Origin of the sequence: Microcoleus sp. Pol8_D6, assembly GCF_036700965.1 — a bacterium.
Classification (GTDB): Bacteria; Cyanobacteriota; Cyanobacteriia; order Cyanobacteriales; family Microcoleaceae; genus Microcoleus.
In genome coordinates this window covers 1-57,671 of record NZ_JAUBPW010000039.1, presented here as the reverse complement: position 1 = coordinate 57,671, position 57,671 = coordinate 1, and the positions used below count along the sequence as shown (strand labels likewise).

Annotated in this window: 54 protein-coding genes; 25 read left to right on the top strand and 29 right to left on the bottom strand. The window is 45.4% G+C overall.

The window, feature by feature from the left end; translation table 11 throughout:
- Positions 1-77: 77 nt before the first annotated feature.
- The 6 genes from QUA10_RS16830 to QUA10_RS16805 all read left to right on the top strand — a co-directional run bounded on the left by QUA10_RS16830 (position 78) and on the right by QUA10_RS16805 (position 7,270).
- The gene (locus QUA10_RS16830; RefSeq protein WP_333083585.1) at positions 78-1,727 is read left to right on the top strand and encodes a family 10 glycosylhydrolase; all 1,650 of its coding nucleotides are present in this window, start codon (positions 78-80) and stop codon (positions 1,725-1,727) included.
- Positions 1,728-1,882: 155 nt separating this feature from the next.
- On the top strand, positions 1,883-3,049 hold the full coding sequence (locus QUA10_RS16825; protein ID WP_333083584.1) for a DUF262 domain-containing protein: 1,167 nt from the start codon (positions 1,883-1,885) through the stop codon (positions 3,047-3,049).
- Entirely contained in the window at positions 3,046-4,200 is a 1,155-nt protein-coding gene (locus QUA10_RS16820) for a DUF3696 domain-containing protein (RefSeq protein ID WP_333083583.1), read from the top strand. Before QUA10_RS16825 ends, QUA10_RS16820 begins: the two co-directional genes overlap by 4 nt.
- 3 nt (positions 4,201-4,203) lie before the next feature.
- Positions 4,204-5,145: a hypothetical protein gene (locus QUA10_RS16815; RefSeq protein WP_333083582.1), complete on the top strand. Its 942-nt coding sequence runs from the start codon at positions 4,204-4,206 to the stop codon at positions 5,143-5,145.
- A gap of 156 nt (positions 5,146-5,301) precedes the next feature.
- Positions 5,302-5,925, top strand: coding sequence for a restriction endonuclease subunit R (locus QUA10_RS16810; protein ID WP_333083581.1), 624 nt, complete (start codon positions 5,302-5,304; stop codon positions 5,923-5,925).
- Between the two features lie 73 nt (positions 5,926-5,998).
- Positions 5,999-7,270: a bifunctional sterol desaturase/short chain dehydrogenase gene (locus tag QUA10_RS16805; protein WP_333083580.1), complete on the top strand. Its 1,272-nt coding sequence runs from the start codon at positions 5,999-6,001 to the stop codon at positions 7,268-7,270.
- Between the two features lie 110 nt (positions 7,271-7,380).
- Here the strand turns inward: QUA10_RS16805 and QUA10_RS16800 are convergent, their stop codons facing one another.
- Positions 7,381-8,196 carry a phytanoyl-CoA dioxygenase family protein gene (locus QUA10_RS16800; protein ID WP_333083579.1) on the bottom strand — a complete coding sequence of 272 codons (816 nt, stop codon included), beginning with the start codon at positions 8,194-8,196 and terminating at the stop codon, positions 7,381-7,383.
- A 182-nt stretch (positions 8,197-8,378) separates the two neighbouring features.
- The gene (locus tag QUA10_RS16795; RefSeq protein ID WP_333083578.1) at positions 8,379-8,978 is read right to left on the bottom strand and encodes a glyoxalase-like domain protein; all 600 of its coding nucleotides are present in this window, start codon (positions 8,976-8,978) and stop codon (positions 8,379-8,381) included.
- Positions 8,979-9,098: 120 nt separating this feature from the next.
- On the opposite strand from QUA10_RS16795, the gene QUA10_RS16790 reads away from it, so the two are divergent.
- Positions 9,099-9,503: a gamma-glutamylcyclotransferase gene (locus QUA10_RS16790; RefSeq protein ID WP_333083577.1), complete on the top strand. Its 405-nt coding sequence runs from the start codon at positions 9,099-9,101 to the stop codon at positions 9,501-9,503.
- Positions 9,504-9,523: 20 nt separating this feature from the next.
- Here QUA10_RS16790 and QUA10_RS16785 read toward each other — a convergent pair whose 3' ends face one another.
- The 9 genes from QUA10_RS16785 to QUA10_RS16755 all read right to left on the bottom strand — a co-directional run bounded on the left by QUA10_RS16785 (position 9,524) and on the right by QUA10_RS16755 (position 15,535).
- Positions 9,524-10,264 (bottom strand): response regulator transcription factor, encoded by a 741-nt coding sequence (locus QUA10_RS16785; protein ID WP_333083576.1) that lies wholly within the window; start codon positions 10,262-10,264, stop codon positions 9,524-9,526.
- Positions 10,265-10,317: 53 nt separating this feature from the next.
- Positions 10,318-10,590: an ATP-binding protein gene (locus QUA10_RS16780; RefSeq protein ID WP_333083575.1), complete on the bottom strand. Its 273-nt coding sequence runs from the start codon at positions 10,588-10,590 to the stop codon at positions 10,318-10,320.
- A 559-nt stretch (positions 10,591-11,149) separates the two neighbouring features.
- On the bottom strand, positions 11,150-11,527 hold the full coding sequence (locus tag QUA10_RS29130; RefSeq protein ID WP_445243586.1) for a transposase family protein: 378 nt from the start codon (positions 11,525-11,527) through the stop codon (positions 11,150-11,152).
- 18 nt (positions 11,528-11,545) lie between these two features.
- The gene (locus QUA10_RS29125; protein WP_445243585.1) at positions 11,546-11,839 is read right to left on the bottom strand and encodes a helix-turn-helix domain-containing protein; all 294 of its coding nucleotides are present in this window, start codon (positions 11,837-11,839) and stop codon (positions 11,546-11,548) included.
- A 25-nt stretch (positions 11,840-11,864) separates the two neighbouring features.
- Entirely contained in the window at positions 11,865-12,512 is a 648-nt protein-coding gene (locus tag QUA10_RS16775; RefSeq protein ID WP_333083574.1) for an ISAzo13 family transposase, read from the bottom strand.
- Between the two features lie 661 nt (positions 12,513-13,173).
- On the bottom strand, positions 13,174-13,374 hold the full coding sequence (locus QUA10_RS16770; protein ID WP_333086314.1) for a hypothetical protein: 201 nt from the start codon (positions 13,372-13,374) through the stop codon (positions 13,174-13,176).
- Between the two features lie 163 nt (positions 13,375-13,537).
- Positions 13,538-14,143, bottom strand: a complete 606-nt coding sequence (locus QUA10_RS16765) for a zf-HC2 domain-containing protein (protein WP_333083573.1) — start codon at positions 14,141-14,143, stop codon at positions 13,538-13,540.
- Positions 14,144-14,283: 140 nt separating this feature from the next.
- Positions 14,284-14,943 carry a sigma-70 family RNA polymerase sigma factor gene (locus QUA10_RS16760; RefSeq protein ID WP_041622468.1) on the bottom strand — a complete coding sequence of 220 codons (660 nt, stop codon included), beginning with the start codon at positions 14,941-14,943 and terminating at the stop codon, positions 14,284-14,286.
- A 100-nt stretch (positions 14,944-15,043) separates the two neighbouring features.
- Positions 15,044-15,535 carry a molybdenum cofactor biosynthesis protein MoaE gene (locus QUA10_RS16755; protein WP_333083572.1) on the bottom strand — a complete coding sequence of 164 codons (492 nt, stop codon included), beginning with the start codon at positions 15,533-15,535 and terminating at the stop codon, positions 15,044-15,046.
- A 636-nt stretch (positions 15,536-16,171) separates the two neighbouring features.
- On the opposite strand from QUA10_RS16755, the gene QUA10_RS16750 reads away from it, so the two are divergent.
- Positions 16,172-16,564, top strand: a complete 393-nt coding sequence (locus QUA10_RS16750; RefSeq protein WP_333083571.1) for an SH3 domain-containing protein — start codon at positions 16,172-16,174, stop codon at positions 16,562-16,564.
- A 137-nt stretch (positions 16,565-16,701) separates the two neighbouring features.
- On the opposite strand, the gene QUA10_RS16745 is transcribed toward QUA10_RS16750, so the two are convergent.
- Positions 16,702-17,682, bottom strand: a complete 981-nt coding sequence (locus tag QUA10_RS16745) for an aspartate carbamoyltransferase catalytic subunit (protein ID WP_333083569.1) — start codon at positions 17,680-17,682, stop codon at positions 16,702-16,704.
- Positions 17,683-17,715: 33 nt separating this feature from the next.
- Here QUA10_RS16745 and QUA10_RS16740 point away from each other — a divergent pair, with 33 nt between their 5' ends.
- Together QUA10_RS16740 and QUA10_RS16735 are read left to right on the top strand one after the other, a co-directional pair.
- Positions 17,716-17,859 carry a hypothetical protein gene (locus tag QUA10_RS16740; protein ID WP_333086313.1) on the top strand — a complete coding sequence of 48 codons (144 nt, stop codon included), beginning with the start codon at positions 17,716-17,718 and terminating at the stop codon, positions 17,857-17,859.
- Positions 17,860-18,325: 466 nt separating this feature from the next.
- Positions 18,326-18,544 (top strand): DUF4327 family protein, encoded by a 219-nt coding sequence (locus tag QUA10_RS16735; protein ID WP_193973492.1) that lies wholly within the window; start codon positions 18,326-18,328, stop codon positions 18,542-18,544.
- A 158-nt stretch (positions 18,545-18,702) separates the two neighbouring features.
- Here QUA10_RS16735 and QUA10_RS16730 read toward each other — a convergent pair whose 3' ends face one another.
- From QUA10_RS16730 to QUA10_RS16715, 4 genes are all read right to left on the bottom strand, one after another.
- Complete coding sequence (locus QUA10_RS16730; RefSeq protein WP_333083567.1) at positions 18,703-19,944, bottom strand: protein kinase domain-containing protein; 1,242 nt, start codon at positions 19,942-19,944, stop codon at positions 18,703-18,705.
- A gap of 803 nt (positions 19,945-20,747) precedes the next feature.
- Positions 20,748-23,051, bottom strand: coding sequence for a serine/threonine phosphatase (locus QUA10_RS16725; RefSeq protein ID WP_333083565.1), 2,304 nt, complete (start codon positions 23,049-23,051; stop codon positions 20,748-20,750).
- 351 nt (positions 23,052-23,402) lie between these two features.
- Positions 23,403-25,958, bottom strand: a complete 2,556-nt coding sequence (locus tag QUA10_RS16720; protein ID WP_333083564.1) for a DHH family phosphoesterase — start codon at positions 25,956-25,958, stop codon at positions 23,403-23,405.
- 118 nt (positions 25,959-26,076) lie between these two features.
- Entirely contained in the window at positions 26,077-26,916 is an 840-nt protein-coding gene (locus QUA10_RS16715) for a PD-(D/E)XK nuclease family protein (protein ID WP_333083563.1), read from the bottom strand.
- Positions 26,917-27,100: 184 nt separating this feature from the next.
- Here QUA10_RS16715 and QUA10_RS16710 point away from each other — a divergent pair, with 184 nt between their 5' ends.
- A complete protein-coding gene (locus tag QUA10_RS16710) occupies positions 27,101-30,139 on the top strand; it encodes a type ISP restriction/modification enzyme (protein ID WP_333083562.1) in 3,039 nt (1,012 codons plus the stop codon).
- 139 nt (positions 30,140-30,278) lie between these two features.
- Here QUA10_RS16710 and QUA10_RS16705 read toward each other — a convergent pair whose 3' ends face one another.
- The 4 genes from QUA10_RS16705 to QUA10_RS16690 all read right to left on the bottom strand — a co-directional run bounded on the left by QUA10_RS16705 (position 30,279) and on the right by QUA10_RS16690 (position 32,160).
- Positions 30,279-30,584, bottom strand: a complete 306-nt coding sequence (locus QUA10_RS16705) for a type II toxin-antitoxin system RelE/ParE family toxin (RefSeq protein ID WP_333083561.1) — start codon at positions 30,582-30,584, stop codon at positions 30,279-30,281.
- The gene (locus QUA10_RS16700) at positions 30,581-30,835 is read right to left on the bottom strand and encodes a type II toxin-antitoxin system ParD family antitoxin (protein ID WP_333083559.1); all 255 of its coding nucleotides are present in this window, start codon (positions 30,833-30,835) and stop codon (positions 30,581-30,583) included. Before QUA10_RS16700 ends, QUA10_RS16705 begins: the two co-directional genes overlap by 4 nt.
- A 185-nt stretch (positions 30,836-31,020) precedes the next feature.
- The gene (locus QUA10_RS16695; protein ID WP_333083558.1) at positions 31,021-31,689 is read right to left on the bottom strand and encodes a Uma2 family endonuclease; all 669 of its coding nucleotides are present in this window, start codon (positions 31,687-31,689) and stop codon (positions 31,021-31,023) included.
- Between the two features lie 210 nt (positions 31,690-31,899).
- Complete coding sequence (locus QUA10_RS16690) at positions 31,900-32,160, bottom strand: hypothetical protein (protein WP_333083556.1); 261 nt, start codon at positions 32,158-32,160, stop codon at positions 31,900-31,902.
- Positions 32,161-32,323: 163 nt separating this feature from the next.
- On the opposite strand from QUA10_RS16690, the gene QUA10_RS16685 reads away from it, so the two are divergent.
- Positions 32,324-32,563, top strand: coding sequence for a helix-turn-helix transcriptional regulator (locus tag QUA10_RS16685; RefSeq protein ID WP_332959530.1), 240 nt, complete (start codon positions 32,324-32,326; stop codon positions 32,561-32,563).
- Positions 32,564-32,684: 121 nt separating this feature from the next.
- On the opposite strand, the gene QUA10_RS16680 is transcribed toward QUA10_RS16685, so the two are convergent.
- Positions 32,685-33,269, bottom strand: a complete 585-nt coding sequence (locus QUA10_RS16680; RefSeq protein ID WP_333083555.1) for a PAP/fibrillin family protein — start codon at positions 33,267-33,269, stop codon at positions 32,685-32,687.
- 158 nt (positions 33,270-33,427) lie between these two features.
- Entirely contained in the window at positions 33,428-35,104 is a 1,677-nt protein-coding gene (locus QUA10_RS16675) for a glycosyltransferase family 4 protein (protein ID WP_333083554.1), read from the bottom strand.
- Between the two features lie 411 nt (positions 35,105-35,515).
- Here QUA10_RS16675 and QUA10_RS16670 point away from each other — a divergent pair, with 411 nt between their 5' ends.
- The 9 genes from QUA10_RS16670 to QUA10_RS16630 all read left to right on the top strand — a co-directional run bounded on the left by QUA10_RS16670 (position 35,516) and on the right by QUA10_RS16630 (position 45,033).
- Positions 35,516-35,755, top strand: coding sequence for a DUF3134 domain-containing protein (locus QUA10_RS16670; protein ID WP_006631296.1), 240 nt, complete (start codon positions 35,516-35,518; stop codon positions 35,753-35,755).
- A gap of 130 nt (positions 35,756-35,885) precedes the next feature.
- Positions 35,886-37,001 carry a phospho-N-acetylmuramoyl-pentapeptide-transferase gene (mraY, locus tag QUA10_RS16665; RefSeq protein ID WP_333083553.1) on the top strand — a complete coding sequence of 372 codons (1,116 nt, stop codon included), beginning with the start codon at positions 35,886-35,888 and terminating at the stop codon, positions 36,999-37,001.
- A gap of 71 nt (positions 37,002-37,072) precedes the next feature.
- Positions 37,073-37,201, top strand: a complete 129-nt coding sequence (locus QUA10_RS16660) for a hypothetical protein (protein WP_333086312.1) — start codon at positions 37,073-37,075, stop codon at positions 37,199-37,201.
- 143 nt (positions 37,202-37,344) lie between these two features.
- The gene (locus QUA10_RS16655) at positions 37,345-38,328 is read left to right on the top strand and encodes a glycosyltransferase (RefSeq protein ID WP_333083552.1); all 984 of its coding nucleotides are present in this window, start codon (positions 37,345-37,347) and stop codon (positions 38,326-38,328) included.
- A 334-nt stretch (positions 38,329-38,662) separates the two neighbouring features.
- Positions 38,663-40,522 carry an NAD(P)H-quinone oxidoreductase subunit F gene (locus QUA10_RS16650; protein ID WP_333083551.1) on the top strand — a complete coding sequence of 620 codons (1,860 nt, stop codon included), beginning with the start codon at positions 38,663-38,665 and terminating at the stop codon, positions 40,520-40,522.
- A gap of 104 nt (positions 40,523-40,626) precedes the next feature.
- On the top strand, positions 40,627-41,346 hold the full coding sequence (locus tag QUA10_RS16645; protein WP_333083550.1) for a carbonic anhydrase: 720 nt from the start codon (positions 40,627-40,629) through the stop codon (positions 41,344-41,346).
- Positions 41,347-41,453: 107 nt separating this feature from the next.
- On the top strand, positions 41,454-43,007 hold the full coding sequence (locus QUA10_RS16640) for an NADH-quinone oxidoreductase subunit M (RefSeq protein ID WP_333083549.1): 1,554 nt from the start codon (positions 41,454-41,456) through the stop codon (positions 43,005-43,007).
- Between the two features lie 177 nt (positions 43,008-43,184).
- Positions 43,185-44,507: a CO2 hydration protein gene (locus tag QUA10_RS16635; protein ID WP_333083548.1), complete on the top strand. Its 1,323-nt coding sequence runs from the start codon at positions 43,185-43,187 to the stop codon at positions 44,505-44,507.
- A gap of 319 nt (positions 44,508-44,826) precedes the next feature.
- Positions 44,827-45,033: a hypothetical protein gene (locus tag QUA10_RS16630; protein WP_333083547.1), complete on the top strand. Its 207-nt coding sequence runs from the start codon at positions 44,827-44,829 to the stop codon at positions 45,031-45,033.
- A gap of 41 nt (positions 45,034-45,074) precedes the next feature.
- Here the strand turns inward: QUA10_RS16630 and QUA10_RS16625 are convergent, their stop codons facing one another.
- Positions 45,075-45,545: a hypothetical protein gene (locus QUA10_RS16625; RefSeq protein ID WP_333083546.1), complete on the bottom strand. Its 471-nt coding sequence runs from the start codon at positions 45,543-45,545 to the stop codon at positions 45,075-45,077.
- 183 nt (positions 45,546-45,728) lie between these two features.
- Between QUA10_RS16625 and QUA10_RS16620 the strand changes: the two genes are divergently transcribed.
- Together QUA10_RS16620 and QUA10_RS16615 are read left to right on the top strand one after the other, a co-directional pair.
- Positions 45,729-45,941, top strand: coding sequence for a helix-turn-helix domain-containing protein (locus QUA10_RS16620; protein ID WP_242717445.1), 213 nt, complete (start codon positions 45,729-45,731; stop codon positions 45,939-45,941).
- Positions 45,942-46,096: 155 nt separating this feature from the next.
- Positions 46,097-46,291 (top strand): hypothetical protein, encoded by a 195-nt coding sequence (locus tag QUA10_RS16615; protein WP_236506337.1) that lies wholly within the window; start codon positions 46,097-46,099, stop codon positions 46,289-46,291.
- Positions 46,292-46,399: 108 nt separating this feature from the next.
- Here the strand turns inward: QUA10_RS16615 and QUA10_RS16610 are convergent, their stop codons facing one another.
- The 5 genes from QUA10_RS16610 to psaA all read right to left on the bottom strand — a co-directional run bounded on the left by QUA10_RS16610 (position 46,400) and on the right by psaA (position 53,553).
- Positions 46,400-46,741, bottom strand: a complete 342-nt coding sequence (locus QUA10_RS16610; protein ID WP_333083544.1) for a hypothetical protein — start codon at positions 46,739-46,741, stop codon at positions 46,400-46,402.
- Position 46,742: 1 nt separating this feature from the next.
- Complete coding sequence (locus QUA10_RS16605) at positions 46,743-47,282, bottom strand: group 1 truncated hemoglobin (protein ID WP_333083543.1); 540 nt, start codon at positions 47,280-47,282, stop codon at positions 46,743-46,745.
- Positions 47,283-47,905: 623 nt separating this feature from the next.
- Positions 47,906-48,661: a class I SAM-dependent methyltransferase gene (locus tag QUA10_RS16600; protein ID WP_333083542.1), complete on the bottom strand. Its 756-nt coding sequence runs from the start codon at positions 48,659-48,661 to the stop codon at positions 47,906-47,908.
- A gap of 258 nt (positions 48,662-48,919) precedes the next feature.
- Positions 48,920-51,148 (bottom strand): photosystem I core protein PsaB, encoded by a 2,229-nt coding sequence (gene psaB / locus QUA10_RS16595; protein WP_333057331.1) that lies wholly within the window; start codon positions 51,146-51,148, stop codon positions 48,920-48,922.
- A gap of 110 nt (positions 51,149-51,258) precedes the next feature.
- On the bottom strand, positions 51,259-53,553 hold the full coding sequence (gene psaA, locus QUA10_RS16590; protein WP_333057330.1) for a photosystem I core protein PsaA: 2,295 nt from the start codon (positions 53,551-53,553) through the stop codon (positions 51,259-51,261).
- Positions 53,554-54,197: 644 nt separating this feature from the next.
- Here psaA and QUA10_RS16585 point away from each other — a divergent pair.
- On the top strand, positions 54,198-55,760 hold the full coding sequence (locus QUA10_RS16585) for a hypothetical protein (protein WP_333083541.1): 1,563 nt from the start codon (positions 54,198-54,200) through the stop codon (positions 55,758-55,760).
- Between the two features lie 80 nt (positions 55,761-55,840).
- Positions 55,841-56,809 carry an arsenosugar biosynthesis arsenite methyltransferase ArsM gene (gene arsM, locus QUA10_RS16580; protein WP_333083540.1) on the top strand — a complete coding sequence of 323 codons (969 nt, stop codon included), beginning with the start codon at positions 55,841-55,843 and terminating at the stop codon, positions 56,807-56,809.
- A gap of 149 nt (positions 56,810-56,958) precedes the next feature.
- Here arsM and QUA10_RS16575 read toward each other — a convergent pair whose 3' ends face one another.
- Complete coding sequence (locus QUA10_RS16575) at positions 56,959-57,438, bottom strand: DUF2726 domain-containing protein (RefSeq protein WP_333083538.1); 480 nt, start codon at positions 57,436-57,438, stop codon at positions 56,959-56,961.
- Positions 57,439-57,671: the final 233 nt, after the last annotated feature.

Below are 57,671 nucleotides of genomic sequence, written 5' to 3'. Positions count from 1 at the left end.
GTAGCTGCTTGTTGAGCGCGATCGGCAAAATGCGATCGCCACCCAATTTAAACTAGAAAACCCCATTCAACTCTCCCATGAAAATTGCACCAACTCGCCTTGCGAATTTTCAACACCAGCGACGCTTTTTAAGTGCGGTAACTGCTGTTTTAACCAGTAGCTTCATCAGCCAGCTTGTGTGGCCCTTTATGGGAAATCAACCAGCTTTTGCCCAAACATCAGCCTATTGCCAATTATCCCCAGAACAAGTCAATCAAAAAGAAGACTTGCGCCGCGCCGCGCTGTCGGGAAAACGGGAATCTCAGCAAGCATATTTTGCTATTTTGAACAAACACGCGCGGGAAATAGCAGAATGCCGCCAAAAAACTTGGCCCGAAACCCAAGCAGTTTGGTTGCGTTTGTATCCCTGCGATGTCAGACCCGGAGAACTCGATCGAGTATTAGACAAAGTTGTGAATAAAGGCTACAACCAAGTCTATGTCGAAGTGTTTTACGATGGTCAAGTGCTGCTACCAGCAGCAGACAACCCTACGGTTTGGCCTTCTGTTTTGAGAAATCGCGGTTACGAGAAATACGACTTGTTAGAAAAGGCGATCGCCAAAGGCAAACAGCGAGGTTTAAAAGTCTACGCCTGGTTATTTACCATGAACTTTGGCTATAGCTATGCTCAGCGTCCAGACAGACAGCAAACCCTCGCTATCAACGGTAAAAATCAGACAAGTTTAACAGTAAGCGAATACGCAGCAATTAACGAGGATTTCGGAGAAGTTCCGGGCAATCAAGCCTTTATCGATCCGTACAACCCGCAAGCACGGCAAGACTATACTTTGTTAGTAAATCAAATAGTCAAGCGCAAGCCCCAAGGAATGTTGTTCGACTACATTCGCTATCTACGGGGCATCGGACCCGCTTCAGTTGCTACCAAAGTTCAAGACTTGTGGATTTATGGCCCAGCATCGCAGCAAGTTCTTTTGCAGCGGGCTAGCAATCAGCAAGGGCGAGATTTAATTCAGCGATATTTGACTAGGGGATTTATAAATACTACTGACGTTCAAGCATTAGTCAAACAGTATCCAACTGAGCGAGAACCTCTTTGGCAGGGTCGAATTCCGCAGGCCATGTCAGTAGCAACTTCACCTTCAAGAACGCAGAATGCCGCATCAAGATCGGTCTCAACAACTCCCGCCGGTAACAAGCCAAACCCTGCAACTCCCACACCAAAACCGACACCGACACCGCGGCTTCCCGATACCGGCATTCTGCAAAAAGACCTGTGGAAACTAAGCGTTGCTCACGCCGTCCAAGGGATTTTAGATTTTTTGGGGGTAGCAATTCAACCAGCTCAAAGGATGGGAATTCCCGTAGGAGCGGTGTTTTTTCCCACTGCAAATCAAGCGATAAATCAAGGGGGATATGATTCGAGATTGCAGCCTTGGGACACATTTCCGGCTGCTATAGAATTCCACGCCATGTCTTACGGAAATTGCGGCGATGTAAGCTGCATTGTGCCACAGGTGCAGCGGACTGTAAGTTTAGCGCCTGCAGGAGCAAAAATTATTCCTGCTATTGCTGGAGATTGGGGAAAACCTCTCAAAAATCGGCCGTCTTTGGAGATTCAAATGGCGGCAATTCGCTCTGCGACGCCACAAATTAATGCGGTGAGTCATTTTGCTTTTGGGTGGCAAGAACCGGAGGATGAAAGGGCACGGCAAACTTGCCGATTGTAGAGGGATTATTTGTAGAGATGCGATTTGTAGCGTCTCTACAAGAGAGAATGTGTGCGATAATATTTGAGAATGTTCTTATCTGCTAGGAGCGTTATCCAAGTTTTAATAGGACAATACCGAATCATAATAAATATTAATACAAAGGAGTATTCCCTATGGTAGATCAGCCTGAACCCTACAACCAATTATCTAACCAAGATACGACACTTGATGAACTAAATTTAATGCAACAGGAAGAAGATAACGATGCTGAAGCCTATGAAACAGACAAACTGATATATGACCCTGAAAAAATTAATATTTTCACCAAAGAACCAACTATCGAGCAACTATTAAGAAGAATCAATGAGGAAGCTCTCGATTTAGCACCGGACTTTCAGCGCCATGCAAATATCTGGAAAGATGACGCTAAAAGCAGACTAATTGAGTCGATCCTGATTCGGATTCCATTACCCGCTTTTTATATAGATGCAACTAATGAAGATAAATGGTTAGTTGTGGATGGATTGCAGCGGCTATCTGCTCTCAAGCAATTTATGAGCGATCAAACACTTAGGTTACGCGGACTAGAATACTTGATCAATTTAGAAGGCAAAAACTATGATGAAATCGGGCGCAGATACCAGCGTCGAATAGAGGAGACTCAGGTGACAGTTTATTTGATTGGAAAAGGTACACCTCCTGAAGTTAAATATAATATTTTTAAACGGATTAATACAGGTGGGTTGCCGATGTCTCCTCAAGAACTCCGCCATGCTCTCAACCCCGGTAAGGCAACAAAGTTTTTAGCTAAGTTGGCTCTTTTACCCGAATTTCAGCAAGTTACTAATATTAGCAAATTGCGTAAAATGCGGATGGATGACAGAGAGTTTATACTGGGGTTTCTCGCTTTTACACTTACATCTTATCAAGATTACAAGAATGACACAAATGACAACAGAAGTGTGTTTTTAAGTCGCGCTTTATTTAAGGTAAATAATTTGCCTGAAGAACAATTAAATATGATTGAAAAACAATTTAAAAAATCTATGATTGCAGCGTTTGAGATTTTCGGTAAAAGTGCTTTTCGTAAAATGTATCAAAATCAAAATAGGCTGTATCCAATTAACAAAGCATTGTTTGAATGTTGGTCAGTTACTCTCAGTCAACTTACGGAAGAACAAATTACTGTATTGAAAAATCAAAAGCAAAATTTAATTGAAAAATTTATCTATTATGTAGATAAAGATCCAGATTTTCTGGCATCTATATCTCAGGCTGCTGACAAAATAGAGTACAGATTTAGAAAAATTGAACAAATAATTAACGAGGTGCTGGCATGATTACTTCACTAAATTTGCTTAACTTCAAACCTTTTGCAAATCAACTTTTAGAATTCAGAAAATTGACTTTATTTTCTGGCATAAATAGCACTGGTAAATCTTCTGTATTGCAATCGCTCCTGCTACTGCGACAATCTTATCAACAGGGTTTATTACCAGAAAAAGGGTTAGCGCTTAATGGGGATTTAGTGAAAATTGGTACTGCTCAAGACGCACTTTTTGAGGGAGCAAAAGAGGAATTAATTGGTTTTGATATTGTTTGGGAACACAACAGCAAGGGGCTATGGCGTTTCAAATATGACAAAGAGGTAGATGTGTTGAACCTTGAGTCAGAACAAGTTAGTTCAGAAGTGTATCAATCGAATCTTTTTGGTAAGAACTTTCACTACCTCCAGGCAGAACGGATCGGGCCGCGTCCATTTAATGAAATGTCAGACTACCAAGTACGACAGCTTGACCAACTCGGTATTAAAGGTGAATATACTGCACATTTTCTTTCTGTGAAAGCGGGTCAAGTTATTCCTAATAGTAGTCTCAGCCATCCTGATGTAAAATCAAAGATTGAACCAGGTGATGTTCAAGTAAAATCAATGGAGTTGATAGACCAAGTTGAGGCGTGGATGGGAGAAATTAGTCCGGGTACGCGCCTTAAAATTGAGGCTAAATCAGATGTCGATTTAATGAGTTTTCAATATTCCTATGGAGATAGCAATCCTTACCGTGCAACTAATGTGGGATTTGGAATTAGCTACACTTTACCGATTATTGTAGCGGCACTTGCATCAACACCTGGTACAATCATTTTAATTGAAAATCCTGAAGCGCATCTCCATCCGAAAGGACAAGTTAAAATGGGTGAATTGTTAGCTTTGGCAGCTAGCGGTGGGGTTCAAGTTGTGATAGAAACTCACAGCGATCATGTTTTAAATGGGATTCGCCTTGCGGTTCACGGGGGCAAAATTGACCCGAAAGATGTTCAGTTGCACTACTTCCACCGTGACAATAAAGAAAAAGAAAGACAAGCTGTGACTGAGGTAATATCGCCAAAAATCGATCGCAACGGACGAATTGGTTCATGGCCAAAGGGTTTTTTTGATGAGTGGGACAACAGCTTGGAGATTTTGTTGAAACCGGCGGTGGAAGGAGAATAAGCGATGGATTTGGAGATGGTGTTTAATGAACTGTCTGGGCGGACTCTGGCTCCTGATATTTCTACGGCACGACAATGGATGGCAGAATTGATTAGGACGATGGTTGCAGCTAAAGGCTGTGGATTAAAGGCAATGCGTACTAAAGAAAATTTTTTGGCTATTACACTGGCAGAAAACTATCCTCTTTCTCGTTGGCTTAACGATCGTGAAGTTAATAAAGACGAGCGGACTTTTCTGAGAACGCTTGCAACTAAGACTCCTTTATCCGTTGATATTCCAGATATAGAGATTAAAATAAAAGTTGAAGACCCTAGTTGTGAGTTGAGTTTACAGGGTATTCAATCCGAAAGCTTTAAAGTTGCTTACTACCTTGAAACATTAGTCATTAGTCTGCATTCAGAATTGCTGTGGAATGCTAGTCGTATCAACTTAGATTTGATACAACTTGATGAGAATGGAGAGCTAATAGAAGAAAGTGTAGAGTTTCTTCATGCTAGTCAGAAAAACCACGTTCTCGAACACGCTGAGTGGATTAAGAAACGTCAGCAAACAGCGGTGGTTGACGGTTGGGAGCTGTGGAACCGTCGAGATGAGTTATTCTCCAGCCTGGAATTTTGCGATCGCGTCAGCCAACAGATAGAAAGCCTTGTCGATCCGAAAATGTTACGACAAGTTGTCAGAAAGTTATTTGAGCTTGATGAATTATCTAAAAGCTGGACAGACGGAGCGCTAAATTTGGATAATCTTCCTAGTAAGGCATCTCCAGAGAGTGAGTCAAGACTTAAGCAGCTTAGAGAGCAACTAAATATTCAGTGTCTTGACGGGAAAAAGCGTATTTTCAGTTTACACATCCGCATGACACCGGGAGCTTGGCGACTCCATTTCTGCACAGAATTAGGTCCCGGAAAGATAATCATTGGGTATATTGGCCCCAAAATAGAATAATTTACAGCGAATTGTGCTCGCAAATCCCAATGAACAGACATCTGGGTCAAATTAACTTACTCGGAATTTCATCTGCGTTCATTTGCGTTCATCTGCGGTTAACAATCTCAATTCGGCTAAACTTATTAACAACCCTAACAGCCGTTATTAATCATTATGCAAAAACTTCAAGCAAGAGATATCAACCTCCGCTATCTCATCGATAACTTCGGTTTACAGCGAGTTCGCAACAGTGAATTTTTCCGAGAATGGCAAGAAAACTTAGCAGAAGTAACAGACTCAGAAAAACAGTTGCTCGATCACGTCCAAGACATATACTTCAACTTGGTAGACAACTCCCCTGTATTGGAAAATGCAGTCAAGCTAACAATCATCAGCCCCATTTTGTTTATGGCCGGTCTGTACGAGTCTCCTTTTTACGTCAAAGCCGAAAAGTCCATCGCCATTCAAGAGGAAGACGAAGGCCGAATCATCGAAGGCAGAATAGATATCCTAATTATGAAAGCAAACTTGTGGGTGACAGTAATTGAATCCAAACAACTTTCATTTTCAACTGACGAAGCACTTGCCCAACTCCTGACATATATGCTGGCAGATCTCAACCCTGAAACTCCTAGTTTTGGAATGATTTCTACAGGTGCTAACTTCAATTTTGTCAAGTTAGTTAAAGGCGAAACTCCCCAGTATGCGCGATCGGCTGAATTTGTTATTTCCAATCCCGGCAATGAATTGTACCGGGTTTTGCAGATTTTAAAACGCCTGAGTCAACTCCCAGACTAGCAATAAAAGCCATTTTGAGTTATCTTTCAAAGCAGACAATATCTAATATCTCAAATTTCAAACTGGTGCGAGCATGGTAAATTACTTGATAGTCGGCGCTGTGGCAATAGTTTCTGTCTGCTGGGCAGAAATAATACGAGACTTTTATCACGTCGTGTCCCATTATTGGGCACCCCTGCAAAAGCTGCACACTTGGCATCACCGCGTTTTCCGCCCGAATTTGACTCCCGTCAGCGAGACAATTTACAAGCAAGCACATTGGCGTCACGACGTACCCGAAGGTGTGGCGATGATGGTTTTGGGCTTGTTGCTGTGGGTTGTAGCTTATTTTCGGTTGCCGCAATACCACTGGGGTGCAGCAGCCGGTTGTATTTATACTTTAGGCTTTTTGTTGAGCGCGATCGCCCGCGGGTGCGGCATCAAAGGCGCAGACGAATTAACCGACATCACCCACCAACCGGGAGATTTTCTGACTCCCCCGGGCCAGTGGTTAGTTAATAAGCCTTATCACTGGCGGCATCACTTCGACAATCAAAATGCTTACTATTGCGGTACTTTCACCTTAATAGATAAACTTATGGGTACAGCACTTTCTCTCAAAGGCAAAACTATAGCCGTCACCGGTGCATCGGGAACTTTAGGTCGTTCGCTACTCAAACACCTGCACAAAGCTGGTGCAAAAGTGATCGCCCTCACCTCTGGAAATGAGGAAATTACTTTGAATTTAGACGGCGAAAGTTTACCTGTAAAAACCGTTACTTGGCAAGCTGGCCAAGAGGCAGACTTAGCCCTATTTTTAGAAAAAATCGATATTCTCGTCATCAATCACGGGATTAATGTACACGGAGAAAGAACAGGAGAGGCGATCGCAAACTCCTACGAAATTAACACTTTTTCAGCGTGGCGGCTGATGGAACTCTTTTTCTTAACAGTCCGCACTAACGAAAACATCGCTTGCAAAGAAGTCTGGATCAACACTTCAGAAGCAGAAGTAATTCCCGCTGTCAGTCCCCTGTACGAGCTCAGCAAGCGCGCCCTGGGAGATTTAGTCACCCTGCGGCGACTGGACGCGCCCTGCATCGTTCGCAAACTGATTTTAGGGCCATTTAAAAGCAACTTAAACCCGATCGGCATTATGTCGCCAGATTGGGTAGCGCAGCAAGTTGTCAAACAAGCTAAAGCCGATGCGCGGAATATCATCGTCACAATTAATCCTTTGACTTTTATCGTTTTTCCAGTCAAAGAGTTTTTTGTTTCTCTCTACTTCCAAATTTTCAGCCGGAAAGCAGTCTCTTTGACAGATATAGAATTAGAGCGATCGGGCGTTGAAGTAATAACTAAGTGATATCAAATCCGGTTAAATCAACCTAATGCTTCTAGGGTTCTAGGTGAAATACGAATGACTTACGAAGTACGTTCGGGCTTCACCTAGTGAGGGTACAGTAAGAATTGGTATTACTTCTTTCCTACCAACTCTGATCTCTTTAGAAGTAGTTTCAGCCTGCTTGGCCACATTTGCTTGAGATTCCAGCGATAACCAACGTATTTCAAATGATTCCAGGGGTTCAGGAAACCTGTATGAAGATTAACAAACTCTGGCTGGGATTTACCGTTACGGGCAACCACAAAATAGGGTGGTTTGATAGAAGGATCGACGTGATTGAGGGACATGTACTCAATCACGTAAGCCCAGCGGGTTTCCTGGGAAACATTAGGTGTGGTACTGTGAAGTGTCAGCGAGGAAAACAAAACAATATCCCCCGCTTCTGCTTCAATGAAGAGTGGACTGTCAGGAGTTCCATCATACACAGCATAGTTACCTTCAACTTTGTGCGGCAGCCGTTTTTTGTGACTGCCCGGTTGTAACCACAGTCCACCATTTTCGGGGGTCATTCGCGTAAGTGCAATCCACAGTTGATAGTGATTATCCTTAAGGTTGCTATAGCCATTGTCCTGATGCCAAGGAAAGGTTTCTGCTCCTGGTCCTTTGGCTACTGCCTGATCCCACCGCACCCAGAAATTTGAACCAATGAATTGTGCAAGCAGTTCCACAAGTCGGGGTTGAGAGATGAAGTTTTGGATCTTTTCACTGTATTGGAATAGCTGACTGTGAAAAGTTAAGCTTCCTTTATTCAGATTATTGTCAATGTGCTTCGGATCGGCTTCTTTAATATCCTCGATCAGTATTCTCATCTCGGCTTCTGAAAAAAAGCCCCGGAGCTTAACATATCCATCTTGATTAAACTGATCGACTAATTTTGTCTGTCCCATCTGCTTTACCTCTTGAATCAAGTTCTCGGTTTTAAACAATGTTTGGGAGAAATTAAAGATTTAGTTAAGTTGTAACGGAGACGAAGAAGTCATAGCAACAATGACTGGCAAACTCGTAACTTTAGAAACCCGCTTTCTGGGAGAAACCGGATTTCTATATCTAAAATTTTTTGCCTGTCAGCTTAATTACTAACCTCAGCCATCTCAATGACGCGACCATCGTAATCTTTGACCAAAAAATTCAGAGGCTTTTCCCGGCGAATTTTATAACTAATGCCGCGAGTTTGTACCCTCATCAATAGCTGATCCAAACAATCGCGATCGAAACAAACGTGACGCTGGCGATTTTTTTCCCCTGCACCGGCCCCGCTAATGATGTGCAGTTGGGTATTTTTCATCAACTGATACCACAAACCATCGGGATTACCCAGCGTTTGAGAGGTCGTTGCCCTCCCGACATTCGGCGACAAATACAGCGGATCGATACCAGTTGTGCCCAAAGTTTGCTCGTAATTGTAGTAGTAGTGCAGCGGCACTTCTGCTACTGGCAAGTTTAGCATACCTTCATAGAACTCCCTCGCTTGTCCGAGATCCGATACCATCACCGTGTGTACCTTCGGAGCACTGGTGAGAAACATCCACATCGCCCCCGCATAGGCAGCCAGCAGCATCACCATAATCCCTTGAGTCGAAAACAAGCTGTCCAGGGGCAGGGACGGCAAAAAAGAGCTCAAGTACAAAGGACGAAGTCCAAAATCAATAAAACTAACTGCTAGAGTCATGAATTATAAGAAAGGGTAAACAACGAAATTTATCAAGATTGCAGTCGCGATCGCCCGCGAGACTTAAACTATTAGCTTAGCCATCTATGTTAGCAAAAACTAGCGGTTAAGCCCTACCCGATGAAAGTCTTTGTCTACGGCACACTCAAACCGGGGGAGTCCAACTACCTCCGCTACTGCGAAGGAAAAGTTGTGGATGCTTGCCCCGCGATCGCCCGCGGTCAACTTTTTGCCCTGCCGATCGGCTATCCTGCGATGATGGCCGGAGATGGTACTGTCTGCGGTTTTCTCCTCTGTTTCGCAAACTCGGCTATTTTGGACGATTTAGACCGACTTGAAGACTATCATCTGCTGCGGGAACCGACACAAAACGAATATCAGCGGCAGGAAATCGAAATCTTCGATCGACACCTCAAACCTTTAGGCACGGCTTGGGCATACTTCATGTTACCCGATCGCGTTCGTTCCCTAGGAGGCATCTGGTTGCCTGACGGCACGTGGGAAAATAGGTTTTTCGCCAAATAAAGTGGTTAATGCCGATGAGCTTAGTAAATAGCCATTGCCGTGCGATCCTCTTCGAGGGCTTCGCTAACGGGCGGATCGAACCTGTAACCATAACCCCGCATAGTTTTAATAAACTGCGATCCAGTAGGATCAACTTGAATCATTTTCTTGCGAATCTGACCGATATGTACGCTAACAAGTTGCTTTTCTCCTGTGTCGTGGCAGTTCCACCCCCGGATGTTTTCGATTAGCTGTTGGCGACTCCAAGATTGACCGGAATGACTTGCTAAAAAATATAATATCTTAAATTCCAAGGCTGTTAACTTTATAATGCGATCGTTGAGTGTTGCTTCCCGGCGCGCTGAATCGATCGCGAATCGATCGAATACAATACGTGATGGAGTCACAGGTCTCATCCGTCTCAACACAACTTCTATACGAATTGCCAACTCTGCCAAACCAAAGGGTTTACAGATATAATCATCAGCACCGGCGGACAGGACTTTAAGTTTATCAGCTTCGTCTGTGCGGCTGCTTAGCATGATCACAAAAACATTAGTACGGCGCTGCATTTCTTGGCAGAGGTGATAGCCTGTAGTATCCGGCAAATTCCAATCGAGAACTACTAACAGTGGCTTTAATTTCTCAAACACTTCTAAAGCGGTCTCGCCATCTGCTGCCGAATCTACTTGATATTTCTGAGTTAAAAAACGATGAACTAGAGTGCGGATGGAAGCGTCATCATCCACGACGATAATCTTGGGAGTAGTATGAGTAGTCATAACAAAAAAGTTTCTTTTTGTTGTCAATTTAAAGCTGGGATTACAGAACAGCTTTAGTCAAGCATAAACCCCAGCTCGCTCCTAATAACTGGTAATTCTTCAATTAACTTAGCTTGGATGTCAAAAAACTCTCCCATATCCCAAATTTTGACTTCTAGGCGTTCGTTAAATACGGTTATTTTAAGGTTGATAGGAGTTGCCAAGGGCAGATTTTTATGAGCGTGGCGAACAGCATTTGTAAACCCTTCTATCCTAGCAAGTTTGCACTGCTGCAAAACTGCTTCGGGAATGGGTAGATACTCTAAAAAAACTGCTCGACCCACCATAAAACTTGAACAACACTCTTGAGGTCAGTATTGAGTTGAAGGTGAATTGTTTTAATTTGCTGGTTATAAGTTTGATAAGATTGGTAATTTCGTTGCTTTTGCCACCGCAAAATAAAGGCATTCCACAAGTCAAGTACCCGCTTTAAATAACCAGATTGAGGCGGAGGTTAGGGTGGTATTATACCTGGATGAAAATATTTCACAATTAATAGACAGTTTCGCTCGTCAGAAGTGCGTGTATAGCTTAGGTTATCGGCAATTTTGCTAATAAGTTTTATGCCTATTCCACAGGAGGGAAGGTCATTTATGCTATTTTTCATGTTGCTATCCTTTCTAATTATTTAATACGAATTTTTAGATATACAACAGAATGGCATTCTGAAAGGTTAATTTTGCCTGATTTATGGCTGACTTTTCCCGTATGCCCTGCAGTTGTTGTCAGGATCATTTTCTCTTTTTTGCTGGGGTCTTGACAAACTCAGTTTGCGATCGCTAAACTGATCTAAAATTGACATTGACAATTAGAGAAGTAAATTATATAATAGACCTCTTACAAAAGTCATTCTAAAAGGTTGAGTTCATAGTTATAGATGCCTGCAATCAGGTAGAAGCGTAAACCAAATCTGCGTCGGCGATTTCGGTAACGTTCCGACAGAATCCGAAAAATTTTCAGCCTCGTATTAACGTGTTCAATAATAATACGTTCGCTTGCCAGAGTACGGTTTTCCTGCCGTTGAACCTGAGATAAATTAGAGCTTTTGGGCTTTTTAGTAGGTATCTGACTATTGGCATGAAGTTTGGCAATTCCTTGATAACCCTTGTCACGCCAAAGCTTAATTGTATTGGCTAGGCTAACTTTATTGCTCTTGAATAAGCGAAAGTCATGCCTTCTGCCTTTACCATGAAGCTCTGCAGATAATTGCTCCCGTCTTTTGATTAACCACTAATTGCGACTTCAAGGTATGATACTTTTTTTTACCGGAAAACACTTGTCGTTGTTTTTTTTTGGACGCTCGACTGGACTTTCGGTCACATCGACTACAACTACTTCTAAAACTGAGTCCGGTTGCAGCAGTGCTTTTTTTCCGGGTAAGCTAAACCGACCTGAACGAATCAATGTTTCCTCTACGTGTCTCACGATCGGGAACGCAGTCGATTCATTGATGTTCCAGGTTTGAGCAATGTGAAAGTAGGTACGGTACTCTCGCCAATATTGTAATGCCAGTAGTAACTGATCTTCTAATGAAATGAAAATTTAATAACTTTAGCGTCTGCTAAATAGTCGGAACAGCACGATAATTCCATTTTGGTAGATATTCATCAAAAATAATTTTCATTTTTTCTTTAAATCCCTTAGCTACTTTTTGACCAGTTTCATGAATTTTATCGCTCACATTTACTACCACAGAAAGCCCGGTTTTAGTATAAGTTTTTGCCATGAGGTTTTTCACCAACTCAAGACTGGTAAAAATTACTCCTTGACAGGGTCTGGTTACGAGAGGAAACAAATGATGTTCAATCGGATTATACTTCGATGTATAGGGGGGATAGTGTGCGATTATAATTTCTATTCCTAGCTCGTCAACTAATTTTTGTAAATCCGATTTAAAGATATGATGATTGGAATTATTACTGCCACCACCATCGCAATTTATCAAAATTGAATCGGCTTGAGGATAGATAAGTGTTCCGTAATTAACCCACCATAATTTAATCGATTCACAAGCAAATTCACTCGTGTCTTTACTGATTCCCAGGTTTAAATATCCTCGGTTATGTTGCAGATCATAAATTCCATGAGGTACTACTTTTCCTTCAGCCAAACTCCAAAAATCATGGTCGAATGTCGTAATAGCTTCCGTAGTATATAGACTTCCTGCCCGATATAGATTTCCAATAAATTCATTCTTTTTCGTGTCCATACTAACAATCGGATTTCCCTGTAACTCATACTAGGTGGTAATTCTGGCAAGATTTTCAAATTGTTCATTACGATTCTTGGTTACTCCGGTTGTTTGTTTTTTTTTGAGCTTGGCGTTTCACATATCCATGTTTTTTTTAACAGTTTTTCAACAACTGTTGTACTGACTATTATTTCCTGAGCCTTCAGACCTTCAACTATTTGTTTCTAGGTAAGATTTGTCCATTTAATTTTTTCCGACATTGGATCTCCGGCTGTGTGGTTTTTTAAAACTTCTAAAAAATGCTCATTTAAATCAGGTATCTCAGACTCCCTAGTTTTTCTTCCTCCTCCTCCACGTCGGCGAATCCTCTGTTGATTGCAAGTAGTGTCGGATTCACTTTTTAACTCCTTAATTCCCTTGGCTATTGTATTCCTGTCTGCTCTCAAAACTCGGGCTATGTAAAAATTCCACCATGTCCAAGTTTTACGGCTTCTATCGCTGCATATTTTCTTTGGTCTTTTTCAGATAAAGACTGATGATGTTTTCGCATTTAATCAGTAATTTCGTCTGAGTAGTACATAAATTAAGTTAGTCAGAAATTATTCACATCAAAAAATCATGGGGGACATAAAAAGAACTAAGTAGGTATAATATTTGAGATATCTATCGAAACATAAACCTATTCATATTCACTCATTTTTTTATGATACATTGCTGATGTTATTAAATTTTCATTCCTGATAAATTGCTGGTATATTGCCTCAGTAGCGGTTGTAATGTATCTCCTGCTGTGCGGCAGGAAATTGAGGAGACATTGCTGTTGCCGATCGCAAATATAAAAAAACCTGGTGACAAGTGCGATCGCCCGCTCTAATTCCACTGGCTACCTACTCCGATATTAAGATGCGATCGCCCCACAATAAGTCATTCCAAGCCAGGAAAATATCAAAGGATATATCCTACCTTGAAAAACTGGGAAAAACGGCAAAAGCCCCCTTTTTTAGGGAGCTTAGCAACTTGCGTTATTGATCAAAACAGAAATTCTACTGCGCCTTTGGCAATGACTTTTGAGAGGTTGCTACACCAACTTTGGGAATATCCATGATCGGCGCATTCACCCCAAGCATCAAATCGTTGGGATTAACCATCTCCACCAGAGGCTCGTTTAAAGCCATAATCAAACCGTCAGATTCAGCAGGAACGGGCGATCGAGCAAACTGAGGAGCAAACAATTGGCGGCCGCCACCGACACCGGACACCACCGCAATCAACAAAGCTGCGATCGCACCTCCACCCAAAATCCAAGTTTGTTTCGGCTTGCGTTCCACCCGCTGCAAAACCTTCGTCGCCAACTCCTCGGCCGATTGTTGTGCAGCAGGCACAGGCATTGCCTGAAAGCTCTGCTGCATCATCAGCAGTCGCGAGTACAAACGCTTCGTAGTGGGGTCATTTTTCAGCCACTCCTCAACTTGCCGGCGTTCTGTCGCCGTCACTTCACCGTCGAGGTAGGCACTTAGCAATTCAAAGCGATCGCGCATCATAGTAGTTACATTGCCCTGGGCATAATTGTTGTTAACTTGAGTTTCAGCGAGTGAATCCCCGACACCCTGCACATTCTGATTTTTATCGGATTCAAAGTTACCATTCATAATTTCCGACTTGCTCTAATTGGGGAATCACGCACTCGCTATTAGAATGATTTACTGCTTATTTATATTTTAAAATAGAAGTTTTGATGTCACAGCAAACATCACCAAATCTTCTTAACCCGCCTCTGAAATTACTCTTGCTAATTACCATCGAGATATTTTTGCAATTCCAACTGCAATCTTTGGCGAGCTCTAGCAATTCTCGACTTGACAGTTCCCAGAGAAACTCCGGTCATTTCGGCTATTTCCTCATAGGCTAAACCTTCTATTTCTCTCAAAACAATGGTCGTGCGGAATACTTCCGGCAAATCTGCGATCGCCACCCGCAACTGGTCGTAAAATTCTCTAGTCGTCAAATCTTCATCAGGCCCCGGACTGTCTGCCGGAATTTCCCAATCAACCTCGCCATCTTCCAGAGTACGGGGTACGTCCAGCGACAGCGGAGTTCGCACCCGTTTGCGCTTCCGCAACTCATCGTAAAACAAATTAGTGGCGATGCGGCTCAGCCAGCCCCGAAATTTAACAGGCTCTTGCAAACGGTTAATATTGCGGTAGACCCGAATCCACACTTCCTGAGCCAAGTCTGCTCGGTCTTGCCAGTCAGGGGCCAAGTGATAGAGAACCCTGTCTACGTGGGACTGATACCGCTTCAACAGTTCTGAAAAGGCAGTGGTCTCAGGTCGATTTCCTTCCTGACACCGCAACACCAAGTCATAATTAGAGAGTTTTTCGGCTGGCAATTGCACTCTTTGAACGGTCGCCACAACCGCAGACCAGGACACGGAAATAAAGTCGCTCATCGGTGGAATTGGCTCATCGAACATTCCACACTTTTTGACGTTAGGGGATCGTAACAAGTTCCCCTCTGCAATCTCAAATCTCAAATCTTAAATCCCTTGACTAATGCCCGACAACCTCGCACGCTCCAATACTAACCCAACTGCTAGAACCGTCAGCCCAATGTTCCTTTTTCCAAATCGGTACATTGTGTTTGAGCGTATCTATGGCGTACTGGCAAGCTGCAAAGGCTGAGTCCCGGTGGGGACAGCCAACAGCCACCAGTACGCTGATTTCGCCCACCTGCAAGTGTCCGACACGGTGGTGAATAGCGACCCGATTGACATCGGCCCACTGGCGGCGGATTTCAGTAGCAATTTGCTGGAATACTCGCACTGCCATCGGTTCGTAGGCTTGATATTCTAGGGAAACTACAGCTTGACCATCAGTTTGGTTGCGGACTGTACCGCTCATCATTACCACGGCTCCGTTCGCGGGGTCATCTGCCAAAGCGTATATTTCCTCTACCGACAACGGCGCTAAGGTAATGGCGAAGCTGTCTGATTCATGGCGTTGAGGAATTGTGCCGATCAAAAGTGTAGCGAAGGAGTTCATTGCGAAAGAAGTGGTGCTGGAGAAGTTAATTGATCTTGACACAAATCAAGTCGCGATGGATTTGTCTTGCATTTTTGTCGGGGACATAGGGCGACTAATCTTGAGACCCATCTTGTAGCACGGCCCAGGGCCCGGCGCCCTCGCCCCGAACTTCTGCACGAGTGCGATCGGCTACACTATGACTGACCCGAAGCAAATTAAGATTGTGCTTGAAGACGAGCCGGATGCTTGTTCGAGGGAATTAAATGCCCATCTTGCTGTAGCAATTCAATAAATAAGTACCAAAATAAGTAGTGTCATTCGCAACTCAGTACAAGCAATTCCCAACCCCAATCGATAACTTCGTTCGCTTTTTAATGACACAGTTAAGTTTAATTCTGCCCGGAGTTCTGATCTGCGTCGGCAAAATTTTTAGCAGTCGATGTAAACTTTATTTATTTTTTTGTTCCGGAAAGCTACATAAATGACATGATATACCTGTGCAGGGTTCAGGAACATTAGCCAATACTCGGCAAAAGCAAGACCTTAACGCCATTTTGTGGCTTTTATGAAACATAAGTTAATAATTTGGGCTGTTAATTGAGGTTTTGACCTGAGTCTGCACCAAGAAAGGTTAACAACAATCACGAGGAAACTATGGAAGCACTAGCATTGAGCCACTCTTTTGTTGCTTATGAATCTCCAGAGTCCGAACTCCAAGTCAAGTCGTTAGACCAACTGGGCTTGAAAATTCCTAATTCTGCATGGATAGGCGTTGCAGGTATGGCAGTAGCTCTATCTGTTCTGGGTGTCCCAGGCGAAGCGCAGGCAAGTTGCGGCTACTCCCGTTGTGGCGGTCACAGCCGTCACAGCTACGCTGAAGTTGCAACCAACGGCGGCCGACTGAATATCCGCCACCGCCCCGATGGCTGTTCTCATGTCATCGGCAAGTTATACAATGGAGACAATGTGAAATTGACCGGTCGTTACAGAAACGGCTGGGCCCAACTCAAAGGTGGCGGCTGGGTGAAAGCCTCGTGGCTTTCCTAACTCTTAACTAGAGCACTTTACATTTCTAGAAAGAGTGTTGATCGTTACCCGGTTTTACCGGGTAACGATTATTTTAAAGAGGCGATAGATCCTGAAAATCATGGCACATCCGAAATTCAGGACTAACAACTAACAGCCTAAGCTTTACCGCCGCCGATTAGATAAAGTAATGCCATCCGCACCGCCACGCCGCTGGTAACTTGCTGAGAAATCAGGCTAAACTGGGAATCGTCCATCAAATCGGAACTAATTTCCACGCCACGGTTAACCGGACCAGGGTGCAACACCTTCACATCCGGCTTGCAGAGTTTGAGCCGATCGCGCGTAATCCCGTACAAAGAATGGTACTCTCGTAAACTCGGCAGCAAATGGTCGCTCATCCGTTCCTTTTGCAGCCGCAAAGTCATCACAAAATCAGCATCGGCCAAAGCCGGTTCAAGCTGCCAATGCAAAAATAATTTGCCTTCCCTACCATCGCCACACTCAGCAAACAACAGCGGTAGCAAAGTTGGCGGCCCGGCCAAATGAACCTCTGCCCCAGAAGCCGTTAGACTCCAAATATTAGACCTAGCCACCCGCGAATGTAAGATATCCCCCACCACAGCAATTTTTTTACCCGCTAAAAGTTCCAGCCGCGGACGTTCGGTATCTAACAGAGCACAAATAGTAAATAAGTCTAGCAAACCTTGCGATGGGTGTTCGTGCTGGCCGTCTCCAGCATTGAGAACGCTGACTCTCGAACCCAAGCGATCCATTTCCGAAGCAATCGTGCTCGGAACTCCAGCTTGTTCGTGCCGGATTACCATCAAATCCGTTCCCATCGCCAGATAAGTCTTAGCCGTATCCAGAATAGTCTCCCCCTTCGTTAGAGAAGAACTTCCAGGGGTAAAATTCAGCGTATCCGCTGACAGCCGCTTCGCCGCCAACTCAAAACTATTGCGAGTCCGGGTAGAAGGTTCAAAAAACAAATTCGCGACCACTTGACCCTGCAGGGCCGGCACTTTCTTCGTGCGGCGGCCGAGCACATCCCGAAAACTGGCTGCTGTTTGCAGCACCGTATCGTATTCGTCCGAGGTAAAATCAGCCAGAGTGAGAATGTGTCGCCTTGTCCAAGTCATACAATTTTAGATTTGAGATTTAAGATTTGAGATTTGAGATTGACTCAATCAGGACGGACGATGGGTTTGGAACTTGCTTTTACGCCCGGTCTGCTGTCGCCTTTGAATGTTCGATCGACATTTAGGGGTGGCGATCAACAGTATCCAACAATTTTTGATCGCTTTTGCGGTGAGTAGAGCTATAATCAGTTTATGTAGTTCACATCCCACTCTCACAGCGAACCCAGCGTCGAAGGTGAAACAGGTGTGGTTTACCCGCAGGAAAGCGGAAATTACGCTGTAGCAGCGAAAGCGCAGTAGTTGCAGTTTCTCCTACGCAAACTCAGCCTTTTCCCGAACAAGCCGAGCGCAGCCCTTGCATATACTATGTGGAAACAATTGAGGCGGCAAACCTTCCACTGCCGATCGACAGCATACAGTGCGACATTTCACAGATGATTAATTCTTTGAAGTCGGTCTTGACTATTCAGTCTTGCTTATAGGGCCTTGTCAAAACAAACAGTGTTGAGATACAAGTTGAATATGTAGCTTCCCGACTAAAATCTACACGTATCTTGGCTAGACTGTTCTTGGCGAAACTGCGATAAAGAGTGTGCGCTGGGAAGTGGTAATTACACAAGATTTAAACAATTCAAGAGGTATTATGAGCCAGAAGGTGATACAGCCGATGGTTAAGTTCCAGCGTCAGGTGCATTCTCTCGTCACGTCTGACATTATCAAACCGACAGACAGTATTTGGAAAATTGCTCTGCTTTACGGCGACGAATGGCCGTACTGGAAACAGCAATTGCTAGAGTTTGATTTTTCTATGCAAGACCCCGTGAGCGAGTTGATAGCTGTAGAAGCTTGGGACGAAGAATAACAGAGAAGACGGAGGAATGGGGTGTCGGAGAGAAATTTCGAGGTGATTGGGTAAATTTTCTTTCATAAATTTCCGTTGCTAGCTTCTTCCCTCTTCCCTTTTCCCTTTGCCCTCTTCCTAATGACTTGTGACTTTTGACTTGTGACTTTTGACTTCTATTAAACGGAAGCTGCTAAAGCTCGAGCTAATTGTTGAGCAGTTTGAAAGCGATCCCCAGGCTCAGCTGCCGTGGTTCGCAAAATGGTCTCCCGCAGCTTGGGGGCGATCGTCGGAATATTTTCTAGCTTAAAGCCGTAACCTCCAGCTATTTTCCCGTAAAAGTTTTGAGGGCTTTGGGCCGTCAGCAAAAAAATCAAAGTAGGCCCAATAGCATATAAATCTGACTGAGGTAGAGGCTGTCCCCGGTCTTGTTCTGGTGCCGTGTAGCCTTCAACGCCGATGCGAGTCCCTGGAGGAGTGCCGATTTCTTTAACGGCACCAAAATCCAGCACTGTAATGCAATTGTCGCGGTGGCGCACCAGCAAATTAGCTGGTTTAATATCCCGGTGGACGATCGGGGGTTTTTGAGAGTGAATGTAGTCCAAAACCTCACAGGTTTGGATCATCCACTCTATTGCTTGTTGGGGAGCAACAGGCCCGCGGTTATAGATGCGTTTTTCTAAATCCTCGCCGTGGAGCATTTCCATCACCAAGTATTTTTTGCCCCCTTCCACAAAAAAGTCAAAAAACTGAGGAATTCCCGGATGGTGGAGGGCCTTGAGAGTTTTAGCTTCACGTTCAAACAGTTCTTGAGCTTTGACTATTTGAGCCATGTCAGCATTCATTTCCTTGAGAACTACCAGAGAAGCTGCGGGGGAACTTCCGGGTTGTTGAGCTTTCGCTTTATCTCGATCCCAGGCTAAAGTCGTTGTTCCCATACCGCCTTGACCCAAAGTTCTCAGCACTTGGTAGTGGCGCACCGTGCGATCGACTTTAATCGGTTCGCCGCAGTGGATGCAGAATAAATTCCCCGGCGGGTTTCCCGCGTGGGTACACCTCGGTGTCGCGAGATTGACATTGAGGTTCGCCTCAATCTTGCCGCCGACTTCAATAGTAATCACTTGGAAATGCAGAATAGGACCACCCCGCGCCAACTGGATCAGGGCACCGTCGGATATCCAACCCTGAGACATGAGAATACCGTTTACCAAAGTGCCATTTGTCCCCGAATTGACTAAGTACCACTGACTGGATCTCCCGTTATTAACTCTTTGCAATTCCAGATGCTGCCGCGACACTAGAGCATTGGGGATCACAACGTGATTGTCTGGAGAGCGGCCGATGCGAATAATGGATTCGCTCTCGAAACTCCACTGTTGCAGGGGGGTCTGTTTTTCTGGATCTAAAAGAGTCAGCAGCATTTTCGATTGATGTGGTTGAACTCCCTGATTTGGCAGTGAGAGTTGGCGGGAATTTACAAATTTGGGGCGTAGGGGTTTGAAAAATTAGAAATTAAAAATTACTTATGAGCTTCACAGGTTAGTTTCACGAAAACTTTATAATATCCTGATTATGATTAAAGATTTCATAAACAATTAAGTTATAAATAGTTTTTTGCGAACAATTATCCAGAAAATTTCTGAAGGCTCGATCGCTCCTTAAAACACAGTCTATCAATTAAAAAATTGCAACAACAAAAACTAGGTAAACAATCGCTAAACTTTTACGTAAATTTGATGTAGCAGCAGATGGTGATGTCAGCCCCAAATATATATGTAGAGCTGACACTTCCCACGTTGCCCCGATAGCGATCGAGTATAAAACAGATTTCGCATTAGCCAGCCTGCGGACTCACTTCATTTTAGTTGATTTTTTTTCATTAGACCAACTATTTTTGTAAGTGAAAGCTCTTTCAACTATGATGAATCCACTTACTCTCAAGCAACTTTTTCCGGTAGATTCCCTGAACAGAGTCTCAAAATTAAAGCTACGGATAAATGGTTGGTACTCTACAGCTTGTCTGCAATAGTATGGGTCTGTAATCAGTTTTTGATCACTCAAACCTAAGCTGTTTTAACACCGGATACCTAAGAACAGAGGGAGCAGTAAAGCCTTGCCCGGAAACGGCAGAAGCTGTTTTTTTTCTCTGCAAGAATTGCAGGTTTAACCCAGGCCGTCACAGGGGGAAGGCGCCACCGTTGAAAAAGTTGGCAGCATCCAAATTCTAAAATCGAAATGCGCCTACCTGCGCCCGAATGATAATTGCCGTGATATTGTCGTGACCGTTGCGTTTGTTACCCAGTTCAATCAACTGGGTAACTCCCTGGTCGAGATCAGCTTGGGGATTGAACAGGGGTTCGAGAGTGTTCTGCCAGTGACTTTCCAACAAATCATTATCTGTCAGACCGTCGGAAGCCAAAATTAATAAGGTATCTTCGCACAAGTCTAAAAACTGCACGTCAGGCTTGAGAAAATTACTGTCTCGCGGGCCGAGGGCTTGAGTTAGTTGATAGGCGTCGGGACGAGCATAAGCAGTTTCCGGGTCAACTCCGCGCTTAATTTCGCGCTGCCCGACTTCGTGGTCTGAGGTTATTTTTTCTAGGGTTTGTCCCTTTCTCAGTCGGTAGAGGCGGCTGTCGCCGACGTGGGCAACGGCGAAGTGGGTGTCTTGAACTAAGACTGCGACTAGAGTTGTGCCCATACGGGCGCTGCCGGAGCGTCCGTCCTTTTGATTGATTTCAAAGATGGCTTTGTTGGCTAGCAGGACTCCCTCGCGGATGGTGTCTGCCGGAGGTAGTTGATGTTCCCAACGGGTTTGAAAGAATTCTCTGAGAGTTTCAGCCGCTAGTTGACTGGCTACTTCTCCGCTGTCGTGTCCGCCCATGCCGTCGCAGAGAATGTAAAGCCCTTTGGTTTGAAAAATCCGACCGAAGGAGCTTTCGAGTTTGTTGAGCTGAGTCCAGATGCTGAAGAAGTCTTCGTTGTGGTCGCGCGTGCGGCCAACATCGGTGAGGCCTGCGTCTTCTAAGCTGTAAATCTGGAGTGGCATGGGCTGGGTTAAGACCTCGCCCACCTCGGAGGGCAACTCGTCGGGGGTGCGGTAATGCCTGCGTGTCGGGGTTGAGCTTGGTGAAGGTGCGGGTTGGAGTTCGAGGGGAACTGTTTCTAGGCGCGATCGCAATTCTTCTATTGTGTTAATCTCGCCTCTGTACATTTGTTGCAGCAGTTCGAGCAAGGCGCCAAACTGAGTGCGATGATCGGACTGGCTAAATATCACCTGCCACAATTGCCCTAAATCTACCAGTTGTAGGTTTGAGCCAGCGGGTTCGGGATAGAGGTATTGCAGTCGCAAAGAAGCTAAAGAAAAGGAAGAGTCGGGGTTGACTCGCAAATTTGTCAGTTCCAACAAGCTTTGCCGACAGCGCCAGGGTTCTAGGGCAGCCCAGAGTTCTGTCATTTCGTGTAGCCAGTATAAAATTTGCTGGGTGGAAGTTTCCGGTTGACTCCACCGTTCTACCAGCAGCGGCCATTGGGAGCAGTCTTCTAGCAGCAGCACTGCCTGTTCGTTGTCTGACCAGCTATCGTGAATGACTGGCAGGTTTTGAGAGAATTGCCACCGCAGTGCCAGGTAAGGTTCAGCTATGCCTTGGCAAAGCTCAGCTAAGGCGGGATTGGTTGAATTTTCTGCGCCTTTGATTGCTGCGGTATAGGGGGATGTTCGTCTGGCGACGCTGGCAGAGTTGGCTGCTAGCATGGCTTTGAGGGGTGACATTTCCAGTGGCTGACAGTCCAATACTGTTACTTCTACTGTGTCTGAGCGTTTTCTCGGCGGCACGGTTTCTAGGAGTTGGTAGCGCTGCTGAGTGTCTAAATAAGCTCCGGCTGGCTGGGAAGGGATTAAATATTGTGAATTGGAGATGGGGACTTCTGGAGATGGAGGGGAGGTGTCAGCTATGTTTGGGCTGTGGGGGTTCTCGGTTGCTTCCTGGATTTGTTTAGGCTGTGGTGCGGTTGTAAAATTCTGCTCAGATGGGGTGATTTCGCGCTCTGGTGCTGTATTAGAGCTTTTTTCTGTTGTTTGAAAGGATGCTGGTGCGATCGCCCCCACGGCTACCACAGCGTCTATTTCTGCGCTGCTGAATTCGGCGACTTCGGTCTGTGGAGAAGTTGGTTCGACTGCTGTTTGGGGTTCGGGTGGGGTGGTTATTTCTGTTTTAATCGCGTCTGTGATTGCTTCAGGAGAGTTTTGGCGCGATGCGGTTTCTGGAACTATGTCTGGTGTTTGGGGAAACTCGGCTGGGGGTAGGGTGGACTCGTCTGCCTCGACTGCTGCAAAATTCGATCGACCGCAGATAATGGCCCGCCACACTTGACCTGTTGCGACGCCACAATTCTGACATTCTTTGGCGCTAAAAGCGACTTGGGCACCGCATTCGTGGCAAGGTTTGTAAATTAGGGAATTTCCGCACTGTTGACAAAACTTGTTTGGATTGGGATTTTCAAATTGGCAGCGGGGACACAGAAGCATAGGGGTTTTAAATGGGAGATGGGCGAGCGAGTTTGGCGGTGGGGAGTTTTGGGTTTTGGGCTGTGAGTTAGGAGTTATGAGTTTTGGGCCTGACTCGCAACGGATAACTCGCATTGCCCTATGCCTTATTTTATCGGGATGAATTCAGAACTAAGATATTTCTTAGAACTGAGATGTTGCCGCCGTGTCAGGAATAGACCTCTTAAGCCAGACCCACAAAAATTTCTCTCGCTTCAGGGGACCAAAACCCAGCCCCACCAGTGGTAACAGCGTGTGTAACCCATAAGCAAAGTTATCTCATGAGTGGAACGGGCCGGAGATTCCGTTCTTAACAATGGTGCAATATCTCAGTTAGAAGGGAATTGCTATAGAATCTTCTTGGAAAACGGTTTCTCGCGCGATCGACACAATGGTCGAAAGGGGTACTTCACAGAAATATTTCCGCCGGAATTGTTCTTCGGAGACGGCTGCTAGGAATTGCGCTGCAAAACGGGCAGCAATCGGGGAATTTGGCACTGAGAATTGAAGGGATTGGCTATCTAATAAGGGTTTGGGGATTTGATCGGGCGCGTCTTGACGCTGTGCGGTTTCGGGTTGTCTGGTGATGTGGAAAGCTCGATCGCGATAATAGATTTGGAAACCGAGATATGTTAGGGTTTTGAACCCTAGTTGCAGCGATGTGTCGCTGATGCCGAGTTTTTGGCGCAGTTGCTGTCTGGTAACGGGTTTGTTGGTGCGGCTGAGGTATTTGGCGATGCCGATTAGCTGTTGGCAGATTTGCTGTGGGGGTACGAGTGGAGGTAAAGTATAGGCGATCGCGAGTTTTTTCTGAGTGTACTGTGCTTGCCGAAACCATATCCGCAGTTCGTCCCAGCTTGCGGGGCATTCTTTGAGGACGATCGAGTTTTCGCGATCGACCTTTTCGGAATTGTAAACTAGATTGTCGATCGGCATTTGAGATTCTAAGTTTGTGCTAGCGCCTAATAATTCTTCATCGTTATTTCTATTGCGCCAGTCTACAATCCAATCTATTTGAGTCGGGGAATTTATTTGGATCTCTTCCGTGCGTTCTTGCACTGACACGAGGCGCACTTCATACCGCGATTTGTAAGTATTAAAATCGAGTTCAACGGTGACATCGCACCGGCCTTGGGGAACTTCATTTTGATTGTGTCCCCACCAAATGCCGGGAAATCCCGTATCGCTAGATTCGTCCCTAATTGTAAATTCTGTTTTGATATATTCTAGTTTTTGCCCTTTCAAATCCTTAATTTTTTGATTCCACAGATTGTCAAACCAGCAGTTTTCAATCAGCAATTTGGGGGCAGGATTTCCCATGCCGCAAGGTTCGAGCAATTTTAGTTCTTGAAATAAGTCCTTGCCTAATTCGGAGACAGTAATTTTTAAGTCGGCTTGAACGGGGGCTGCTGTTAAACTATCGGTGCTGTATTGTTGTCGCAGTTGCTGATTTACCGCATCTGTAAATAGGGGGATATTTTCAACTGGGAGACTCAATCCGGCAGCGAAGGGATGACCGCCAAATCTGTGCAATAAATGCGCTTGATCTTTGACTAATTGGTAAAGGTCGATTTGATTGGCGGAACGCGCGGAACCCCTGGCAATTTTGGATTCGGAAAGTGTTGGTGATTCTGAATCTAAGAAGGAGGTAAATTGCATTTCTGGGGAATTTTCATTAATTTTTTCGCTTCCTTCTGTGCTGAATAAAATCACGGGGCGGCCGTATTCTTGGGCGATTTGTCCCGCTACTAATCCTAATACTCCTACCGGCCATTGAGGGTCGCTGAGAACAATGACGCTAGTAGTTGAAAGGTCGAGTTTTGCTAGTTTGTTGGCGGCATCTTTGGCAACATCTTTTTGTAAAGATTTGCGCCGGGAGTTGGCAATTTCGGTTAAGTTTGCTAGTTCTTCGCAACGTTTTTTGTCGCGGCTGGTGAGGAGTTCTACGCAGAAGCTGGCGTCACCTTGAATGCGGCTGACGGCGTTGATTCGGGGGCCGAGGCCGAAGGAAATGTCGGTTGGGCGATCGCCCGATCTTTTGCACAGTTCGAGTAATTTTGCAACTCCTGGGCGGGTGGGATTTGCGATTTGTTTTTGCAGTTGTTGGATGCCGATTTGTGCTAGATAGCGGCTGTCTCCTGTAAGTTGGACTAAATCGGCAATTAAGCCGATCGCTACTAATTCTAATAAATCTGTGAGCGGGCGCTGTGGAATATCTGGTAATGTGTGATACAAGGCTTCAACTAATTTGTAGGCTACTCCAACTCCAGAGAGGTTAAATAGTTGGTGGTTTGGGGGAAAATAGCGGGGATTGATAATGGCTGTAGCTGGCGGGCGATGGTCAGGTAATGTATGATGGTCGGTGATAATTGTATCGATATTTAAGCTGGTAGCGTATTCGATTTCGGCGATGTTTGTACTGCCAGTATCACAGGTAATAATTAAGCTAATTCCAGATTTGGCTAAGGCATCTATTCCCGCGATATTGAGTCCATGAGATTCGGTTAAGCGGTTGGGAATGTAATAAATTAGTTGGTCGTTTTGAGCAAAAAATTCTCCCAGTCCGTCCCAAAGTACGGAAGTTGAGGTAATGCCGTCGGCGTCGAAATCTCCCCAAATTGCTACTTTTTCGCCGCTGTTTCGTGCTTGCTGGATTCTTTCTATCGCCCAGGTCATTTCTAGTCCGAATTCAAAGGGGCTTGCTGGTTGGTAAAGTTGGGGATTTAAGAAACCGGGTATTTGTTCGGGATTTTGAATTCCTCTATACCACAGAAGTGCGGCGGCATAGTTTCCGGGGAGTTCTGGTGCATGGTTTCTGACAGCTTCTATCAGCCAAGCTGGGGGTTGGGATAGGGGTTGAGTTGGCAAATTTTGAAGTAGTTCTGTCATAAGTTATTTGATTAATTCCTGTAGTGGCGGGTTCACCAACAATCTTTCATTCACATTCACAATATCTATAAACCCGCCCCCACCGGGCGACTAATAGTTGCATAGTACAAGATTTGAATTAAATAAATATTTCATCGATTATAGCAAGATTGGGTAGCCAATCTGTGGGAGTTTCTGCGAGAATATCTGGTGAGAGAGTTTTTGTGTTTTGTGTGCGGTTGCAGCGAGTGGCGAATTGACAAGAATCGCACAAATTGGAACTAATTTCTACTTGAGGTAAGAATTCGCCGTTTTCGGTATAGCGCTGTCGCCAGTCGGTTAGCTGCTGCAATAAGTGAGTTAAATCTTGTTTTGTGCGATCGTGTTCTGTTTTGTTGTAATCAAATGTGAGTTTTTTGGGCGGTTCTTCTCCTTGCAATTGTACAAACCAGTATGTCATGGAAACTTGTTCGGGGGAATAGTCGCTGGTTTCTACTAAGACGTATAAATAGAGGCGAGTTTGCCAACTTTCGGCTATCCATTTTGATTTTTGAGGGCGGGGATAGGTTTTCCAGTCGAGAATTTGGGCGGCGTTTGGTTCGGCTATTAGTAAGTCATATATAACGGTGAATAGGTAGTCTTGGAAAATTAGAGTGCGGGGGTGTTCGGCTTGGCGGAAAATTCGTGAAGCGTAGCTATCCCGTAGGGAATCGCTATTTTCTGAATCGGCGAAAAGTTCGGGTGCGGTGTTAATAAATGCTGCCACACAGCGTCCCAATTCCGGGTCTTGTTGGATGATGAATTCAATGGGAAGTCCGAGTTCTCGCTGCTGCATTAATAGGTGAAAGTGGCTTCCCCATGTGAGTTTTTCTTTGTGTTCTGGGGAGGCGGTGGTGGCGAGTAGTTCGAGGTAGCTGTGTTGGAATTTGCGGGGGCATTCTTCGAGGATTTTGAGTTGGGTTTGGGAGAGTCGAAGCATTTTTTTAGGATTTTATCTTTTATATTTTTATGATGGTAAGCGAGGCGATTTGTCGTTTTTTTGACCGCAGATTGAGGCTGATGACGCAGATGGACGCAGATGATTTTGATTGCTTTTTGGGCAAGAGTGCGATCGCCCTACACTGACTATTATATAATGATTCATACCGTTAACGGCGAAGCCCATGCGTTTTGATACCTACATCCAGTCTATTCAGAGCAATCTACTGCGGGGAAGCGAGCGCACCCATTACCCAACTATCAAGAATTTACTCGATAATCCGGCGGCTAGTTTGGTAGCAATCATAGAAGAAAAAGGTAATAAAGCTGGTGTTCCAGATTTTACTGTCAGGCGCAGGGATTTACTCGTCGGTTATGTGGAAGCTAAGGATGTCGGGTTAGATTTGAATCCTGTTGAAAAAACCGAACAGTTGCAGCGATATCGAGAATCGTTAAACGGTAATTTAATTCTCACGAATTATCTAGAGTTTCGCTGGTATGTTGAGGGGAAAGTCCGATTGACTGCAGTTTTAGCCGAAAGAACAGGAAACGAAATTACTCTCGGCAATTCTGACAAAACTCTTGAATTAATCGAGGGATTTCTTAATTACGCTGGTGCAGCCATTAACAGCCCTGAAGATTTGGCAAAGCAGATGGCGCGATTAACCAAATCAATTCTACTCGCTACAGAATCAGCTTTGCAAATCGAAACTGAAACGGGAGAATTACATCAACTCAAGCGTGGATTTAATGAGATATTGCTGCCGGATCTCAATGATGCGGCTTTTGCAGATATGTACGCTCAAACTATTTCCTATGGTTTATTTGCGGCGCGAGTTGGTCACGCTCAGAATCCCGGAAATCAAGTTTTTGACCGCCGGACAGCGGGCACGTACATCCCAGCTACTAATCCCTTTTTGCGGCGATTATTTAACAGTATTATCGAAACGGATTTACTCGGTAAGATTAACTGGGCAATCGATGATTTAGTCGAGCTACTAGGGCGCGTTGACATGACTGCTATTCTGGAAAACTTTGGTAGTCGCACTCGCCAATCCGATCCAGTTGTTCATTTTTACGAAACCTTTCTTGCAGCGTATAATTCAGCTTTGCGGAAAAGTCGCGGGGTTTACTACACTCCTGAACCAGTTGTCTCATATATTGTTCGCTCTGTCGATGCTATTCTGAAAAACCGTTTTAATCTACCTCTAGGATTGGCAGATAATAGCAAAAATCCAGATACGCAACAGCCGCGAGTTCAAATTCTAGATCCGGCAACTGGTACGGGTACTTTTCTTTACGGAGTTGTCGATCGCATTTATCAAAACTTGGAAGATATGGGAATATCTGGGAGTTGGAATCAGTATGTACAGGAGAATTTATTAAACCGATTATTTGGTTTTGAGTTGTTAATGGCTCCCTATGCCATAGCACACCTCAAACTCGGTTTGCAACTGCAAAATCTCGGCTATGAGTTTAGCAGCAAACAGCGTTTAGGAGTTTATCTCACGAATACATTAGATGAAGCTTTAAAAAAATCAGAGGTTCTCTTTGCTCAATTTGTGGCGCAAGAAGCTAATGAAGCTTCAGCAATTAAGCGGGATGTCCCGGTGATGGTTGTGTTGGGAAATCCGCCTTATTCTGGTCATTCTGCTAATAAGAGTGAATGGATAGCAGGATTGGTAAAAGATTACTATTATGTGGATGGTGTACCGCTGAAAGAGCGCAATTCTAAATGGCTGCAAGATGATTATGTAAAATTTATTCGTTTTGGACAGTGGCGAGTTAGTCAAACGGGGTTTGGTGTTTTGGCTTTTGTGACTAATCACGGTTATCTCGATAACCCGACTTTTCGGGGAATGCGTCAAAATTTGATGCAAACTTTTACTGATATTTATGTTTTAGATTTGCACGGTAATTCTAAAAAGAAAGAAGTTTCTCCAGATGGTTCGCCTGACCAAAATGTGTTTGATATTCAGCAGGGAGTCAGTATTGGCATTTTTATCAAAGAGCCTGGTAAGTCGACTCCGGCAAAAGTTCATCATGCTGAATTATGGGGAAGTCGTACTAACAAATATAATGTTTTAAGCAATTGCGATCTTGATACAACTGAATGGAAAGAGATTAATGATTTTTCACGAGATTATTTATTTAAAATACAAAATACTGACCTAAAACCTGAGTATGACAATGGGTGGCAGATTTTAGATATTTTTATTTTTCAATCTATGGGAGTCACCAGTGGAGATGATGAGTTTCTTTATGATTTTTTAGTTAACGATCTTAAAGTAAAAATTGATACTGCATTGCGAGAAACTAAAGCTATTAAGGCTGATAGAACTTTACTGAGACTTCAAAGAGGAGCAGATCAGATTATAGACAAAGATTTGAAGTTATGTTTATATCGACCTTTTGACCAACGCGCTATTTTATACTGTACTGAAGTTTTGGAGAGAGCTAGAGAAAAACTAGCTAATCAATTCCAAAAGCAAAACCTGGGCTTTATTACTATTAGACGAACAAGGGAAGGAGCTAATACTCAATTCTTTGTAACAGATACAGTTACAGATAAGAGTGTTATTTCGTCAGCCGATAATGCTAATGTTTTCCCCCTTTACCTCTATCCTGATACTGAAAACGAGCAGGGTAATTTATTCACAGACCGCACTCCCAATTTATCCCAAAACTTCCTCAGTGCCATTCGTGAAAAATTAGGCTATATACCAACTCCCGAAGCAATCTTTTATTACGCATATTCTGTCTTTCACAGTCCTACCTACCGCCAGCGTTATGCAGAATTCCTGAAAATAAACTTTCCCCGCTTACCCTTAACTTCCGACAATGAACTTTTTCAAACACTCGCTAAAAAAGGTGAGGAATTGGTAGAACTGCACGTGATGAAATCGAAAAAATTAAATAAGGTAATTACTAAATATCCTGTCAGTGGCGATAATGCTGTTACTCAAGTTACTTACAATGAATCGGAACTGCGGGTTTATATTAACAAACAGCAATATTTTGAAGGTATTTTCCCCGAAATTTGGGCGTTTAAAATAGGTGGATATCAAGTATTGGATAAATGGTTGAAAGACCGCAAAAAAGCAAATCGCAGTTTATCTTTTGATGAGGTGCTGCACTATCAGCGCGTCGTGGTTGCTTTGAAAGAGACAATGCAAATTATGGCTGAAATTGATGAGGTGATACCAGATTTCCCTTGGGAATAGATGTTGAGTTATGGCTGGAATGCCCTCGATCTCTCACATCTGCCATCCCAAATCTAAAAGTGCGTAAAGCGTAGCTATCCCGTAGGGAATCGCCCTTTTTTTCAAGTGCGATCGCCCGTTCAGATATATTCAAAGCTAATTAATCTTCCCCTGACTCTGAAAACAATAATTCCAAATCTCGATCGCCCCGCAGCACGCGAGCAATATCAATCCCGTCCGATCTCGGGTAATAAAAAATTAAATAATCCCTAACAATAAATCCGCGCAAGTTGGGGGATAACCTCTCATAGCGTTTGCCCATATTGGGAAATTCGGCGACAAGTTTACATTTTTGACGAATTGCATCAAAAAGCTCGCTGGCGGCCCTGGAACTATTGCCAGCAATGTACTCACAAATCTCATTCAAGTCTCGGACGGCTTCATCTGAAAATGTATAACTGTTCATGCCCCTGACTGTTCTCTTCGATCTATTTTTTCTTGAATTTTGGCAAACACAAGTTCTCCATCTGTCACTTGTCCCTTAGCAATTTGTGCAGTTCCCACTGCTATTTTCTGGCGGAGTTCTTCGATGCGTTGTTTTCGTTCTCTTAAAAGTGCGATCGCTTCTCCAATTAGTTCTTCAGCGCTGCCATATTTTCCGCTTTTAATTTCCGCTTGAATAAACTCTTCGTATTCCGGCTTTAAGACAATATTCATTGACTTGCTCCTTTAAATCACAGAAAGGTTACTGCACGATAGTGACATCTTTTGTAGATTAGCTTAGCACAAATATCAACATTCTCAGAGATTGTGGCAGCCCTAGAGTAGAGCTTGAAACAATTATTGTGAATCGCGTGCGATCCTCTTCGAGGGCTTCGCTAACGCACTGTTCGCCAACCTCTCTACAACTTCCCAATTTGTTGAGCAAACCACATCGCCGCCGTCCCATTTCCCTCACCCAAAAGTTTCAAAGTCTCCGATAGTAAAGTAATTGGCAATCCTTCAAGGGCACCGGAAATTTCGCATTCCTGATATTTCCCGTTTTCCTGCAAGCGAAATGCCAAAACTCTCTCGCCCTTAATATCTACTACCCAATACTCAGGAATTCCCAAAGCAGCATAAAACCGCTTCTTTTCATCTAAATCACTCGCCAAAGTAGTATCGGCAGTTTCTACTACTAAATCGGGAATTCGGGATTGATTCAGATTAATTCGGCGCGGTTCCCCTTTTTGCCACTGGATGAATTCTCCGCCGATGTATAAAATTCTATCTGGCGCACCTCCTCCTACCTTTGGCTTCTCAATTACACATCCACCCAAATCATCGAAAGCTTGTCCTCCTTTGCTGACAAACCAGGCGTAAAATACCAGCGTCAAGAGGTTGTTAAATCTGGCGTGCTGAGGCCCTTCATTACCCATGTCTATCCAAAGATATCCTTCATAAAAAAATATTCTGGCTTCCTCCAAAGATGGATCTTCGCAGGCTGCTACATAATCTTCCCATGTCGCGGCTTGCCATTGAGGAATTTCACCGAGTTGAGGCAAGATGAATTTTACAGTTGTAGAAGTCATGATTTAAAAGCAAATTGAGGATAAAATTATCCTAACTTAAGTAGCTATTTATAGCCGAAGGAAAAAGGAATGCCTACACGGATACACGGATGAATTATCGAGTCTGAGTCATTCTTAAAAAGGAAGAAAATGCAAGAAAGATCGACTTGCAGACGAAGGGGGTGGGCACGGGGGCACCGCCCCTACAAATGGCGATCGCAATCCTTGTGCTTATCGAATTGCTGTGGGCGCCGCAATTGGTACTTCTAAGTCTGGTTGCAAGTCAAAAACTACGACAAGCGTTGTTTGAGGCATCAGTTGACGCAGACACAGCAAGTGTCCGTCAGCATCCGATCGACTGCGAAATCGCCCCACAATCGCCCGCTGCATACTGGGCATGAGTTTGGCGATCGCCCAAGGGTAAAGGCGTTTTTGGTACGCGATCGCCCCAGGATTCGCAGCGAATCCCTGTTGATAACCGTTTTGTGGCATAATCGTGTTGTATTCGTAAGGAGTACAGGAAAGGGCGTTAGTAAGTCTCTTGGCGGGAATCGACTAACGCCTCTACTACTATGATTAAACATCAAACAACTCACTTCCGTCAACTATTAACGGTAAAACTTAACGTTTTTTTTCTCAAAAGGTTCGGTCAGCTATGGATCTGAGAGCCTTAAGAGAACGTGCAGGGCTGAAAATTATAGACGTAGCACATATACTAGAATGTGCGGAATCTTCAATTCGCAACTGGGAAAAGGGTCGAACATTGCCAAAAATGGAAGTTTGGCAAGTATTCCGAATGCGGGACTTGTATCGATGTACCGAAGCGGAGTTAGTGCTAGCTGTCAGAAAGTCAATGCCGATGGAAAAAAAAGAACAGGAAAAACCGACGGAGTAAGAATACTGATGAACTCTTGAATTGTTTGCAGAAGTGATATATTATTTTGGATTTTTAACCGCAGATGAACGCGGATAAACGCGGATGAAATTGCGATCGCACTTAATCACCGCTCACAAAATCACTGTTTTGTCAATACAAATACGCTGTCTTTATTCCCCCGTCCAATCCGCAAATCCTTATCCAAATAAGTGATATCAAGCCATCCCTGCTGTTCGCGAGTATCCAGCCCAAAATCTACAGCAGCGAACTTTTTCCCCGACTCAATCTCATCGATAAACTTCCCCGGATATTCATAGCCAATCAATCTGCTTAAACCCACAATTGACCGCTCAAACTTCACCTGCACTCGCCGTTCGGAAGTTGGCTCAAATCTCGCAGCTACACTGACAATTCCTTCCAAATAAGGCAAGCCGTAAAGTTCGCCAATGTTGTAAATTTTAGATTCTTTGACGCGGATAGATTGATAAATTTGACCCAATTTCACCAAGGGAAAACTGTCAAGATTCAGCAGGTCGCGGCTGGTGGTGTACAATAACCGCCAATCACCATTTAAAAGCTCTGCGGCTTCGATAGGGCGCGGTGTGGGGTTGTAATCTTCCAATTGGGCGATCGCGCTTAAAATCGCTTGTTTGTCGCTAGCCGTAGCCAGCAAACCTCGATTCTTACCAGCAATTATCTCTAATAGTGCAGATTTTCTAAGCATGATTTTTTAAGAAGGAAGGCACGACACGGATTTTGACACGAATACACGGATTAATTATCGAAGGTGAGGCAAAAGTCAGACCGCTCTTTTCTTCTGTCTCAAGCGAGAGGCAGGAAATTTTGTGTAGTAGCGATTTGAATCGCCGAGTCCGCAGAGGATTAACAACTAATAACTAAGATATCAAATTTCACCAAATAAAGCAGAGTCCGATACAAGTAGGCTAATTCTTGCTCGTTTTTAACGTAGCGTTGGATAAGTTCCCCCACGCCGATCGCACCTTCGTGCTTAATTGTATCCAATATCTCCATCTGAATGTTAACAGATATTCTCCTATCCTCACCAAAACTGGTAAACCTAATTTTCTGTACCTGCTTTAAAAGTTCTGGTGTGGCGATCGCACCCAGACTCAGCATCATCTCATGGCTTAAACTTCTAGTCGCATAATTACCCAATACGCGAAACGGATCGTCGCCTAGGGGATAAGGCGGCTTCCCAGGTTTTAAAGGTGCTGACTCCGGTGCCACAAAGCGAATTTCTGCTAATTCCCGCCACAATTGTTCGTAAGCAGCAATTACTACTTTCCAATCATAAATTTCCCTCGCCCTTTGTCTCGCATTTTCCCCCATCCGCTTTCTCAATTCTGGGTTTTCAATTAATTGACACAACGCCAGGGTACAAGCATCAATGTCAACTGCTGTGGCGAGGGAAGTGTGACCCATGTAAGTCGGCCAATTTAAGCTGCCGTCAAGATAATTTAAGGCTAAATCTAAACAAGATTCCGGGGGCGGGATGAGTGTGGGAATGCGGAAGCCGTCTATTTCGTGGCGTACAGATTCTTTGTATCCGTTCCAATCGGAGACTATGGCCGGCAGTCCGTTCGCCATAGCTTCTATTGGTGTCAGTCCGAAGGATTCTTGAATGTTGTCGGACAGCGAAATGAAAATGTCGGCCGCCGACCAAATATTTATTCTAATTTCTGGCTGTCTCCCATCTAAAAAAATAGCATTCACCGAGGGACAAAATATTGGCGCGCTATTTTTAAAGTCGGGTTCTTCTCTCGGATCTTCTATCCAACCGGCTTGAATTAAGTGGATTTTGGCTTTTGTCTGTTGTGCGGCCCGTTCTAGGGCGATGTACATGGGTACCGGATGAGCTTTTGCAGAAAAAATCAATCGACCGACAAATAACACAACAATATCGTCGGGAGAAATGCCGAGTTTTTGTCGCAGTTGGCGACGAGTATTAACTGCTTCCATACCCTGCGGAAACGCGCTGCAATCCACTCCTAGGGGAATAACCGGCAATTTGACTAAAATTTCCGGTTTACCGCCGTTCCGCTGGGCTAAATATTCAGACCACTCCCTCATAACTCCTTCTACTGCTGTTTTCACGGCTGCAGAGGTGCAGATCAGGGCGTCCCAAGGCTGCATGGGTGCGGTGATCAAATCGCCGATCGCCCCCATGATGTATTGTGTACCGATCGTGTGAGTAACGCCGCAAACGCTGTAGGCCCGCTGATCGACAAATCTGCGCGCCCAAACCATCTGCGACAGAACCGGATCTGGTCGGTAAATTGTGCCCGGTTGAGATAGCAAATCCGGTCGTTCCATCGGAATCCAGCGAACTTTCCGAGGTTTTTGCAACCAAGGTTGGATGTGCGAACAAAACTCCTTAAAGGTTGTTTCGCTATCGGCGCAACAGTAGAGAGATTCAGCGGTTCCGTGTTGGACTAAGCTTTTGAGAAACCCTTCTCCGGCTGAATGACGCCCCAGAAGTTTTTTGCCTCCGGTGTGGTAGCCCTCTTTGTTGTATAAAACCGCTGCCGTTGTATCCATTCTGAGATTTATTGCTTGAGAGTTGACTGAAAAAGCCAGAGGGCATTCGGGCTCAGGCTTTGATGAAAATCCAGGAGACTGTTGTGAATCAACCCCTTGCCGTTCGGGAAGCTTGCACAATAGGATCGCCACCTGTCCCGCGATATCTTAAAGACGATCGTCTCAGATTACAATGCTTACGGCTAAAGAAGGATTGGCAAGAGCGGATTTTAGTGTTATCCTCATGCCCATGCTTGGGGGCGATCGCCTTTAGGGTCTCCCATCTTATCCGATCCGGAACCAAACAGTGCCTGTGGTATAATGCTTTAGCCTTGCTAAATGCCCGATTTGCAAGTGCTTGATCAAATTAGTAGTTCGTCGGCAAAACGTTACCTCACTCGATCGCGTCTTTGTCTTTAAAAACCGATAATCATGTACAACCCATCTCTGCGTCAAATTCCTCGCCACTTACCTGCGGATGTAATTCCATTAAAACAGCAATCTTCTCTTTTAGACTGGTTGGAATCTAACAATCGCCTGTTAGCAAGGGATGTCCAAGAACCCGACTATCTGCACGAAGAAGAAATTTCTGAACTTATGGCAGTTGACGACAGTCCTTACGATGATTTAGAAGAGGAAGTAGAAGAGGATGTGAGTGTAGGCGAAGAATAACGGGTAGAAGGGTGAAGAAATCAACCGGAAACAGGGAAGAAAAACTAAGAGATTTCTCAATCTCCTGTATCGCACCATATTCCCCCATTGTCAATTGCTTATTCTCAAATAGTGTGTGGTGAGGAGTGTTATGGATAACTTTTTGGATGAGAAAATCCCTTTTAGTCTGCCTTTCAAACTTACAGGCAAGAATTTATTCCTGCTGCTGGGTTTGGGGCTCGGCATTTTAGCGATAGGTTTAGATGTAGCAGCGGATAGATTTTTGAATTTACCTGCATCGCTATTTATGCCGCTAGTTGTTTGTGCTTTAGTTGCGTCGGGGTTGGGCTATGCAGTTGTTCCCGTACTCCAGCAACTAAAAGCTGGACAAATAATTCGCGAAGACGGCCCCCAAGCACATTTGAAAAAAGCGGGAACCCCGACAATGGGAGGCATCTTTTTTGTACCTGCAGGGGTAGCAGTCGCTTTACTTTGGTCTAAGTTTAACTCAGATGTTGTTGCCGTATCCGCTTTAACTTTAGCTTACGGTTTCATTGGCTGGATTGATGACTGGCAAATTCTGCGACGTAAGTCGAACAAAGGTATTTCACCTCGGATGAAATTGGCTTTGCAAATAAGTTTTGCTGCTCTATTTTGTCTGTGGCTGATGTTTCATCAACCTGCTATTTCTACGAATGTTACTTTGCCTTTCGGTTGGGTATTGCCATTAGGTTTGCTGTTCTGGCCAGTGGCTGGTTTTGTGCTAGTTGCCGAAAGCAATGCTACTAATCTTACCGATGGTGTTGACGGCTTGATGGGCGGTTTGGGCGCGATCGCACTTTTGGGATTGGGCGCATCTGTAGCCTCAACTTCGCCAGAATTAATGATTTTTTGCGCTTGCATCAGCGGCAGTTGTTTCGGTTTCTTAGCACACAACCGCAATCCAGCCAAGGTGTTTATGGGCGATACAGGTGCTTTAGCTTTGGGCGGTGCGTTGGGTGCGGTAGCTTTATTAACAAATAGCCTTTGGATATTATTAATTATCAGCGGTATTTTCTTTATTGAAACGCTGTCAGTAATTGCTCAAGTAGGTTATTACAAAGCTACAAAAGGGCCTGATGGCATCGGCAAACGTCTGTTAAGAATGGCTCCGCTGCACCATCATTTAGAGTTGTGCGGCTGGTTGGAAACTCAGGTTGTTGGCATTTTTTATTTAACTAATGGGGCGTTAGTTTTAATGATTCTGATGTTGACAAAAAACAGTTGAGAAGGGATTGCGTGACGGATTGCACAGGGGATGTAAGAGATATTTTCTACTATTTCAAAGAAACAGGCAAGATGCCTGTTCCACAAGAACTGAATGCAGTTGTGGAACAGGCATCTTGCCTGTTTAAGGCTCGGAAGTTAGTTATAATTTTGACCATTTATATTCCCGTTAATGCAATGGAACTTAGTAACGCTTTTTAATTATTTGAAGAACCGCGAAGACGCTTATAGGACAAAGGAAGAACTACATTTGCTTATTTATCTTCCTTAGCCTCCTTAGCGCCTTCGCGGTTCGTTCACTCTTACTCAATATTAGTTATGCTATCGTTTACGGTTGTTTGTGAATGACTAAAACGTTTTTACCGGAGGTTTCGGTGGTTGTGCCTGTTTACAACGGCGAGATGGATTTGCCGGAGTTGATCGAGTGCCTGCGATCACAAACTTATCCGCCACACAGAGTAGAATATCTATTAGTAGACAACAACAGTCGCGATCGCACTTCAGCAATCCTCGAAACAGCAGGCTCTAACACCCCTTCAGTTCCCCCTTTGGTAAGTGGGGGAAGCAATTTCAATCAAATAACCATTCGCCACCTCGCCGAAAATCAGATTCAAAGTTCCTATGCCGCCCGCAATAAAGGAATTCGCGCATCAACAGGCGAAATCATTGCATTTACCGATGCAGACTGTCGCCCGGAATCTGACTGGCTGGAAAATTTAGTTAAGCCATTCGTTGACTTAGAAATAGGAATTAGCGCTGGGGAAATACTCGCATTGCCCGGTAAAACTATTTTAGAACAACACGCCGATCGCCAAAATATTTTATCTCAAAAACATACTCTCGCTCACCCTTTTTGTCCCTACGGTCAAACCGCTAACTTAGCTGTACGCAGGCTAGTTTTAGAACAAGTAGGATTATTTCGCCCTTACCTCACCAGTGGCGGCGATGCTGACTTGTGTTGGCGGATTTTGCGGGAAACATCCTATAAAATGTATTTTGCTCAAAATGCGATCGTCCGACACCGCCACCGTTCTACAATAAAACAGTTGCAAAGTCAATGGTATCGGTACGGCGAATCTAATAAATATTTGCACGAACTCCACGGTGTCGATTTGATGCGAGAATTGACAACACAGGAATATTTTTATCGGCTGGCTAGATGGCTGTTCAAGGAATTTCCGGTTGCGGCTGCCAAAAGTGCGATCGGCTCTTCGGAGCTGGTAGACTTATTCAATACGCCGATCGGTCTTTTGAATGTTAGGGCAAGGGCAATGGGGCAGCGCCAAGCCAAACTTCCAGAATCAGCTTGGGACATTGAGCGGTTTTAATCGGCTTTAATATTTTAGAGCAATAAATCATTGTTTGATCGCACTTGCGATCGACAAATATTCGTTTGTACACCATCCCCCTCTATATATACCTATAAGTAGAGGTTATCGGTATAGATAAGTATGCTGAATCAGAAATATGAAAATTTAACGCAATACTTAATATAAAATTAATAAGTCTATTCTTCCCCCCTAGTCTCAAAACAACGAGTAACTCGAATACTGACGCCAAAATAGCCTCTCATTCTGCCTTCTGGCTTTTCAGTGCTGTCGTCAGCGCGATCGTAATTATTCTCAGAATTTTAAATTTTTGTAACCTTTACAGGTAATGCCAATGGCTCAAATCTTACTCCAGACGGTTTGGTTTATACCTTGCTATCCACTCATCGGTGGAGTTCTGTCGATACTGTGGTTTCCGGCAGTTACCCGTCGCACGGGGCCAAGACCATCCGGTTATGTGAACGCCATATTAACGTTGTTCGCTTTCCTACACGGCGTCATCGCCCTCACAGCTATCTGGAACCAACCAGCGCAACACCAGTTCATTCCCTGGCTAAATGTAGCAGGTTTAGACTTAACCATTCCCGTTGAAATCTCTGCTGTCACCGTCGGGGCGACAGTTTTGATTACCGGACTGAACTTGCTGGCGCAGATTTATGCTTTCGGTTACATGGAAATGGACTGGGGCTGGGCTCGGTTGTTTTCCTTGATGGGGCTGTTTGAAGCGGGGATGTGCGGCTTGGTACTGTGCAATTCTCTCTTCTTCAGCTACATGATTTTGGAAGTTCTGACTTTGGGTACTTACCTGCTAGTCGGGCTGTGGTTCAATCAGTCTTTGGTGGTGACAGGAGCCCGCGACGCTTTCTTAACCAAGCGGGTGGGAGATTTATTCCTGCTGATGGGAGTAGTCGCAATTCTGCCGCTGGCTGGAACTTGGAATTTTGACGAGTTGGCTGTTTGGGCTCAGACTGCAAAGCTTGACCCTACTGTAGCGACACTGCTGACTTTAGCTTTGATTGCCGGCCCGATGGGTAAGTGCGCTCAGTTTCCCTTGCACCTGTGGCTGGATGAGGCGATGGAAGGCCCGCTGCCGGCGACAATTTTGCGGAACACCGTAGTTGTGGAAACTGGTGCTTGGATATTGATTAAGTTGCAACCAGTTATTGCTTTGTCGCCGATCGGACTGAAGACAACTATTATTGTAGGCGCTGCGACGGCGGTTGGTGCTTCATTAATTGCGATCGCCCAAATTGACATCAAGCGCACGCTTTCCTATATTGTCAGCTCTTACATGGGCTTAGTATTTATCGCCGTCGGCACAGGACAAGCCCAGACAGCCCTGACATTAATATTTGCCTACAGCTTGGCAATGGGTTTGCTGGTGATGAGCATCGGTTCGGTAGTTTGGAACAGCATCACTCAGGATGTCCGCTGTCTCGGCGGTTTGTGGGGAAAGCGGCCAATATCGGCGATATCGTTTATTGTTGGTAGCGCTGGATTGGTTGGACTGCCGCCCTTCGGATGCTTCTGGGCTTTAGAAGACTTCACATCCGGGCTTTGGCAAACTCATCCTTTGCTGTTAGGAATAGTGCTGTTTGTAAACGGCGTCACTGCTTTTGGCTTGGTGCGCGTCTTCGGTTTAGTTTTCGGTGGCAAACCCAAGCAAATGACCGAACGTTCGCCGGAAGTTCACTGGCCTTTTATCTTGCCGATGACTGTTTTAATGGGCTTTACTTTGCACGTTCCGCACTTGCTGGCTGCGTGGCATTTATTGCCTGGGGCAAGTTTGAATTATACCGCAAGTGGACTGCTAGTTTTGTCAACGGCGATCGGCATCGGTGCCGGAGCATTTGTTTACCTGAACGAGAAATTGGAAAAACCGGTGCGAATTGGTTCTGAAGCTTTGCAAGACTTTTTTGCCTACGACTTTTACACTGCCCAACTTTACCGCGTCACAGTGATATTTGCAGTCGGTTTAGTTGCTCAAATCATCTCCTGGTTCGATCGCAATATTGTTGACGGCTTCGTAAATTTAATCGGTTTTGCAACGGTTTTCGGCGGGCAAAGCCTCAAATACAACGTTAACGGTCAAACTCAGTTTTACGCCCTGACAATTCTGTTCGGAGTGGCACTTTTGGGACTGCTGATAAGCTGGCCACTGCTAGCTCGCCTGTCGCTGATTGTGGGCGGGTAAAGAAATATAAGCTTGAAGATTTTAGGTGACAGTTTTCATCTAAAATCTTAAAAACATGAAGTCTTGAACAAAGATTTCCCATTCGTTCAAATAAGGCAGCATAAATGACCTCAAACAACAGACAATTCAATCTTTCCAGACGCAATTCCCTCAAATTTGTCGCAGGTGCTATTGGTACAGGGATACTCGCAGCAGGAGCAGGCGCTGATTTGGCTGCACCCGAACCGGCAATTGCTCAAAATGACTCGACTCCCGATGCAGCTCTGCAAAAGTTAATCGACGGCAACAAGCGGTTTGTTGACAGAAAACGCCAAAGTCCCCACCAAGACTTTGGGCGCATCACCGAAGTTGCCAAATCTCAAAAACCCTTTGCTGCTATTCTTGGCTGTGCAGATTCCCGCTTTCCTTCGGAATTTGTCTTCGATCAAGGATTTGGAGATTTATTTGTCTGTCGCGTGGCCGGAAATGTTGCTACCCCAGAAGAAATCGGCAGCCTGGAATTTGGCACGCTGGTACTGGGAGCAAAAGTGCTTATGGTAGTCGGCCATGAAAGGTGCGGTGCGGTAGACGCAACCATCAAAGGATCTCAAGTTCCCGGTCAAATTGGCAGTTTGATCGACGCTATTAAGCCGGCTGTAGAAAGCTCGAAAAACCAACCGGGCGATAGTCTAGAAAATGCCGTCAAAGCGAATGTTATGCTGCAAGCTAACAGGCTGAAAGCCTCTCCAGTTATCTCTAAGTTAATTCAAGAGAATAAACTGAAAGTTGTGGGTGGATACTACGATTTAGATACTGGAACCGTCACTATTATTCCTGAGTCGTGATGCAATTTGGGATTGATAATTGGGGGAAAGTTTAACATATAAACTCTCAAATTATCAAAGAGAATAGGCGACAAAATAGATTCTTTACTCTTCACTCTTCACACATTATGCTTAGTGCCTTGCTCTGGTTGCCCGCGTTGGGCGCTGCGGTAGTCGGGTTCCTGCCCGGAAATCTCAATGGGATGCGTCTGCGTTCAATAGCCTCGGCTTTTGCAGCAGCTATTTTCATTTGGAATATCTGGCTTTTGACTCAATTCAATACAGCCAATTCGGGACTGCAATTTCAAGAATATTTGCCTTGGATTCCACAATTAGGTTTGAGCTACAACTTGGGCATTGACGGCTTGTCCTTGCCGCTGCTGGTTTTAAGTGCTTTGCTGACGCTATTAGTCATTTACGGCACTGGCGAAAAGATGGAGCGCCCCCAGCTTTACTATGCTTTGATTTTGCTAATCAATGCTGGTATTGCCGGAGCTTTGATGTCTCAAAATTTGCTGCTGTTTGTACTGTTTTACGAAGTAGAATTAATTCCTTTTTACCTGTTGATTGCGATTTGGGGCGGAAAGCAGCGGGAATACGCTGCCATGAAGTTTTTGATCTACACGGCAGTTTCGGGACTTTTAGTGCTAGCAGCATTTTTGGGTGTCGCTTGGCTGAGCGGTTCTTTAAATTTCGATTACAGTGCGATTACCACTCAAGAATTGCCGAGAAATGTGCAGTTAATCCTGCTAACAATTTTGCTAATTGGGTTGGGAATTAAAATTCCCTTGGTGCCGCTGCACACTTGGCTACCGGATGCTTACGTGGAAGCTTCGCCAGCAACAGCAATTTTGCTGGGAGGGATTCTGGCGAAGTTGGGAACTTACGGTTTAGTACGGTTCGGCTTGCAGATGTTTCCCGAAACTTGGTCGATTATAGCTCCCGTTTTAGCGATTATTGGGACTGTGAGCGTGATGTACGGGGCTTTGAGCGCGATCGCCCAAAAAGACATCAAGCGCATGGTAGCCTATAGTTCGATCGGGCATATGGGCTATATCCTCGTTGCCTGCGCCGCGGGTACGAAGTTGGCATTAATCGGTGCAGTCGGGCAAATGGTAAGCCACGGCTTAATTTTAGCTTTGCTATTTTATTTGGTAGGCATCATCGAAACCAAAGTTGGCACGCGGGATTTGGACGTACTCAACGGTTTGATGAACCCGATGCGGGGTTTACCCACTGCCAGTTCTCTGTTAGTTTTGGGCGGCATGGCAAGCGCCGGAATTCCGGGTTTGGTGGGTTTTATTGCCGAATTTTTAGTGTTTCAAGGCAGTTTCTCGATCTTTCCAATTCCGACTTTACTCTGCATTTTAGCATCGGGTTTAACAGCAGTTTACTTTGTGATTCTGCTCAACCGCACCTGTTTTGGCAAGTTGGACAATGCCACGGCTTACTACCCTCCAGTTACGTTTGCTGAAAATATGCCGGCGCTGGTTTTGGCGGGCATCATTTTTGTGTTGGGAATTCAACCTGCTTGGCTGCTCAAGTGGAGCGAATCTACTACAAATGCGATCGTGGCTACTCTGCCGGCGGACAGAAATACCCAAGTTGCTATTAGCTATCCCCTAGAACACTCGGATAGGGAAATCGCGTCTACACCAACGAAGTCCGCCTCTGCAGACTAAGCATCTACTCGTTTCCAGGCTCTGCCTGGAAACGCAGATCCGGAGGCTCTGCCTCCAATTTTCCGGCTCGCCGGCCTGGATATCGGTTACCAAGAAGAGCCGGAAAACCAGTTAAAGAATCGCAGCTTTTTGCAATAATTCAAAATATTTAGATTCACTCAATCCAAGGAAGAAACAATGGTACAAACCCCTAATAAACCAGCAACTAAACTACCTCCTTCCAAACACGAATTTGCCGAAGTAATTCACAGGCTAGAATCTGGCGGTGCGATGATTCCAGATACGCCGGAAAATCTGATGCAAATCATCGCTATTTGGAAAGCTTACGCGGTGCCGATGGACTTTTACTGGCGGGACTTGCTTTACATCGCCGAACGGGTATTTTTACACCCGCTTCCTTTCTTTAAATACTTTTTACCCCAAGAGTATTTAGATTTACAAAATCACTATGCAGGTGACGGTGCAGATTTGCGGATTTGGCGCGGGACTGGCAGCGTTCACCCGGAACTCTTGGAGTTCATGGAGAAGGGTGAAACTGGTAAACTCCCGCGGCTGTTTCACCATTTGTGGCACGATCGCATTAACATGGAATTTGCCGAAGAGTGCATGAGGTCAATGCTTTGGCACCGGGGCTTGTACGTGCCTACCAATCAATTCGATCCTTATTTGGACAGTGACGAATATAAGGCTAATGCCGATCGGGCAATTAAAGCTTACTTCAAAAAAGACCCGTTCATGCTGGGACTTCACAAAGCATTTCCCGAAATGTTTTTAGAACAGTGCCGCCAAATGTCTTATTACAGCAATCTCGGTTTATTCTGGGAAGTCATGGCGCCGGTGTTTTTTGAGGTTTCCGACTTGTACGACGAAGGGAAAATTACGACAGTCCCGCAGGCGATGGATTTCCTAGTAAATGGCATATTTGCGATCGCCGGACGCCCGATTTACCACCACGTTCAAATCGACGGCGAAACCTACGAAATCATCCCCAAATCTAAGGGTTTCACTTGGCTTTATGAAGCAGCGTTACCTTACGTGGAAGCTGTATTTTATCGCACTTCACCGTTCCGAGGAACCAAATCTTACAATGCTCAAGCTAAGGAAGTTCCTGACGACCAAAAAGACTTCCACTACGGAGTTTTGTATGCAGACAAATTCCCGGTAGGTACGGCGGGGATTCCGCCGACTTTGCTAGCACAAGATATGCTGCATTTCCTGCCACCTTATTTGATGGATTTCTACAAACAGCGCTGTCGCGGCGAAGATGATATTCTCAATCAAATTGGAGTGACATTTCAGCGATCGATGTACTGCGTTACTTCGGCAGTGTTTCAAGCGTTGCGGACGGCTCTTTTGTATCCTTTGGATGACCCCAATCCGAAGCATTTGAAGGCAAATAGGGCATTCTTTGAGGCTCAGCTCGATCGCTTCTGTCGCCCGGAATACGGTATGAAATATGCTGCGAAGCTCAAGAATATTCAGACTTCGGATTATAGGTAGTCATCGTGCATTGGGAATGGGGCATCTGGCATCGGGAATTTGTTATTGCAAAAACTCCTAAGCTGTTCGGCATTTAAAAGACGATAGTAGGGTGCGTCAGTACAGAAGTGTTTCCCGCATCCTTCGCGTAAGTGTTCACTCTTGACGCACCCTACAAGCCTCGTTAGTGGTTTAAATGCGTGACAGCTTAATGATTACCGATTACTAGGGCCCATCCGATTTTAGATTAAAATTACCAGTTGATCGAAAATCTAAAATGTAAAATTGTCCAATATCCAATGCCCGATGCCCGATACCCTATGCCCCTTCCCCAATAACTATGAACAGCAAAGATCTAGCCAAATATATCGAAGCAAAGGACGGGATTTCCAAACCTTGGCTGTTGGTGCAACTGCGGCTGAAAAAATTGCAAGAAAGGCGATCGGAGATTTCTGCTGAAGAGTATATGACAGAACTTACTGACCTTCACAAAGATTTAATGAATCTGGGGGAATGGTGGCTGGGAATCGAAGATGAAGTGTTTTAAAATTTAATTGAAAGTTCAAGTAGGATTAAGTCGATCGCACTTTAAAATTTCTCCATCAAATCTTTTTCTTGGGTATAGACATCTCGTAGCTGTTGCAGCGCGGGCCCAGAAATGACCGATTTAAGAGTAGCTACCAATTGGCCCCACTCTAGCAAGCTGTCAACTGAAACAGCTTTTTTGAACTTGTACGTGTAGAATTTCGTCCAAAATGCTGGTGCTTGCTTGCTTTTCCAGCGTTTGTACCATCTGCCAAAATCTTGAAGTGCGATCGGCTGTACTTGTAAAATAGGAGGAAAATCGGCGTAGCTAACAAAGCGGCTGATGCCTTTAGCGTGTACGTACACCATGTAGTGACAGCATTCTATGCGGTAAATCTCCTCTGCTGAGATATTGAACAGGAGTGCAACTGTTTCTTCGGTAACGAATCTCGCCAGCGGATGCAGGATTGGCGATTTGTGAATTATTCTCGATTCTGCGATCGTTCGCGATTTTGCCGGAGTTTCTGATATCATGGCTAGTACACCTCTGGATATGGTTAGTAGACTTCTTGATATGGCAAATGCACTTTTTGAGAGAAAGAAATAATCTGTCCAGATTAGGTTTTACAGACGATCGCCCTTTAGTTTTCCAGGCCGGGGGGCGATCTGGTTTTTAGATGAATTTATTTTAAGGTGTTATAGCACCCATTGTCAAGCATGGGTTTAGTAAGAATTAAAGTCAGAGAACTAGCTGCAGAGAAAGGTTGGACATTCAAGGAAGTTTCAGAACGTTCTGGGGTAATGTACAACACTGTCAAGCATTATGCCCGTTGTCCAGGGCTGACAACGGTGGACTTTACTTTGCTGCGGAAGTTAGCTCGCACTTTTGATGTGATGATTGAGGATTTGGTTGAGGTTTTGGAGGAATAGGTCGATCAACCTTTAGTTGTCTAGACCGGGGGCGATCGCTTTTTTGTATTTTTTACACTATATCATGATTAACTGTAGTTAGTCAAACATTATTGTAGTTAATCGGATTGAGGATGATAACATCAAGGAAAGTTATTAATAGTTGATTATTCTTCGTGGCTAAAACTAATACTGCGATCGCGGTCAGTTCCGTGATAAAGGAAGTCATTCAAAAACAAGCCCAAGCGACAAGACTAACTCAGAAGGAAGTCGTGTACTTGGGAATGCTGGCAATTGATGCACTCGATAAGGAAAGCCGCCAAGAGTTGGCTGACAAGGTGCATCAGATGCAGGTGAATGGGGAAATTTGAGGCGATGAGGGCAATTTCCTACGGGATAGCTACGCTTCACACACTTCGGGGGAAGTAAGGCAAGGGCGCTCCTATGGAATTCGTCTACTGAAACAAATTCTCATTTTTTTACCAATAAATAGGGGTCTTCTTCTCCTCAACAGGAGCGTTTTCCCATCTAGTATTTGTACCCGTTTCGGCGCTCTTAGCCCCACACAGTCTGCTCAAATCAACTATCGTGCTATCAGAGCGCTGATAAAAACAAAAAGGTTGATCGTTGGATTGAGCCTGGGGTGGAGCAAAAATAGCAGGCATGGAAAAGCGCTCAGAAGACTGCCTCGGCATTGGGGATACTGGAACTTTCATCTCGGTGGCTGGATCTGATGGTTTTGCACGGGCTGCGTGGGCTGTTACCATTCCTGACAGTAGCAGAAATGCAACCGAAAGCAGGAGGAGATTCGAGTGTTTCATATTACTTTTCGACAATCTTGCTTCTCAGACTATTGACAAATCCCAGCACTTCGGCTTTATCTGGTGGATTGACCCTATTTTTATCGAGAGCTTGGGATATATCATTAGCAAAAGCATTAAATTCACGGTCCGTCAGACCTCCATCCATTCCACTATGGGAAAGCTTCATAGTCCGCCCTGTATAAACACAAGGCCCCCCTGCTGCTTGGCAGAATTGATCCACTAACAACTGACGCAGCCTCTGTTGTGAGTTTGTGCCCAAGCCAATAAAATATTTACCAATTACTGGGTCAGCGAATATGAAAGTTGCTGAATCATCAATCACGGCTGCGATCGCGTTGTAGCCTCCTAACCTAGTGTAGAGAGTTCTTCCTGAAGAACCTTGTGCAATCAGATCTGTAGTTACTTTTTCTGCTGATTCTTGTGCTGACATCACCGGCGTAGAACGAGCGAAACTAGGGCTTAATCTGAAAGTAGTCACAACTATGACTGCCATACAAATTAATGTCAACAACATTGCCAAATATTTACTGAGTTTCATTGAAAAATTTCCAATTGTGATGGTAATATGGTTAATTGAATCTTCAGCACTAAGTGATTTACAGATACATAGGCTTAAGAAGCAGGAAGCCTAAGTCTAATCTCAACTAAACTTAGTCTTTCGCTCTGTGCGATCGTAAAGAGGCGAGGGTAAAGAGCGATCAATCGTCATATCATTTGATAACTTTAGCATCAAATTATCCTACGGTAGATTTTGTAATATTTCTTAGATAAGTCAGCATTTGCTGATTGATTGACTTCACATTGTATTGCGTTTTTTCAAAACGCGGTTAAACAAGTTGCATCGCAGCTAAAAGCTCAGGTTAAAAGTGCTACGATTTAATCGAAGTTGTTAATCTCCGGTTAGTTTTGTGACCAGAGCCAGTGCCCCCATTGCAGTCAGCCCCATTATCAAGGATATTGTGTAGAAAAAGGCGCTAGCAACCAGACTAACGCTGAAGGAAATCATCTATGTCGGGATGCTGGCGATCGACGAGTTGGACGAAAAGCGCTTGCAATAATTGGCTGATAGGGTGCATCAGATGCAGGTGAATGGGGAGATTTGAGGGAGAAGGGCGATCGCCCGAGTGGTAGAGTGAAAAGGTTGATCGACCCTCAAGTCACTTATGTGATCGAGCTGCCCTCTAAAATTGGTTTACGTGCAATGAATCCTGCATGAGCTTTTGGCAAGTTGTACTCACCATAACTACGTATGATTTGAACTTGAAAACCTACGCTATCGAGTGCTTCAACAATATCTTTTGCCTTGTACAACCGCAAGCAGTGTATTTCATCATCTCGCCTGTAGGTTTCCCCTACTTTACGAAGAGTAATGATGTGGCGAATTAAGGTTTCATTCTCTTGATTTTCTTCCTTCTCAACCAGAACAATCCAATCTTTTCCTTCCGTGAATCCTTTAGTTGTGTTTCCTGCTACAATCTGTCCGGGTTCTGCAATGTCAAAGATGAAAACACCGCCCTCGGTTAAGGCGTGATAAATGCGACGGAAAAATTGCACTAGGTTTTGGCGATCGTTGTCTGCATCAAACAAATAATTCAAAGATTCGCCGATCGAGGTGACAGCATTACACGGTGGGATATCAGTTTTAAACAGCGACTCAACTCGAAACTCCCCATCTGGCACTCTGTTTCGGGCAATGGCAATCAAAGACTCAGAAATATCAACTCCCAGAACACGATAACCAGCCTTTCTGAATTCTAGTGCTGATAATCCGCTGCCACAACCCAAGTCCACGACTAAACCTTGTTGTAGATTGTTTTGGGCCAAGATATTCAATATACCAGGGGCAGATTTGAGAGCATAATCGCTATGCCCAACATCATGAATATATGCGAGGTCTTCCTTATACCACTGTGTCATGACTTCGTTCCAGCAAACTAACTCACAAATTTAGTTGCGATCGCACTTTTATTCCTGCTTGACAGACTCAGCCCACCGCTTCGCATTGTCCCGTAGGTGAACATTAATCGAACTGCATTTTGCTTCGACCCATCGATCTTATTCCATCCGTTACATCCCGTACATTGCTCGTTGCCGAACTTCCTTCTGCTATACAAAAAAATCCCCCGCCAGAAGGCAGGGGATTTCATTTAATTACCTAGAAACCAGAGTTCAGAATTACCCGAATTTCCCGGCTGTCGAGGCAATTACAAAGGCCGCGTAAGTGAGGACGTTGCCCACAGTAAAGTGAACTAAGCCAACCAAACGACCTTGGACGATAGACAAAGCAACAGGCTTGTCTTTCCAGCGAACCAAGTTAGCCAAAGGAGTGCGCTCGTGAGCCCAAACCAAAGTCTCGATCAACTCTTGCCAGTAACCTCTCCAAGAGATCAGGAACATGAAACCAGTTGCCCAAACGAGGTGTCCGAATAAGAACATCCAAGCCCAGACTGACAAGTTGTTAGTACCATACGGGTTGTAACCGTTGATCAACTGAGAAGAATACAGCCAGAGGTAATCGCGGAACCAGCCCATCAGGTAGGTAGAAGACTCATTGAACTGAGCCACGTTACCTTGCCAGATGCCCAGGTGCTTCCAGTGCCAGTAGAACGTTACCCAAGCTAGGGTGTTCAACATCCAGAATACAGACAGGTACATCGCGTCCCAAGCAGAGATGTCGCAAGTACCGCCACGGCCGGGGCCGTCGCAAGGGAAAGCATAACCGAAGTCTTTTTTGTCCGGCATCAGCTTAGAACCGCGTGCATCCAGAGCGCCCTTGACCAAGATCAAGGTGGTGGTGTGCAAGCCTAGTGCGATCGCGTGGTGAACCAAGAAATCGCCAGGTCCGATCGCCAAGAACAGAGAATTAGTACCGCTGTTGATCGCATCCAACCAGCCTGGGAGCCATACGTTGCCGTAGTTAGGCCAAGCGGTAGAAGCAATACTGTCAGGGTTAGACAACAGCACGTCCATGCCGTAGAGAGCTTTGCCGTGAGCAGCTTGGATGAACTGTGCGAACACTGGTTCAATCAAGATTTGCTTTTCAGGAGTTCCGAAAGCAACTACAACGTCATTGTGAACGTACAAGCCGAGAGTGTGGAAGCCCAAGAACAGCGACACCCAGCTCAAGTGAGAGATAATCGCTTCTTTGTGCTGCAACACGCGATCGAGCACGTTGCCTTTGTTTGCTTCAGGATCGTAGTCCCGCACCAAGAAGATAGCTCCGTGGGCGAAAGCGCCGACCATGATGAATCCAGCAATGTACTGGTGGTGGGTGTAAAGCGCAGCCTGAGTCGTGAAGTCCTTACCTATAAAAGCGTAGGGAGGCATCGCGTACATATGCTGTGCTACCAGGGAGGTAATTACGCCCAAAGCAGCGAGGTGAAATGCCAGTTGGAAGTGCAGCGAGTTGTTGTAGGTTTCATACAAGCCTTGGTGAGGCAAGTTGAACTGTCCTTCACTCTTGCCGCCGACCAAACCAGCCTTAGAATCCAACATCTCTTTGATGCTGTGACCGATACCGAAGTTAGTCCGGTACATATGACCGGCCACGATAAACAGAACTGCGATCGCCAAGTGGTGGTGAGCAATGTCTGTCAGCCACAGGGATTCTGTTTGAGGGTGGAAGCCACCCAAGAAAGTCAGAATTGCGGTTCCAGCGCCTTCGGAAGTACCGAAGACATGGTTCGCTGCATCTGGATTCTCGGCGTATACGCCCCAGTTACCACTGAAGAACGGAGCCAAACCAGCCGGGTGAGGCGGGGTAGACAGGAAGTTGTCCCAACCTACGTGCTGTCCGCGAGATTCGGGGATAGCAACGTGAACCATGTGACCAGTCCAAGCCAAAGAGCTGACACCGAACAAACCAGCCAAGTGGTGGTTGAGGCGAGATTCAGCATTTTTGAACCAAGACAAGCTGGGGCGGTACTTGGGTTGGAGGTGCAACCAACCTGCGAACAGGAATACAGCGGCCAGTAGTAGCAAGAAGATAGCTCCTTGATACAGGTCGGCGTTTGTCCGAATCCCTTGGGTGAACCACCAATGGTAGACACCGGAGTAAGAGATATCCACCGGGTTAGAAGCGCCCCCTTGAGTGAAAGCTTCTACTGCAGGAGCGCCGAATTGCGGGTCCCAAATCGCGTGAGCGATCGGGCGGACGTTTAGAGGGTCTTTAATCCACTGTTCAAAGTTACCTTGCCATGCTACGTGGAACAGGCTGCCCGAAGTCCACAAGAAAATGATTGCTAGGTGGCCGAAGTGAGAAGCAAAAATCTTTTGGTAAAGATTTTCTTCGGTCATGCCATCGTGGCTTTCAAAGTCGTGTGCTGTGGCAATCCCGTACCAGATCCGCCGTGTGGTCGGGTCTTGGGCAAGGTCTTGGCTAAATTTTGGAAATTTCGTTGCCATAAGCCTTGATTAATCCTGAATCCTGAACAAAATTGAAGGGATTCGGTTCGGAGTTTGGATTCTCGATTTGAGATTCCTCCCAAATCGAGAATCCAAAACCTAGGGGTAGTTTACCCTACCGAAATGATTCGCGCTAGGAAAAATGCCCACGTAGTGACAATTCCTCCTAGGAGGTAGTGAGCTACACCCACAGCCCGACCCTGAATAATGCTCAGAGCGCGAGGCTGAATCGACGGAGCTACCTTGAGCTTGTTGTGAGCCCAAACAATCGACTCAATCAGTTCTTGCCAGTAGCCGCGGCCGCTGAACAGGAACATCAAGCTGAAGGCGAATACGAAGTGTCCAGCTAGGAACATCAGACCGTAGGCCGACAGTGCCGAACCGTAGGACTGAATCACCTGAGAAGCTTGCGCCCAAAGGAAGTCCCGCAGCCAGCCGTTAATCGTGATCGCACTTTGTGCGAAGTTGCCACCGGTAATGTGAGAAATAGTGCCGTCTGGCGATACTGTTCCCCACACGTCCGACTGCATTTTCCAGCTAAAGTGGAAAATCACGATCGAGATGCAGTTGTACATCCAGAACAAGCCTAGGAACACGTGATCCCAACCAGAAACTTGGCAGGTGCCGCCACGGCCGGGGCCGTCGCAAGGGAACCGGAAGCCCAAGTTGCCTTTGTCAGGAACCAAGCGAGAACTGCGTGCAAACAACACGCCTTTCAAAAGAATCAGGACTGTAACGTGAATTGTGAAAGCGTGGATGTGGTGGATCATGAAATCCGCCGTACCCAACTCGATCGGCATCATCGCTACTTTGCCGGCTACTACTACTGCACCGCCGCCAAAAGCGTGGCTAACGATTTCCGTAGCATTAGGCGCTGTTGTGCCCGGAGCCAAAGCGTGGATGTTTTGCACCCACTGGGCAAATATCGGACGCAACTGAATCCCGGTATCCGAGAACAAATCTTGAGGACGACCGAAAGCGCGCATCGTGTCGTTGTGAACGTACAAACCGAAGCTGTGGAAGCCCAAGAATATACAAACCCAGTTCAGGTGGGAAATGATCGCATCTCTATGACGGATCACGCGATCCAACAAGTTGTTGACATTTCCAGCGGGATCGTAATCCCGAACCATGAAGATTGCTCCGTGAGCGGCTGCTCCAACAATCAGGAATCCGCCAATCCACATGTGGTGGGTGAACAGGGATAGCTGAGTCGGGTAGTCGGTCGCGATGTACGGATACGGAGGCATCGCGTACATGTGTTGGGCGACGATGATGCTCAAAGAGCCCATCAGTGCCAAGTTAATCGACAGTTGCGCGTGCCAAGAATTAGTCAGGATTTCGTAGAGACCTTTGTGACCTTCACCAGTGAAGGGGCCTTTGTGGTTCTCTAGGATTTCTTTCATGCTGTGGCCGATGCCCCAGTTCGTCCGGTACATATGACCAGCAACGATGAATAGCACTGCCAAAGCTAAGTGGTGGTGTGCTGTATCAGTCAGCCACAAACCGCCTGTGGTGGGGTTCAGACCGCCTTTGAAGGTCAGGAAGTCTGTATATGCGCCCCAGTTGAGGGTGAAGAAGGGGGTTAAACCTTTAGCGAAACTCGGGTAGATGTCAGCCATCAAGCCCGGTGTCAAAATCCACTCGTGCGGCAGGGGGATGTCGGCAACTGTTTTGATCAGCTTGCCGCCGACTGTCAGCGGTGCACCTGCATCGATCGCGTCCATGCAAGCATTGATCGGCAGAGCAACGTGAATTTGTTGTCCTGCGAAGCCCAAGCACCCGCAGCCTAACAAAACTGCCAAGTGGTGGTTCATCATCGATTCCACGTTCTGGAACCATTCCAGTTTCGGAGCGCGGACGTGATAGTGGAACCAACCGGCAAACAGCATCAAAGCTGCCATTACCAGGGCGCCGATCGCAGTGCAATATAGCTGGTATGAGTTAGTGATGCCGTTGGCGCGCCACAATTGGAATAGACCAGAGGTGATCTGAATCCCGTGAAAGCCGCCGCCTACATCTGCATTTAAAATTTCTTGACCAAAAATCGGCCAGACCACTTGAGCGCTGGGCTTGATGGCTGTAGGATTTGTCAGCCAAGCTTCGTAATTGGAAAATTTAGCGCCGTGGAAATATGCGCCACTCAACCATACGAAGATTACTGCCAAGTGGCCGAAGTGAGCGCTAAAGATTTTGCGCGAAACGTCTTCTAAGTCACTTGTATGACTGTCAAAGTCGTGAGCGTTAGCGTGGAGGTTCCAAATCCAAGTGGTGGTTTTTGGCCCCTTAGCTAGAGTGCGATCAAAATGACCGGGTTTTGACCACTTCTCGAAAGAAGTTGGAACCGGATTTTTATCGACTACTACCCTAGCTTTTACCTCTCGCTCTGGAGGACTAATGGTCATGAAGACTCTCCTCTCGGTAAGACAAGGAACGAGAACTGAACACTGTACCGGACACTCCCCACGCTTGATTAGGCGGGGGATTCTCGAAAAAGCCGACACTTCACTGCACTGTACTCTTTGCAGAGCTAGACGCAGTTGCATCGTCTCCCCAAGCATTTTGCTTCTGTGAAGAAGCCAGTTTCCCAGTGTCGCTAACAATGTGACTGGGTACTGCTAACTCTTCTCGCTATCTGGAGTCGCCGATCGCCTGCTTGATTCAGACTTGATACGGCTGCTCCTTTTGAGGGAGTTTTATGAATTATAAGCTTGCTAGAGGAGTATTAATCGCTTGTTAACAATACTTAAAAAAGCCTCTATTCTTGATGTAATAACGCCTTTAAATCCCACAGTCTCTCGAAAAAGTCAAGGGGTACTGCCATTAACTTTACAAAACTCAAAGATAAGGTAATTTAGGAATACTCATTTGTAGATATATGTTTGGGAAAAAGGCTGCAGCAATTAAGAGTGGGAGAGGATGGGTTGCCCGCTGCTGCCTCAATCCGGGTTCCTACGCGGCTTGGGAATTCCTCAGCAGCAATTCCCCTATACTAAATTCATTTTTGGGCTATAGTTCCCTATGAGAAGGCTTCTAGGAGTATGGTTGCGTGATTGGGATCAATTGGCACAGAACGGTTGCGGGCAGGCTGCTGGCATTGTTCGCAGTAGCAGTATTAATTTTGGGTTTAGCAAGTTGTGGCGCGGGCCATCCCGAATTGCCCAAATCTGGGAACAAGAGCGGCTCAGCTACCGCCCCAGTAAACAGAATTGCAGAGGTTTCTCCCCCAGAAGCCATTCAACAACTGCGTCAGGCTCTAGAAATCTACCAGCCTCAAATTAGTATTTTGAATCCAAAACCTGACGAAGTGCTTCAGGATATAAATGTGTCTGTTAAGTTCCAAGTGAAGGAATTGCCCATTTTTAAAGAGGCAAACTTGGGTTTGGGCCCCCATCTGCAAGTTTTATTAGACAACCAACCTTATGCAGCAGTTTACGACATCAACCAACCTTTAACGCTCTCCGACTTAGAACCCGGAACCCATACCCTGCAGGTGTTCGCCGCTCGCCCTTGGGAAGAAAGCTTTAAAAACGAAGGTGCTGCAGCTCAAACCACCTTTCACGTTTTTACCAAAACAGACGACAATAATCCCGATCAAACATTGCCTCTATTAACGTACAACAGCCCCCAAGGCAGCTACGGGGCAGAACCCATCCTGCTCGACTTTTACTTGACAAATGCCCCCCCCCACGAAGTGGCGCAAGAAAATTCCCAAGATGAAATACTCGATTGGAAAATTCGAGCCACAGTCAACGGTCAAAGCTTTGCGATCGACCAGTGGCAACCTATATATCTTAAAGGATTCAAACCAGGGAAAAACTGGGTACAGCTAGAATTAATTGACGAACGGGGAAATATCGTCAAAAACGCCTTTAATAATACAGTCAGACTGATAAATTTCCAACCGTTCGGTCAAGATCCTCTTTCAAAATTAGTGCGGGGCGAACTAACAGCAGCAGAAACTCGGGGTATAGTCGATCGCACCTACCAAGCTCCCGCTCCCACACCAACCCCAACCCCCGAACCGACACCGACACCTCCATTAGAAAAAACACCAGTTGTCCCACCCTCACCAGCGGTTCCAGAAACCCCTGTTACCCAACCGAGCTTAGAGCCAACAGTCGCTCCCGAAGTTGCTCCCATTCAAGTAATAGAACCAACACCGACAGCAACCCCCCAACTCGAAGCCCCGAAAATTGTAGAACCAGTTCAAGTAATAGAACCGGCACCGACAGCAACTCCACAGTTAGAAACCCCGAAAGTTGTTGCACCAGTTAAAATAATAGAACCGACCCCAAAAGCATCTCCCCAAACAAAAAAACAGGAATATAAAGGATACTACAATCGGTTCCGCAACTTCTTGCGTGAAAAACCCGAACCTGCTAATCCTTCAGAGCCGCCAACCCTGCCAGAAATAACAGAAAAAGCTCCAGTACCAAAAGTAGTCGATCCCGCGATACCAGAACAGTCTCCCAATCTTGTACCGCCAACGCCACCAGTTGCCGCTGAAACTCCTAGCCAGCCAACCACCCAATTAGCCCCTCCCGAAACAACCATTTCCGAACCCGAAAATCCGCCCAAATCCGAACAAAAAGTCGAGTTTGCCACCTAAAAAAAACTTTCTGCATTCATCTGCGTTCCTCCGCATAAATCTGCCTACATCTGCGGTCAAAAATTAAAGGACACTAAAAAATGACCTACCTCGAAACAGCAGCCAAATTCTACAGCGATGTTGCCGAAACACCCCAAATCGGACTTTGCTGCGTTCAAAGCAGTCCCTTGCAATTGCCAGGATTAAAAATTCCCCAACAAATGCAAGAAATGAATTACGGCTGCGGCACAACCGTTCACGCCGCCGAACTTGTCGGCAATCCCTTCGTGCTTTATGTAGGCGTCGGCGGCGGCTTGGAAGCACTACAATTTGCATATTTTTCTAGACACAAAGGAGCGGTTATTGCCGTCGATCCCGTTCCAGCAATGCGAGATGCGGCTGCACGAAACTTGCAACTAGCCGCCCACGAAAATGATTGGTTTGATCCGAGTTTTGTAGAAATTTGTGAAGGCGATGCTTTTGCATTGCCGGTGCCCGATGCTTCTGTAGATGTTGTCGCCCAAAACTGCTTGTTTAATATCTTTGAACCTGCGGATTTAGCTAAAGCATTAAAAGAGACTTATCGGGTGTTAAAACCCGGTGGTAGATTGTTGATGAGCGATCCGATCGCAACTCGGCAAATTCCGCAGCATTTGAAAGAAGACCAACGCTTGCGGGCATTGTGTTTGTCCGGTGCCCTGACATACGAAGAATACGTTCAACACCTTGTAGACGTTGGTTTTGGGCAAGTCGAAGTGCGAGCGCGCCGTCCTTACCGATTGCTGGACAAACACAATTATCAATTGGATGCGGATTTGCTGTTAGAAAGCCTGGATTCGGTGTCTTTTAAAGTGGATGTACCGGATGACGGAGCTTGCATTTTCACTGGCAAGACGGCGATTTATACGGGGTCTGAGGAGCTGTTTGATGACGGGGCTGGTCACGTTTTGCAGCGAGGAGTTCCGGCGGCGGTGTGCGATAAAACTGCTGGGAATTTGGGCGGATTAATGCCAGATAAGGTGTTAATTACGGATTCGACTTGGCATTATAACGGCGGCGGTTGCTGTTAGGAAAAAAACGGCGGTTTAAACTGCGCCTAGACAAACGAAGTCCGCCTGCGCGGCCTCTTGAGAACCCGCCCAGGCGGGTTTTGTGTGTGTAGTCGCGATTTCCAATCGCCCCGTAGATTTGGACAGAATCAAGAGTCGCATAAAGTCTGTTACCAAGCTATAAGCTGAACTTGAGGTGCGACTGATTCTCTGCAATATTGCCTGATTAGCGCTTGGGCATTTTCCCTGTTTTGTCCCGTGTATAAATTGTAAATTACTTCCTCCTTTTGAGAGGATAGATATAACAAACCACAGTTTTTTACGCGCGAGTAAATTAAGGGAACTTTGGCAAACTCAAGTAAAGTAGCTTTTTTGCGATCGCGCTCTCTCGCTTCTGGGCTATCGTGGTATTGGGACTGAAACTCTACGACTAGACAAGGATAGTGGTTCAAGTCTGTGATTAGAGCATCGACAGCACTGGGGCTAAATAAAAACTTTCTTAGTTCCCAGTCAAGGTTGCTGACTTGTCCGCAAATTTGGAATAACCCAACCTGTGTATAAATTTTATAGTTCTTGTCTACACAGGTGTGAAGAAACTCAAGCATTCTTTCTTCGTAATCGTTGACCAGTCTTTTGGCTTTTACAGACATTCTTGTGCCTCCCTGATAATTTTGTAACTGCTCAAAAACCGCTTAAAAAACACAAAAACCGCTGGTAAATCAGTGAATAGTCATGCTGGAACCACCTAAACTCGTTGGCTCTCCTTCAAATTATCTAAAATCACCAGCGGTTATTGAGTAGTTACCCTGGGGGGGTGACAACCCACCCAAAACCCATAGCTAGTAAGGATTGAGCCAACTTGTGGTAAAAAAAGATAGGCAGC

What these genes read in the sequence shown, in the direction of transcription:
- QUA10_RS16830 (WP_333083585.1), top strand. Translation starts at nt 78, where the DNA reads ATGAAAATTGCACCAACTCGCCTTGCGAATTTTCAACACCAGCGACGC.
- QUA10_RS16825 (WP_333083584.1), top strand. Translation starts at nt 1,883, where the DNA reads ATGGTAGATCAGCCTGAACCCTACAACCAATTATCTAACCAAGATACG.
- QUA10_RS16820 (WP_333083583.1), top strand. Translation starts at nt 3,046, where the DNA reads ATGATTACTTCACTAAATTTGCTTAACTTCAAACCTTTTGCAAATCAA.
- QUA10_RS16815 (WP_333083582.1), top strand. Translation starts at nt 4,204, where the DNA reads ATGGATTTGGAGATGGTGTTTAATGAACTGTCTGGGCGGACTCTGGCT.
- QUA10_RS16810 (WP_333083581.1), top strand. Translation starts at nt 5,302, where the DNA reads ATGCAAAAACTTCAAGCAAGAGATATCAACCTCCGCTATCTCATCGAT.
- QUA10_RS16805 (WP_333083580.1), top strand. Translation starts at nt 5,999, where the DNA reads ATGGTAAATTACTTGATAGTCGGCGCTGTGGCAATAGTTTCTGTCTGC.
- QUA10_RS16800 (WP_333083579.1), bottom strand. Translation starts at nt 8,196, where the DNA reads ATGGGACAGACAAAATTAGTCGATCAGTTTAATCAAGATGGATATGTT.
- QUA10_RS16795 (WP_333083578.1), bottom strand. Translation starts at nt 8,978, where the DNA reads ATGACTCTAGCAGTTAGTTTTATTGATTTTGGACTTCGTCCTTTGTAC.
- QUA10_RS16790 (WP_333083577.1), top strand. Translation starts at nt 9,099, where the DNA reads ATGAAAGTCTTTGTCTACGGCACACTCAAACCGGGGGAGTCCAACTAC.
- QUA10_RS16785 (WP_333083576.1), bottom strand. Translation starts at nt 10,264, where the DNA reads ATGACTACTCATACTACTCCCAAGATTATCGTCGTGGATGATGACGCT.
- QUA10_RS16780 (WP_333083575.1), bottom strand. Translation starts at nt 10,590, where the DNA reads ATGGTGGGTCGAGCAGTTTTTTTAGAGTATCTACCCATTCCCGAAGCA.
- QUA10_RS16775 (WP_333083574.1), bottom strand. Translation starts at nt 12,512, where the DNA reads ATGGACACGAAAAAGAATGAATTTATTGGAAATCTATATCGGGCAGGA.
- QUA10_RS16765 (WP_333083573.1), bottom strand. Translation starts at nt 14,143, where the DNA reads ATGAATGGTAACTTTGAATCCGATAAAAATCAGAATGTGCAGGGTGTC.
- QUA10_RS16760 (WP_041622468.1), bottom strand. Translation starts at nt 14,943, where the DNA reads ATGAGCGACTTTATTTCCGTGTCCTGGTCTGCGGTTGTGGCGACCGTT.
- QUA10_RS16755 (WP_333083572.1), bottom strand. Translation starts at nt 15,535, where the DNA reads ATGAACTCCTTCGCTACACTTTTGATCGGCACAATTCCTCAACGCCAT.
- QUA10_RS16750 (WP_333083571.1), top strand. Translation starts at nt 16,172, where the DNA reads ATGGAAGCACTAGCATTGAGCCACTCTTTTGTTGCTTATGAATCTCCA.
- QUA10_RS16745 (WP_333083569.1), bottom strand. Translation starts at nt 17,682, where the DNA reads ATGACTTGGACAAGGCGACACATTCTCACTCTGGCTGATTTTACCTCG.
- QUA10_RS16735 (WP_193973492.1), top strand. Translation starts at nt 18,326, where the DNA reads ATGAGCCAGAAGGTGATACAGCCGATGGTTAAGTTCCAGCGTCAGGTG.
- QUA10_RS16730 (WP_333083567.1), bottom strand. Translation starts at nt 19,944, where the DNA reads ATGCTGCTGACTCTTTTAGATCCAGAAAAACAGACCCCCCTGCAACAG.
- QUA10_RS16725 (WP_333083565.1), bottom strand. Translation starts at nt 23,051, where the DNA reads ATGCTTCTGTGTCCCCGCTGCCAATTTGAAAATCCCAATCCAAACAAG.
- QUA10_RS16720 (WP_333083564.1), bottom strand. Translation starts at nt 25,958, where the DNA reads ATGACAGAACTACTTCAAAATTTGCCAACTCAACCCCTATCCCAACCC.
- QUA10_RS16715 (WP_333083563.1), bottom strand. Translation starts at nt 26,916, where the DNA reads ATGCTTCGACTCTCCCAAACCCAACTCAAAATCCTCGAAGAATGCCCC.
- QUA10_RS16710 (WP_333083562.1), top strand. Translation starts at nt 27,101, where the DNA reads ATGCGTTTTGATACCTACATCCAGTCTATTCAGAGCAATCTACTGCGG.
- QUA10_RS16705 (WP_333083561.1), bottom strand. Translation starts at nt 30,584, where the DNA reads ATGAACAGTTATACATTTTCAGATGAAGCCGTCCGAGACTTGAATGAG.
- QUA10_RS16700 (WP_333083559.1), bottom strand. Translation starts at nt 30,835, where the DNA reads ATGAATATTGTCTTAAAGCCGGAATACGAAGAGTTTATTCAAGCGGAA.
- QUA10_RS16695 (WP_333083558.1), bottom strand. Translation starts at nt 31,689, where the DNA reads ATGACTTCTACAACTGTAAAATTCATCTTGCCTCAACTCGGTGAAATT.
- QUA10_RS16690 (WP_333083556.1), bottom strand. Translation starts at nt 32,160, where the DNA reads ATGCCACAAAACGGTTATCAACAGGGATTCGCTGCGAATCCTGGGGCG.
- QUA10_RS16685 (WP_332959530.1), top strand. Translation starts at nt 32,324, where the DNA reads ATGGATCTGAGAGCCTTAAGAGAACGTGCAGGGCTGAAAATTATAGAC.
- QUA10_RS16680 (WP_333083555.1), bottom strand. Translation starts at nt 33,269, where the DNA reads ATGCTTAGAAAATCTGCACTATTAGAGATAATTGCTGGTAAGAATCGA.
- QUA10_RS16675 (WP_333083554.1), bottom strand. Translation starts at nt 35,104, where the DNA reads ATGGATACAACGGCAGCGGTTTTATACAACAAAGAGGGCTACCACACC.
- QUA10_RS16670 (WP_006631296.1), top strand. Translation starts at nt 35,516, where the DNA reads ATGTACAACCCATCTCTGCGTCAAATTCCTCGCCACTTACCTGCGGAT.
- mraY (WP_333083553.1), top strand. Translation starts at nt 35,886, where the DNA reads ATGGATAACTTTTTGGATGAGAAAATCCCTTTTAGTCTGCCTTTCAAA.
- QUA10_RS16660 (WP_333086312.1), top strand. Translation starts at nt 37,073, where the DNA reads ATGCCTGTTCCACAAGAACTGAATGCAGTTGTGGAACAGGCATCTTGC.
- QUA10_RS16655 (WP_333083552.1), top strand. Translation starts at nt 37,345, where the DNA reads ATGACTAAAACGTTTTTACCGGAGGTTTCGGTGGTTGTGCCTGTTTAC.
- QUA10_RS16650 (WP_333083551.1), top strand. Translation starts at nt 38,663, where the DNA reads ATGGCTCAAATCTTACTCCAGACGGTTTGGTTTATACCTTGCTATCCA.
- QUA10_RS16645 (WP_333083550.1), top strand. Translation starts at nt 40,627, where the DNA reads ATGACCTCAAACAACAGACAATTCAATCTTTCCAGACGCAATTCCCTC.
- QUA10_RS16640 (WP_333083549.1), top strand. Translation starts at nt 41,454, where the DNA reads ATGCTTAGTGCCTTGCTCTGGTTGCCCGCGTTGGGCGCTGCGGTAGTC.
- QUA10_RS16635 (WP_333083548.1), top strand. Translation starts at nt 43,185, where the DNA reads ATGGTACAAACCCCTAATAAACCAGCAACTAAACTACCTCCTTCCAAA.
- QUA10_RS16630 (WP_333083547.1), top strand. Translation starts at nt 44,827, where the DNA reads ATGAACAGCAAAGATCTAGCCAAATATATCGAAGCAAAGGACGGGATT.
- QUA10_RS16625 (WP_333083546.1), bottom strand. Translation starts at nt 45,545, where the DNA reads ATGATATCAGAAACTCCGGCAAAATCGCGAACGATCGCAGAATCGAGA.
- QUA10_RS16620 (WP_242717445.1), top strand. Translation starts at nt 45,729, where the DNA reads ATGGGTTTAGTAAGAATTAAAGTCAGAGAACTAGCTGCAGAGAAAGGT.
- QUA10_RS16610 (WP_333083544.1), bottom strand. Translation starts at nt 46,741, where the DNA reads ATGAAACACTCGAATCTCCTCCTGCTTTCGGTTGCATTTCTGCTACTG.
- QUA10_RS16605 (WP_333083543.1), bottom strand. Translation starts at nt 47,282, where the DNA reads ATGAAACTCAGTAAATATTTGGCAATGTTGTTGACATTAATTTGTATG.
- QUA10_RS16600 (WP_333083542.1), bottom strand. Translation starts at nt 48,661, where the DNA reads ATGACACAGTGGTATAAGGAAGACCTCGCATATATTCATGATGTTGGG.
- psaB (WP_333057331.1), bottom strand. Translation starts at nt 51,148, where the DNA reads ATGGCAACGAAATTTCCAAAATTTAGCCAAGACCTTGCCCAAGACCCG.
- psaA (WP_333057330.1), bottom strand. Translation starts at nt 53,553, where the DNA reads ATGACCATTAGTCCTCCAGAGCGAGAGGTAAAAGCTAGGGTAGTAGTC.
- arsM (WP_333083540.1), top strand. Translation starts at nt 55,841, where the DNA reads ATGACCTACCTCGAAACAGCAGCCAAATTCTACAGCGATGTTGCCGAA.
- QUA10_RS16575 (WP_333083538.1), bottom strand. Translation starts at nt 57,438, where the DNA reads ATGTCTGTAAAAGCCAAAAGACTGGTCAACGATTACGAAGAAAGAATG.